This is a genomic window from Pseudomonas sp. UBA3149 (assembly GCF_002364655.1).
Classification (GTDB): domain Bacteria; phylum Pseudomonadota; class Gammaproteobacteria; order Pseudomonadales; family Pseudomonadaceae; genus Chryseomonas; species Chryseomonas luteola.
Genome location: NZ_DEYV01000027.1, coordinates 57,672 through 114,366, shown reverse-complemented (window position 1 = coordinate 114,366; position 56,695 = coordinate 57,672). Strand labels below are relative to the sequence as shown.

General features: G+C 55.4%; 54 protein-coding genes and 4 pseudogenes (1 of these 58 running past the window's edge). 36 read left to right on the top strand and 22 right to left on the bottom strand.

The genetic code is table 11. The annotated features are described in order from the left end of the window. Window positions 1-379: 379 nt before the first annotated feature. The 3 genes from B3729_RS17160 to B3729_RS17150 all read left to right on the top strand — a co-directional run bounded on the left by B3729_RS17160 (window position 380) and on the right by B3729_RS17150 (window position 3,846). Window positions 380-655, top strand: coding sequence for a hypothetical protein (locus tag B3729_RS17160; RefSeq protein ID WP_019367104.1), 276 nt, complete (start codon window positions 380-382; stop codon window positions 653-655). A gap of 171 nt (window positions 656-826) precedes the next feature. Beyond that, entirely contained in the window at window positions 827-1,906 is a 1,080-nt protein-coding gene (locus B3729_RS17155) for a metallophosphoesterase (RefSeq protein ID WP_286788510.1), read from the top strand. Further along, window positions 1,903-3,846: an AAA family ATPase gene (locus tag B3729_RS17150; protein WP_074825739.1), complete on the top strand. Its 1,944-nt coding sequence runs from the start codon at window positions 1,903-1,905 to the stop codon at window positions 3,844-3,846. Before B3729_RS17155 ends, B3729_RS17150 begins: the two co-directional genes overlap by 4 nt. A 117-nt stretch (window positions 3,847-3,963) precedes the next feature. Here B3729_RS17150 and B3729_RS17145 read toward each other — a convergent pair whose 3' ends face one another. Both B3729_RS17145 and B3729_RS17140 read right to left on the bottom strand, forming a co-directional pair. After that, complete coding sequence (locus tag B3729_RS17145; RefSeq protein WP_010798482.1) at window positions 3,964-4,572, bottom strand: ERF family protein; 609 nt, start codon at window positions 4,570-4,572, stop codon at window positions 3,964-3,966. Between the two features lie 263 nt (window positions 4,573-4,835). Further along, a complete protein-coding gene (locus B3729_RS17140) occupies window positions 4,836-5,261 on the bottom strand; it encodes a hypothetical protein (RefSeq protein ID WP_010798481.1) in 426 nt (141 codons plus the stop codon). A gap of 202 nt (window positions 5,262-5,463) precedes the next feature. Between B3729_RS17140 and B3729_RS17135 the strand changes: the two genes are divergently transcribed. Next, window positions 5,464-6,297: a DNA-binding protein gene (locus B3729_RS17135; protein ID WP_286788509.1), complete on the top strand. Its 834-nt coding sequence runs from the start codon at window positions 5,464-5,466 to the stop codon at window positions 6,295-6,297. Here B3729_RS17135 and B3729_RS17130 read toward each other — a convergent pair. Continuing rightward, window positions 6,288-8,873 (bottom strand): bifunctional diguanylate cyclase/phosphodiesterase, encoded by a 2,586-nt coding sequence (locus tag B3729_RS17130; RefSeq protein WP_286788508.1) that lies wholly within the window; start codon window positions 8,871-8,873, stop codon window positions 6,288-6,290. The two genes, B3729_RS17135 and B3729_RS17130, sit on opposite strands and share 10 nt — an antisense overlap. A gap of 217 nt (window positions 8,874-9,090) precedes the next feature. Between B3729_RS17130 and B3729_RS17125 the strand changes: the two genes are divergently transcribed. Further along, window positions 9,091-10,716 (top strand): methyl-accepting chemotaxis protein, encoded by a 1,626-nt coding sequence (locus B3729_RS17125; RefSeq protein WP_286788507.1) that lies wholly within the window; start codon window positions 9,091-9,093, stop codon window positions 10,714-10,716. A gap of 142 nt (window positions 10,717-10,858) precedes the next feature. Next, window positions 10,859-12,400 carry a sensor domain-containing diguanylate cyclase gene (locus B3729_RS17120; RefSeq protein ID WP_286788506.1) on the top strand — a complete coding sequence of 514 codons (1,542 nt, stop codon included), beginning with the start codon at window positions 10,859-10,861 and terminating at the stop codon, window positions 12,398-12,400. A 264-nt stretch (window positions 12,401-12,664) separates the two neighbouring features. Here B3729_RS17120 and B3729_RS17115 read toward each other — a convergent pair whose 3' ends face one another. The 3 genes from B3729_RS17115 to B3729_RS17105 form a co-directional block, all read right to left on the bottom strand. After that, a complete protein-coding gene (locus B3729_RS17115; RefSeq protein WP_286788505.1) occupies window positions 12,665-12,865 on the bottom strand; it encodes a hypothetical protein in 201 nt (66 codons plus the stop codon). 183 nt (window positions 12,866-13,048) lie between these two features. Further along, window positions 13,049-14,368 carry a nucleotide disphospho-sugar-binding domain-containing protein gene (locus B3729_RS17110; protein WP_286788504.1) on the bottom strand — a complete coding sequence of 440 codons (1,320 nt, stop codon included), beginning with the start codon at window positions 14,366-14,368 and terminating at the stop codon, window positions 13,049-13,051. Window positions 14,369-16,046: 1,678 nt separating this feature from the next. Beyond that, a complete protein-coding gene (locus B3729_RS17105) occupies window positions 16,047-16,451 on the bottom strand; it encodes a RidA family protein (RefSeq protein ID WP_286788503.1) in 405 nt (134 codons plus the stop codon). 131 nt (window positions 16,452-16,582) lie between these two features. Here B3729_RS17105 and B3729_RS17100 point away from each other — a divergent pair, with 131 nt between their 5' ends. Both B3729_RS17100 and B3729_RS17095 read left to right on the top strand, forming a co-directional pair. Further along, a complete protein-coding gene (locus B3729_RS17100) occupies window positions 16,583-17,515 on the top strand; it encodes a LysR family transcriptional regulator (RefSeq protein ID WP_286788502.1) in 933 nt (310 codons plus the stop codon). 587 nt (window positions 17,516-18,102) lie between these two features. Continuing rightward, the gene (locus B3729_RS17095; RefSeq protein WP_073450512.1) at window positions 18,103-18,459 is read left to right on the top strand and encodes a DUF1090 domain-containing protein; all 357 of its coding nucleotides are present in this window, start codon (window positions 18,103-18,105) and stop codon (window positions 18,457-18,459) included. A gap of 640 nt (window positions 18,460-19,099) precedes the next feature. Here the strand turns inward: B3729_RS17095 and B3729_RS17085 are convergent. Further along, entirely contained in the window at window positions 19,100-20,104 is a 1,005-nt protein-coding gene (locus tag B3729_RS17085) for an NAD(P)-dependent oxidoreductase (protein WP_286788501.1), read from the bottom strand. A 110-nt stretch (window positions 20,105-20,214) separates the two neighbouring features. Between B3729_RS17085 and B3729_RS17080 the strand changes: the two genes are divergently transcribed. Further along, a complete protein-coding gene (locus B3729_RS17080) occupies window positions 20,215-20,829 on the top strand; it encodes a TetR/AcrR family transcriptional regulator (protein WP_286788500.1) in 615 nt (204 codons plus the stop codon). Window positions 20,830-20,930: 101 nt separating this feature from the next. Here the strand turns inward: B3729_RS17080 and B3729_RS17070 are convergent. The 4 genes and pseudogenes from B3729_RS17070 to B3729_RS17055 all read right to left on the bottom strand — a co-directional run bounded on the left by B3729_RS17070 (window position 20,931) and on the right by B3729_RS17055 (window position 25,672). Beyond that, a pseudogene (locus B3729_RS17070) lies at window positions 20,931-22,506 on the bottom strand (3-hydroxybutyrate oligomer hydrolase family protein). Window positions 22,507-22,608: 102 nt separating this feature from the next. Next, window positions 22,609-23,916 carry a CitMHS family transporter gene (locus B3729_RS17065; protein WP_286788497.1) on the bottom strand — a complete coding sequence of 436 codons (1,308 nt, stop codon included), beginning with the start codon at window positions 23,914-23,916 and terminating at the stop codon, window positions 22,609-22,611. An 83-nt stretch (window positions 23,917-23,999) separates the two neighbouring features. Next, entirely contained in the window at window positions 24,000-24,323 is a 324-nt protein-coding gene (locus B3729_RS17060) for an AtuA-related protein (protein WP_286788496.1), read from the bottom strand. After that, window positions 24,323-25,672, bottom strand: a complete 1,350-nt coding sequence (locus B3729_RS17055) for an acyclic terpene utilization AtuA family protein (RefSeq protein ID WP_286788495.1) — start codon at window positions 25,670-25,672, stop codon at window positions 24,323-24,325. Before B3729_RS17055 ends, B3729_RS17060 begins: the two co-directional genes overlap by 1 nt. A 100-nt stretch (window positions 25,673-25,772) precedes the next feature. Between B3729_RS17055 and B3729_RS17050 the strand changes: the two genes are divergently transcribed. Together B3729_RS17050 and B3729_RS17045 are read left to right on the top strand one after the other, a co-directional pair. Beyond that, on the top strand, window positions 25,773-26,666 hold the full coding sequence (locus B3729_RS17050; RefSeq protein ID WP_286788494.1) for a LysR family transcriptional regulator: 894 nt from the start codon (window positions 25,773-25,775) through the stop codon (window positions 26,664-26,666). Between the two features lie 275 nt (window positions 26,667-26,941). Next, entirely contained in the window at window positions 26,942-27,124 is a 183-nt protein-coding gene (locus B3729_RS17045) for a hypothetical protein (RefSeq protein WP_286788493.1), read from the top strand. A gap of 122 nt (window positions 27,125-27,246) precedes the next feature. On the opposite strand, the gene B3729_RS17040 is transcribed toward B3729_RS17045, so the two are convergent. After that, window positions 27,247-27,999: an SDR family oxidoreductase gene (locus tag B3729_RS17040; RefSeq protein ID WP_286788492.1), complete on the bottom strand. Its 753-nt coding sequence runs from the start codon at window positions 27,997-27,999 to the stop codon at window positions 27,247-27,249. Window positions 28,000-28,098: 99 nt separating this feature from the next. On the opposite strand from B3729_RS17040, the gene B3729_RS17035 reads away from it, so the two are divergent. Beyond that, window positions 28,099-29,004, top strand: coding sequence for an AraC family transcriptional regulator (locus B3729_RS17035; protein ID WP_073450503.1), 906 nt, complete (start codon window positions 28,099-28,101; stop codon window positions 29,002-29,004). A 109-nt stretch (window positions 29,005-29,113) separates the two neighbouring features. Here B3729_RS17035 and B3729_RS24645 read toward each other — a convergent pair whose 3' ends face one another. Together B3729_RS24645 and B3729_RS17030 are read right to left on the bottom strand one after the other, a co-directional pair. After that, a complete protein-coding gene (locus tag B3729_RS24645) occupies window positions 29,114-29,365 on the bottom strand; it encodes a hypothetical protein (RefSeq protein ID WP_312124810.1) in 252 nt (83 codons plus the stop codon). 26 nt (window positions 29,366-29,391) lie between these two features. Beyond that, a complete protein-coding gene (locus tag B3729_RS17030; RefSeq protein WP_312124808.1) occupies window positions 29,392-29,982 on the bottom strand; it encodes an SDR family oxidoreductase in 591 nt (196 codons plus the stop codon). 175 nt (window positions 29,983-30,157) lie between these two features. On the opposite strand from B3729_RS17030, the pseudogene B3729_RS17025 reads away from it, so the two are divergent. Both B3729_RS17025 and B3729_RS17020 read left to right on the top strand, forming a co-directional pair. Next, a pseudogene (locus tag B3729_RS17025) lies at window positions 30,158-31,051 on the top strand (LysR family transcriptional regulator). A gap of 42 nt (window positions 31,052-31,093) precedes the next feature. Then, complete coding sequence (locus B3729_RS17020; protein ID WP_286788491.1) at window positions 31,094-31,246, top strand: DUF4113 domain-containing protein; 153 nt, start codon at window positions 31,094-31,096, stop codon at window positions 31,244-31,246. Window positions 31,247-31,283: 37 nt separating this feature from the next. Here the strand turns inward: B3729_RS17020 and B3729_RS17015 are convergent, their stop codons facing one another. From B3729_RS17015 to B3729_RS17005, 3 genes are all read right to left on the bottom strand, one after another. Then, window positions 31,284-31,532, bottom strand: a complete 249-nt coding sequence (locus B3729_RS17015) for a DUF1654 domain-containing protein (protein WP_286788490.1) — start codon at window positions 31,530-31,532, stop codon at window positions 31,284-31,286. 51 nt (window positions 31,533-31,583) lie between these two features. After that, window positions 31,584-31,910, bottom strand: coding sequence for a hypothetical protein (locus B3729_RS17010; protein WP_286788489.1), 327 nt, complete (start codon window positions 31,908-31,910; stop codon window positions 31,584-31,586). Window positions 31,911-32,037: 127 nt separating this feature from the next. Further along, complete coding sequence (locus tag B3729_RS17005; protein WP_409438630.1) at window positions 32,038-32,190, bottom strand: UvrD-helicase domain-containing protein; 153 nt, start codon at window positions 32,188-32,190, stop codon at window positions 32,038-32,040. Window positions 32,191-32,327: 137 nt separating this feature from the next. Between B3729_RS17005 and B3729_RS17000 the strand changes: the two are divergent. From B3729_RS17000 to xdhC, 12 genes and pseudogenes are all read left to right on the top strand, one after another. Next, window positions 32,328-32,512 (top strand): annotated as a pseudogene (locus tag B3729_RS17000) (FKBP-type peptidyl-prolyl cis-trans isomerase); the annotation flags it as partial. 247 nt (window positions 32,513-32,759) lie between these two features. Beyond that, on the top strand, window positions 32,760-33,440 hold the full coding sequence (locus B3729_RS16995; RefSeq protein WP_286788488.1) for a TetR/AcrR family transcriptional regulator: 681 nt from the start codon (window positions 32,760-32,762) through the stop codon (window positions 33,438-33,440). 420 nt (window positions 33,441-33,860) lie between these two features. Then, complete coding sequence (locus tag B3729_RS16990) at window positions 33,861-35,408, top strand: ABC transporter ATP-binding protein (RefSeq protein ID WP_286788487.1); 1,548 nt, start codon at window positions 33,861-33,863, stop codon at window positions 35,406-35,408. Window positions 35,409-35,421: 13 nt separating this feature from the next. Continuing rightward, a complete protein-coding gene (locus B3729_RS16985) occupies window positions 35,422-36,522 on the top strand; it encodes an ABC transporter permease (protein ID WP_150345963.1) in 1,101 nt (366 codons plus the stop codon). 14 nt (window positions 36,523-36,536) lie between these two features. Further along, window positions 36,537-37,463, top strand: a complete 927-nt coding sequence (locus B3729_RS16980) for an ABC transporter permease (protein WP_286788486.1) — start codon at window positions 36,537-36,539, stop codon at window positions 37,461-37,463. 258 nt (window positions 37,464-37,721) lie between these two features. Continuing rightward, a complete protein-coding gene (locus B3729_RS16975; protein ID WP_286788485.1) occupies window positions 37,722-39,074 on the top strand; it encodes an 8-oxoguanine deaminase in 1,353 nt (450 codons plus the stop codon). 214 nt (window positions 39,075-39,288) lie between these two features. Further along, on the top strand, window positions 39,289-40,371 hold the full coding sequence (locus B3729_RS16970; RefSeq protein WP_286788484.1) for a BMP family ABC transporter substrate-binding protein: 1,083 nt from the start codon (window positions 39,289-39,291) through the stop codon (window positions 40,369-40,371). Between the two features lie 132 nt (window positions 40,372-40,503). Further along, on the top strand, window positions 40,504-41,478 hold the full coding sequence (locus B3729_RS16965) for a 2-oxoglutarate and iron-dependent oxygenase domain-containing protein (RefSeq protein WP_286788563.1): 975 nt from the start codon (window positions 40,504-40,506) through the stop codon (window positions 41,476-41,478). Window positions 41,479-41,642: 164 nt separating this feature from the next. Further along, window positions 41,643-43,094 (top strand): xanthine dehydrogenase small subunit, encoded by a 1,452-nt coding sequence (gene xdhA / locus B3729_RS16960; RefSeq protein WP_286788483.1) that lies wholly within the window; start codon window positions 41,643-41,645, stop codon window positions 43,092-43,094. Continuing rightward, window positions 43,087-45,483, top strand: a complete 2,397-nt coding sequence (gene xdhB / locus B3729_RS16955) for a xanthine dehydrogenase molybdopterin binding subunit (RefSeq protein ID WP_286788482.1) — start codon at window positions 43,087-43,089, stop codon at window positions 45,481-45,483. The genes xdhA and xdhB overlap by 8 nt, the downstream gene beginning before the upstream one ends. A gap of 12 nt (window positions 45,484-45,495) precedes the next feature. Further along, a complete protein-coding gene (locus B3729_RS16950) occupies window positions 45,496-45,672 on the top strand; it encodes a hypothetical protein (protein ID WP_167670414.1) in 177 nt (58 codons plus the stop codon). Further along, window positions 45,665-46,495, top strand: coding sequence for a xanthine dehydrogenase accessory protein XdhC (gene xdhC / locus B3729_RS16945; RefSeq protein ID WP_286788481.1), 831 nt, complete (start codon window positions 45,665-45,667; stop codon window positions 46,493-46,495). The genes B3729_RS16950 and xdhC overlap by 8 nt, the downstream gene beginning before the upstream one ends. Before the next feature lie 459 nt (window positions 46,496-46,954). On the opposite strand, the gene hpxO is transcribed toward xdhC, so the two are convergent. From hpxO to uraH, 3 genes are all read right to left on the bottom strand, one after another. Beyond that, window positions 46,955-48,115, bottom strand: a complete 1,161-nt coding sequence (gene hpxO / locus B3729_RS16940) for an FAD-dependent urate hydroxylase HpxO (protein WP_286788480.1) — start codon at window positions 48,113-48,115, stop codon at window positions 46,955-46,957. A 68-nt stretch (window positions 48,116-48,183) separates the two neighbouring features. Next, on the bottom strand, window positions 48,184-48,318 hold the full coding sequence (locus tag B3729_RS16935) for a hypothetical protein (RefSeq protein ID WP_286788479.1): 135 nt from the start codon (window positions 48,316-48,318) through the stop codon (window positions 48,184-48,186). A gap of 22 nt (window positions 48,319-48,340) precedes the next feature. Next, window positions 48,341-48,694, bottom strand: a complete 354-nt coding sequence (gene uraH / locus B3729_RS16930; RefSeq protein WP_073450490.1) for a hydroxyisourate hydrolase — start codon at window positions 48,692-48,694, stop codon at window positions 48,341-48,343. Between the two features lie 288 nt (window positions 48,695-48,982). On the opposite strand from uraH, the gene puuE reads away from it, so the two are divergent. The 4 genes from puuE to B3729_RS16910 are packed head-to-tail and all read left to right on the top strand — an operon-like array spanning window position 48,983 to window position 51,933. Then, window positions 48,983-49,903 (top strand): allantoinase PuuE, encoded by a 921-nt coding sequence (gene puuE / locus B3729_RS16925; protein WP_286788478.1) that lies wholly within the window; start codon window positions 48,983-48,985, stop codon window positions 49,901-49,903. Beyond that, window positions 49,900-50,415 carry a 2-oxo-4-hydroxy-4-carboxy-5-ureidoimidazoline decarboxylase gene (uraD, locus tag B3729_RS16920; RefSeq protein WP_286788477.1) on the top strand — a complete coding sequence of 172 codons (516 nt, stop codon included), beginning with the start codon at window positions 49,900-49,902 and terminating at the stop codon, window positions 50,413-50,415. The genes puuE and uraD overlap by 4 nt, the downstream gene beginning before the upstream one ends. 7 nt (window positions 50,416-50,422) lie before the next feature. Continuing rightward, the gene (gene alc, locus B3729_RS16915; RefSeq protein ID WP_286788476.1) at window positions 50,423-51,424 is read left to right on the top strand and encodes an allantoicase; all 1,002 of its coding nucleotides are present in this window, start codon (window positions 50,423-50,425) and stop codon (window positions 51,422-51,424) included. A gap of 2 nt (window positions 51,425-51,426) precedes the next feature. After that, the gene (locus B3729_RS16910; protein WP_286788475.1) at window positions 51,427-51,933 is read left to right on the top strand and encodes an ureidoglycolate lyase; all 507 of its coding nucleotides are present in this window, start codon (window positions 51,427-51,429) and stop codon (window positions 51,931-51,933) included. A 490-nt stretch (window positions 51,934-52,423) separates the two neighbouring features. Here the strand turns inward: B3729_RS16910 and B3729_RS16905 are convergent, their stop codons facing one another. Further along, window positions 52,424-52,729 (bottom strand): hypothetical protein, encoded by a 306-nt coding sequence (locus tag B3729_RS16905; protein WP_286788474.1) that lies wholly within the window; start codon window positions 52,727-52,729, stop codon window positions 52,424-52,426. After that, on the bottom strand, window positions 52,704-52,931 hold the full coding sequence (locus B3729_RS16900) for a hypothetical protein (protein ID WP_286788473.1): 228 nt from the start codon (window positions 52,929-52,931) through the stop codon (window positions 52,704-52,706). Before B3729_RS16900 ends, B3729_RS16905 begins: the two co-directional genes overlap by 26 nt. Window positions 52,932-53,305: 374 nt before the next feature. On the opposite strand from B3729_RS16900, the gene B3729_RS16895 reads away from it, so the two are divergent. The 6 genes and pseudogenes from B3729_RS16895 to B3729_RS16870 form a co-directional block, all read left to right on the top strand. Further along, complete coding sequence (locus B3729_RS16895) at window positions 53,306-53,548, top strand: type II toxin-antitoxin system Phd/YefM family antitoxin (protein WP_073450484.1); 243 nt, start codon at window positions 53,306-53,308, stop codon at window positions 53,546-53,548. Continuing rightward, complete coding sequence (locus tag B3729_RS16890; RefSeq protein WP_286788472.1) at window positions 53,545-53,931, top strand: type II toxin-antitoxin system VapC family toxin; 387 nt, start codon at window positions 53,545-53,547, stop codon at window positions 53,929-53,931. The genes B3729_RS16895 and B3729_RS16890 overlap by 4 nt, the downstream gene beginning before the upstream one ends. Before the next feature lie 265 nt (window positions 53,932-54,196). After that, window positions 54,197-54,883 carry a dihydrofolate reductase family protein gene (locus B3729_RS16885; RefSeq protein WP_286788471.1) on the top strand — a complete coding sequence of 229 codons (687 nt, stop codon included), beginning with the start codon at window positions 54,197-54,199 and terminating at the stop codon, window positions 54,881-54,883. A gap of 66 nt (window positions 54,884-54,949) precedes the next feature. After that, window positions 54,950-55,477 (top strand): annotated as a pseudogene (locus B3729_RS16880) (transposase); the annotation flags it as partial. A gap of 238 nt (window positions 55,478-55,715) precedes the next feature. Next, the gene (locus tag B3729_RS16875; protein ID WP_286788470.1) at window positions 55,716-56,489 is read left to right on the top strand and encodes a FadR/GntR family transcriptional regulator; all 774 of its coding nucleotides are present in this window, start codon (window positions 55,716-55,718) and stop codon (window positions 56,487-56,489) included. Between the two features lie 76 nt (window positions 56,490-56,565). After that, a protein-coding gene (locus B3729_RS16870; protein ID WP_286788469.1) for a Zn-dependent hydrolase crosses the window boundary here: on the top strand, window positions 56,566-56,695 show its beginning. Its footprint extends 1,169 nt past the window's final position; only the first 130 of its 1,299 coding nucleotides appear in the window; the start codon lies at window positions 56,566-56,568; its stop codon lies off the right edge, out of view.

The window sequence follows — 56,695 nt, the reverse complement described above, 5'->3', positions numbered from 1 at the left end:
CGGGCGATTCCGGCTTGTGGCAAGTGTAGCCAAGATCATTGCGTTAGCTTGGTAGACTTTCCGAAAAGGCAGTATCGACTGCAACGGCAGCGATAGCACCACGATGACATTGAACATCGAAACCCGAAGATGTTCATGGGAATGAAGGGACTGGGCGGGAAGAAAGGGCCCCGTCCCTGGGGCAGCATGCTCAGCTAGGCAGGGTATCCTGTCTGCCTGCCTATTTCATCGGCTGCCAAATCAATAACTTGAGCAACTTTTAAAAAAGATGATTTTTTTGCTAACCGTTTATCCCTTTAGACAGACGGCACGCTGTAGTGGCGAATAAATAGCAAAACGCTGCCTCTAACAAACACTACTGCCTGGTTCTGCTTGCATCATGAAGTGTCTGTCTCGCCTTACCTACATTTTTGCTGACTCATTTGCTCTTAAAGGCATCATCGACCAAGAGGGTAGCCTGACGATTACCGCAGAGCCTCTTGATGGAGGCGAGCCTTATACTTGGCGTTTTTCCGCCCGGTATTTGAAAAATGGTGCGCTGTTCCAGACGCTGCTGGACGATATAGAGCATGAGCTGCTCAAACACAACAAGCAGAAGGCGCAGTTGCAAATAGACGACCTGGTAGGAACGCCCGTAGGGCAGGTGTCTCGCTAAAGGCTCATCAAATCACCTGCTACCGTTTATTTTTTTGCCGTTGCCCCCATCTTGATTCCATTACCGCTGCGTGCCGTTGCACCGTTGGCGCTGTAATACAGTAGAGGTGTTCAACCTCTGTCTCTTCTCGACGTCAAACGTATTATCGCCTACAGCAGGATCTGACAGCCTATGAGCCTCGTCTATGGCATCTGCTCGGATGCACATTTGCATAATTGGTCAGCGTTTTCCCGTGTCGACAAGAATGGGCTCAATAGCCGTCTCGGTCATATTCTGGATCAGATTCAGATGGCGGCGCATGACCTTCGTGCGGCAGGAGGACATACGCTCTACATTACAGGTGATCTTTTTCATGTACGTGGCTCCGTTTCGCCCACGGTTCTTAATCCAACTATCGACCTGTTCACACGGCTTACGAAAGACCTGGATCTGAACATTCGTGTGTTACCAGGTAATCATGACCTTGAGTCCCGTGACAGTAGCGCGCTGGGCAATGCTTGCGAGAGCTTGCGTACCATTCCTGGTATTGAAGTGATTTCAACGCCAACGTTGTTCGAGGATGACCATGTTGTCATGGTGCCTTGGTATGACCGACTCGATGATGTCCGCCGGCATATCGACGCTTGCCTGACAGATTTGAATGCAAAAGGGGAAGCCCCCAACGCATGGACCCTGATGATTCATGCGCCAGTCAATGGTGTTCTAACCGGCTTGCCAGACCATGGCTTTAACGCAGCAGAGTTGGCCCGATACGGGTTCAAGCGCGTTTTTAGTGGGCACTACCATAACCATAAGCGCTTCAAGGGTGAGGTCTATAGCGTAGGCGCCACCACCCATCAGACTTGGAACGATATAGGGACCCGGGCAGGCTATCTCTTGGTCAGCGATACCGACGTGGTATTTCGTACCTCTTCTGCGCCCCGCTTCATGGATCTGGATATTCGCTGGGATGAGCACGAAGCCAGGGAGCAGTGCAAAGGTAATTATGTGCGGGCACGGCTGGGCGAGGCGACCGAGGAGGAGATTTCCCACCTTCGTGATCAGCTCAAGACATGGGGTGCGCTGGGAAGCCTGGTACAGGCCATCCCCTTGCCACGCTCTGCTGTTATGCAGCGTCGCTCGCCGGTCTCCAGCGCACCGACACTACGCGAATCGATCCGCGGGTGGGTGGAGGAAAACAGCACGCATGGTGACGCGCTGGTAGCACTATGCAACGACATACTCAGCGAAGCCGAGGCGATCGATCCATGAGGATACAGAGCCTTTCGATTACTCACTTCATGGCGATTGGACATGTCGAGTCGCTTCCCCTGAACGACAAAGGTCTGGTACTGATCCAGGGCGAGAACCTGGATGATACGAGCCAAAAGAGTAACGGCGCTGGCAAGTCGTCAATTGCCGACGCACTGTGCTGGGCCCTGTATGGCGAAACCGCTCGTCAGGAGTCTGGTGATGCGGTGATCAACCGTACCGCAGGAAAGGGTACAGAGGTCAGACTTGAGCTGCTTGACGAGACGGGCGCACGCTATCGCATCAGTCGTCATCGCAAGCATCGCCAATACAAGAATCAATTGCGCCTTGAGCATTTCATGGAGGGCGAATGGCAGGACCTGACCAAAGGCTCGGATAAGCTGACCCAGGTGCTGGTCGATAAGGTCATGGGCTGTTCGCGCGAAGTGTTCGTTAACGCGATCTATCTGGGTCAGGAGGCTATGCCCGACCTACCTGGGATGACAGACCGAAACCTCAAGCTCCTGGTAGAGGAGGCCGCAGGTATCCATCAGTTGCAACAGGCTTATGAGATCGCTCGGGCCCGACTTAATCAATGCAAGGTCGAGGTAGGAGAGCTCACCACTCAGGCCAAGGCCTTGGAAACAGCCATCACTACCTTTACCGCCAATGTCGAGGCGGCTGAGCAGGATCGCGAGGCGTGGATACGTCAGCAGAGCGCCGCCGTCCAGACCGCTACCCAGCACTACCATGCCGTTCGGGATGCGTTTGATACAAGCCTGGGAGAGTATCTTCAGGCACGCTTGAAAAGCCTGGACGAGCAGGCCGCGGCCGTTCGTAGCAGGATCACCGCGTCCGATGAGGAACGCCGGCAGGAGCGTATCCATGCCAAGGCGCTTCGGGAGGCGGAGCTTGCTTATGCCGCAATCCAACAGACCCTAGAGCGTGAACAAGCCAAGACCCAGCGGCTCGCTCACACGTTGGAGCACATTGACGATCAAGTAGGTACTACGTGTTCTCAATGCGGTCATGTCATCGAACCACAGGATCTTGATGCCTCACGAGACATGACCCGGCAATCCGTGAAAACGCAGCAGGAAAAGGTACTTGCGCTACAGGATCAAGCGAAGACAGCGAAAGAGGCGCTTGACCAGTTGGAAAACAGCCTACGGAATTATCGCCAGCAAATGACTGATGTTTCCGAGCAGAGTGCAACCCTGGAAGCGCTTGAGCAGCAAAGACGAAAAACCCAGGCTGAACAGCACGCCTGGCAGGAACAGGCCAGGCAGCTACAGGTGCTGAAGGAGCGCATCGCGCAGCTCGAATCAGCAAAGAATCCGCACGATTCAGCCATACAGCGTGCACGTGAGCAGTTGGTACAGGCAAGGGTGAGACAAGAAGCCTTGACGGCTACATTGAGCGCAGCGCAGCAACGGCTTGCACTGGCGGAAGAAGCCGCCCGGGTATTCAGCCCGTCAGGCGTTCGTGCGCATATTCTGGATAACGTAACCCCCTACCTGAATGCTCGGACGGCTCACTATTTGTCTACATTGACGGACGGAAACGTGACCGCAGTGTGGTCTACCATTGCATTGACGGCCAAGGGAGAGTTACGCGAGAAGTTCTCTATCGATGTGGTCAGCGCAACCGGGGGTGAAACCTTTAAAAGTCTCTCAGGAGGAGAAAAGCGTAAAGTCAGGTTAGCAACCGCCATGGCACTGCAAGATCTGGTCGCATCGCGAGCCAGTAAACCCATCAGGTTGTTTATGGCAGACGAGATTGATCAGGCCCTTGATGAGGCCGGTCTTGAGCGATTAATGTTTTTGCTGGAGGAAAAGTCCCATGACAAGGGAACGGTCCTGGTTATCAGCCATACGGATCTACGCGATTGGATTCGTAACAGCATCACTATAACCAAGGAAAACGGACAGGCTACCGTAGAAGCTGCATATACCGTCTAAGCGGTGCTGGCTCATTGGATAGCCAAAAGGGCATTTGATGCGGGCTAGTAAAAATCAGTCTGCTATTTTTGAGTGTTAGAGCTAAGCCAAGCGTCCCTGCAGGCTTGCCAATGGAAATCATGCCGCGTTGTCCTGACTCTTGCGTTCCTGGTACTTCTTGGCGGCTGACTCGAGACTGCTGACAATGCTGTCATAGACGTCAACGGTCATCTTGCTGGCGTCCGGGTAATCCGTTTCAAACTTCTTCTGAACGGCCGGGCTGCACTCGCTTACCGCATTTTCGATACGCTTGAGCTGACTCTTGTTAATGTAAACAGCAGGCTGGCGGTTGGCATTGGTCTGAGAAGCATCATTGGCATCGTCATCCTCTTGGGCAATACCTGCAAAGGCTGCCAGGGAATAACGGCGATAGTACGTAATCGCGCTACCAACCCCTTGAGGGTCCATTTTCATGCAGGGGCCCAGCAGGGTATTGCTGATCCACTGACCCGACTCGTGCATCAGTACCGTTTCGACACTGACCTTGCCATCTTCAAAGCCCGGCATTTGGACGATCGAAAGGCCGAACTTGCTCAGAATCGGTCGGGTTGTATTCAATACTTCGGCTAGATCCGCATACTTGCTTCTGAAGTGCGGATTGATGCTTCCCTTCGTGGCGTTTTCAATCTCAGCCTGTGCGGCGGCCAGGGCCTTGGCAAGGGCGTCGATGTTTTCTGACATTTTCATACAGATATCTCCAAGGCAACATACCCCTTACCGACGGGACAGGGGTGAACGTCGAGAACTGATGAGAAGGGTTTAAAGAGGCTTTCCAGGCAGTCCATCCTATATGGGGGCAAGCGGGCTAAAACCAAGCTGAAAGCCCCGAGCTGCCTGACCTTTCGTCGGATGAACACTGCCTTTAAAAGGCTTCTCAGTTATCAAACGCGCTACTACTTGGACCACAGCGAAAGCGGTTTATCTGCAAGCGTGCAAAGGTTTGTAATGGCTCAGAATTTATGAAGCGCGAGGGATATCCCATAGCTCAAGGCCTGCCCGGTCAGTTGGCGAAGCTCCTCGTCAGCGTCGTGTTTCGCTGCCTGAACAAGGCGATCACCCAGAGCACCTTCAAGGCATGCAGGCGTTGCCTTCAAAATCTCGAGCCCCTTGGCAGTGAGGACACAATCATGAGCGGTTCCAGCCACTACATCGCCATGTTCGATCAAGCCTGCATTGCCAAGCCATCTGACCGAGGCGGTAAAGAATCGAGCCTCATCCGCACAGGGATTAAAGTCATCTATTTCATTCAGGCCCGCCGCCTCGATGTGCTTTTGCATATCGGTACAAAAGAGATTACGCGGAATAGGGAAGGCCTCGTACAACTCACCAAAAAGCCGACCGACCAGATTATCGAACCGTTCAATGTTGGTAGCCATGGGCGCTCCTGAGTTGATTTCACTCCATCATAGCTGACATCGTAATGCGCAGGAGAGCACCGTCTGGCGAAAAGCGCTGTAAATCAAAGTGTTAAATATAGTCCTGCCTTTTTCTGGCTACGCCATCCCCTACTTGGGATGAGCACAGAGTTGCGCTACGATTAATCTTACGATTTTTATTCTTTACGTAAAGCGAGTAGCCATGAGCCGTAACGGTATAGACAAGGAGAAGGTGGCCACTGCCATCCGGCAGCTAAAGGAAGAGGGCCGGTCTGCCTCTGTACCTGAAATCCGGGCGCTGACAGGAGGCTCGTTTACAACTATTCAACGTTATAAAAAAGAAATCGAAGCTGACGAGCAAAGCCTTTCAGGACCGAGCGGGCGGATCAGGGCGGACATGCTGGCACTGATCGAACAACTCGAACGCAAGTTGCTGGAGAGGGCCCAGCAGGAAATAGACGAGGCCGAGCAGACGCTCGCGGTTCAGGCGAAGTCGATAAATGAAAAGCTCCAACTTGCCGATGAGCGTGCGAACGCCCAGCAAGAGCGTATCAGGGACCTGGAAGCCAGACTAGCGAAAGCCGAAGCACTCGCAGGAGATTACGCAAACCGATACAACGCAGCCAATAACGAGCTGGCCAGGCAGGCGGTAGACCTGACTCATAGCCAGCGTGAGTCGGCTGCCCGTGCCCAGCGTATCGAAACGCTAAGCGCTGAACTCAAGACGGCACGGGATGCGTTGGAAGGTTATCAGGAGGTGATGCAGCGCCAGCGGCTACAGGATCAGGTGCAGTCGGATTCCGCCGTCAGTGACTTGCGCAACCAGCATCAAGCGGTTCTGGCCGAGAATGCCTCTTTGCGGGAGCAGAACATTCAACTGATTCGGGATAATGAGCGACTCCAGGCCTTGCATACCACACAGGCCCGGCATCTGGATGACCTGGCCCGTCAACTCGATCTGGAGCGCGCCACCGGCAAGGACCTGATCAGGCAGATCGCCCGTCTGGAGGCGCGATTGGAATCGCATCAGCTTTGAGATTTGCCCTCCGGGGTAAGCTGCTCATTCAACTGCTCAACCAGGCGTTCCACCGGAACCGGTCTGCCCAACAGAAACCCCTGCGCCTGATCACAGCTCAGGATACCTAGTGCATTAAGCTGCTCGGCTGTTTCGACACCTTCTGCGGTCACAGACATCGAGAGCGCCTTGCCCAGTGCAACAATGGCCTTGATGATGGCCTGATTGCTATGGCCACCCTCGCTCAAGCTCATGATGAAGCTGCGGTCAATCTTGATGCCGTCGAATGGATACTGGCTCAAGTAGCTGAGCGAGGAATAGCCTGTTCCAAAGTCATCCATGGAAAGCTTCACACCCAGCGCCTTGAGTTCATGCATCAGGGCCAAAGCGCTCTCAGCATTATCCAACATCACGCTTTCGGTAATTTCCAGCTCAAGCCGTGCGGGCTCAAGTTGCGTTTCTTCGAGTACCTGGCGGATACGCTCTACCAGATCATTGCGTTGGAACTCGATACAGGACAGATTAACCGACACGAAAATGGGGCCTTTCCATTCGAGCGCCTCGCGACATGCCTTGCGCAGAACCCAGTCGCTCAGCGGAACTACAAGCCCGCTCTGCTCCGCAACCGGTATGAATACAGCAGGACTCAGCAAACCGCGGGTAGGGTGGCTCCAGCGTACCAGTGCCTCTGCGCCAATGATTTTTCCGTTCTGGATACTAAAGCGCGGCTGGAAGACAAGTTGTAACTCATCGCGCTGCAGTGCGGCCCGCAGGTCTTCCTCGATCTGCTGGCGTTGAAGCAGCCGCTCGTTCATCGCGCTGTCGTACAACCGCCACGTATTACGGCCTGCCCCCTTGGCTTCGTAAAGTGCAATGTCGGCAAACCGAAGCAGCTCGTTCTTGATAACCCCATGGGCAGGCGCCTGCACGATACCAATGCTGGCGCTGACATGAACCTCAAGTCCGTCAATCGTGATCGGAGTAGAAAGACAGGCCAGCAGACACTCTGCCAATACAGAAGTGTTTGGCTGCATTTGCCCAGTAAGAACAAGAACGAACTCATCGCCGCCCTGCCGGGCAATGAATACGCTGCTGTCCATACATCGCTTGAATCGGTTGGCCACTTCGATAAGGACTTTGTCACCAAACTCATGCCCCTGAGTATCGTTGACGTGCTTGAAGTCATCCAGGTCCAGATAAAAAACGGTTAAAGGACTCTCTGGTGTCGGTCCGTTTCCCAAGTGCTCCTTGAGATACCGATACATGTATGTCCGGTTGGGGAGCTGCGTCAGCGGATCATACTTGGACAGATGCTCGTAATGGGCCTGAGCTTCCATTTCGTCTGTAATGTCGCTAAGGGTCCCGCGATATCCGGATAAGACGCCCTCCGTCCAAACAGACCGAAGATAAAGATGCCCCACACGTTTATGTCCTTCGCGGTCCATGTAAAAGCATTCCAGGGCTTTTGGGGTACCTGCTGATTCCTGATCTTGTTGGGCGCTTTCCTGGAAGTCCGTTTCGCTGAAATCAATAAGCTCCTGTAGCGGCTTCCCCAGCCACTCGTGAACACTAAAGCCGGTGCTGACTGCGAACCGGTCAGAAAGATAGGTCAGCTCACGTCGGGCATTCGTCTCCCAGATCCAGTTTGAAGAAGCCTCGGCAACATCCCGAAAACGAGCCTCGCTATGCTCCAGGGCTTCATGGCTGCTGTCGATCAATGCAGCCGCGCGCAGTGATCGGCGCTTGAGTTTGATTAAAACCAGATACAGGGCAAATGCTGTAAGTACCAGCAGAGGCAGCATTACGCTTAGCAGTACACCGCCAGGACGCTCTGCCTGCCAGCTGAGCAGAAAAGGAACGCCATAGTCCTCACTTATGATAAGGCTGGCGCTATCCTTTTCTGCCGGCCCGGCTTTTAAATTGACAATGCCAGAGGCCGTACCCATCGACGCCAGCTTCTGCTGATCCAGCCGTTCAACAAAGAGCATGATAGGGAGCTGGTCTCGCCTGGGTAGATACGCCACCTGAATGGGTTGAACCAAAGCTGCCGAAACAATCGCCGGTACGCCATCAACCTGATAAAACCCCTGAACATACGTAAGCGGAGGCTCGCTCCGGAGTCGGTCCAGCATTGCCGGCAAGTCGCCTTCGATCCACTGGAGTGCATCCTTGGGGTCGACCGTATCCTTTAAAAAGGCATAACGGGTATTTTGCGAGCCGTCGACAACCAGGACGGCGTCCAGCCCATACTGCGACAGCAGCGAGCCGGCCAGCTTATCTTCTTCACGCGCCCATTTCGTATCGACCGCAGGATAGAGGTGCATGAAATTCTCCTCCCAGCGGGCATAGTCCATGAGTGTCGCCACTGTGGACTTCTTACGGGTATCGATAGCATTGCGCAAGGCCTGCTCACCACTGGTAATGGCCTTATTATCTAACGACCAGGCGATATAGCTCGTGACGGCGCCTGCCAGGGCGAACAGGCTCAACATCAGGACGGTAAACATCAACACAGAGCGACGGGTCAGCTCAGTGTGGCTTTGTGAACGAAACGGCTCGTCCTTTTTCATGGCTGGCGGGGGCGGAGAAATAGGCATGGTCAGGGAGGCGATTCGATAATCTGCTATCAGGTTGTTTTATATCGGCTTCCGTTCTCGCCGCTGTAGCAAATAATCCGGTTCAGGCGATGTGAGGCACAACCGGGCGGATCAACAGACCATCCGGCAACTTTTGACTCAAGAATTCCGCACTGATGCCGCTTCAATACGTATCACTTTGCATGTCCTCTCTGGCCCCCTTATCAAGGTTATGTCTATGAGCCTTCGCTCCCTTAAAATTGCATACCGGAGCCTGTTTTGCTTTGGCGTTATCGCGGTCATCCTGACCGGGCTGGGGGTGTTCAGCCTGGCACAGATGTCTCATATCCAGGATCAGTCTCGGAAAGTGGAACTGAACTCATTGCCCAGTATTGTTGAAAGTGACAATCTGGCCCTGCAAATGGCACGCATTCGTATAGAGGCGTTGCGCCTAATCGCGTTGCCAGATGCTGAAACACTTCGGAAGACTCAGCAAAAAATTAAGGATCTAGGGCAGTTGGTTGACGCTGGCTTTAAGCGCTATGAGCCTCTGGTCAGCACGCCGGAAGAGGACGCGGCGCTACAGCAATTGCAGCCTATCTACCGTGACTACATGGCCAATACGGATCAGCTTGTAGCATTAATGGTCAGCGGCCGGATCGATGATGCCCGTAAGCAGGTCACGGGTGGCATGGCCAGCCTTGGCTTGAGCATGAACGAGCAGACCGAGAAATTGCGTACCCTGAACCAGCAGGCAGCCAAAGCCTTTGGCGAAGATGCACAAGCGGTGTACAGCAGCTCCGTATCCATTACCCTGACGGTTATCGGCTGCGCCTTAGGCCTTACGATTCTGCTGGCCTGGCGTCTGACCTTGAGTCTGTCCAAGCCTATTCGCGAAGCTGTGCAGGCCGCGGAGGCCATCGCGTCGGGTGACCTGACCCACCGGCTGGAAACAACCGGTACAGATGAGGCCGCTCAGCTGCTCAAGGCCATGGGGAAAATGCAGGGCAATCTGCGCGATACGCTTGAGCAGATCAACCGGTCGGCTGAACAACTGGCTGCTGCGACTGAAGAAATGAACGCAGTCATGAGCGAAAGTACGCAGGGACTGCAACAGCAGAACAGTGAAATTGAGATGGCAGCCACTGCAGTCACCGAAATGAGCCAGGCCGTTGAAGAAGTAGCGGGTAACGCGACGTCGACGTCAGTCGCCTCCAAGGCAGCAGCCGAAACCGCGCGCCAAGGGCAGCGTCAGCTTAACGATACCCTCAGTGCCATTGGTGTCCTAACGGATAACGTTCTGAGCGCTTCTGAGCAGGCACGTCAGCTGGCCGAACAGACACGCAACATTAGCCAGGTGCTGGATGTCATCCGATCAGTAGCGGAGCAGACCAACCTACTGGCGCTGAACGCTGCAATCGAGGCGGCCAGGGCAGGGGACGCCGGTCGCGGGTTTGCTGTTGTAGCAGACGAGGTGCGCTCACTGGCTCACCGGACCAGCGATTCTACCCGAGAAATCGAGGCCATGATTGGCAGCATTCAGCAGGGGACTACTCATACCGTAGACGCCTTGCTGACCAGTGCAGATCAGGCCAGGCAAACCCAGGAGCAGGCTGAGGCGGCAAGCCATGCACTAGGCACAATCAACGATGCGGTCAACGGTATCGATGAGCGTAACCTGGTCATTGCCAGCGCTGCTGAAGAGCAGGCACAGGTAGCCCGAGAAGTGGATCGTAATTTGGTTCGTATTCGTGATCTGTCTATCCAGACGTCTGCAGGTGCAGAACAGACCCATACAGCCAGCCAGGAGCTTTCTCGCCTCGCTGGAGACCTAAGCGGCATGGTTCGCCGGTTCAGAGTGTGACCGACTGGCAGGATGATGCTGATTAACAGACATCGTTCTGCCCTACGTTTCGGCTAGGTAACGCAACGGAATGTGATAAATGCGTCCTTTATGGAAGGGCGTTTGTAAGCCCTCGTTGCAGTCCATGCCCTAAGGTAGGTTTATGTCTCATCCCGATTCAATGGTTTCGAAGAAACTCAAACGCCTACCTCTGGAAACGTTAACGATGGCCTTTCTGGGCTTGGTGTTTGTGTCCTTGGTAGGGTTTGATTTCTGGCAAAGCTGGCATGCGCGAGACGTTCAACTGCAGCAGTCCGAGAGCACAACGCTCAACCTGACTCGCGCGTTGGCCCAACATGCTGAGGACTCGTTCCAAGAAGTGGATGTAGCGCTCATGAGCCTTCAGCACTTGCTGGAGCAGGGTGATGAGATATCGTTTAAACCAGAAGCGCTGCATACGCTGCTTGAAAAATATGCGGGCTCCCTAGAGCAGGTCGAGGGCCTTTTTGTTTTTGACGAGCAGGGCAATTGGAGGGCAACCTCTTTAGGTGAAACGCCATGGAAAGGCCAGAACTCAGACCGAGGCTACTTTAGATTTCACAATCAGAACACAACTGAAGACCCCTTCATTAGCCGTGCCATTCATTCCCGTTCTACAGGCAATTGGATTATCCCGATATCCCGGCGTGTTACCGACAAACAAGGGCGTTTTGCAGGCGTAGTGCTGGCTACGGTCAGGATGGAGTATTTTCTCGACTTCTACAGGCACATCGAATTGGGGCCTTCAGGTGCCATTGTGCTGGCGATGCCGGACGGCACGATTCTAAGTCGACGCCCTTTCAAAGACGAGTATCTGGTAGGTAAACACCTCGCCCAGAGCTACGTTATCACCACAGCATTGACTCAGGCGCCTTCCGGCATCGTGACTATCAAAGCGGTAATTGATGGGGTGGAGCGCCTGTATGGCTATCAGCTGATAGATAAATATTCCTTGTTGGTAATGGTGGCAATGAGCAAGAAAGAGCTCTTGTCGGACTGGACCGGTGATACGCAACGCTCAGCCATCATTGTCGCCAGCCTCATTATCGTAATGTCGCTGTTCGGCTTGGTGTTAATGCGTCAGATCGGGCACGCCAATACGGTAAAGGCTGAACTGATCGAGGCGCATCGTGCACTGGAGCGGCAGGCCTTGTCTGATGGGCTGACCGGATTGGCCAATCGTCGCTATTTCGATATGGCGTTGCAGCAGGAGCTCAAGCGGGCAGAACGTTCAGGGCAACCGCTAAGCCTGATCATGCTGGATATCGACTTTTTCAAGGGCTACAACGACCATTACGGACATCCTGCAGGCGACTATTGCCTGAAACAGGTCGCACAGGCGCTAAAGCACAGTCTCCCTCGATCGGGTGATTTTGCGGCAAGGTATGGTGGTGAGGAAATGGCGGCCATCTTGCCAGCCTGCGACAGCCAAGGCGCCCGGATAGTCGCTAAGCGTATTCAAGACCAGCTACGTAAGCTAAGGCTTGAGCATCACAACAGTCCATTCGGCGTAGTCACTGTCAGCGGTGGCATTCATACATATATGCCCGGCGAGGACGGCGCCTTGACTGGACAAGCGCTGATTGAGTGTGCAGACAGTGCTTTATATGAAGCCAAACGTAATGGGCGAAACCGGATGGTGGTGACTGAGAGTAGTCATACGTGATTAGCAGAGGAGACGTGAGAGGGGTTCCCGGACATGGGCTCTATACGCAGGTCCGGGACTAATAGTAATTCTAATACTATATTTAACATAAGATATATTATGCGAACCTAAGGATAAGTCTCATAGGAGCATAATCGACACATTTCCCCAGTGTTACATTTCCGATTAGTGCTTTAATCGGAAATTCATTACCTGCAGTACAAACTATTCAGGTCTTACTCCTGCGATCAATTTCTGCTTCATAAAGATGAATGACTGACGTTTTTAGGATGAGCCTGATGGTGCCTCGCTAATAACTCGGCAGCCTTTACGCAGGCGAATCTCTTCGTCAGAGGGTCTAATCGAGACAAATCTGAATTCAAGATTGTCATAGATTTCAAGATATCCCCACTCAAGACTCAATTCATCTTGTTCTTGCTCAGGTGGTTTTGCCCACCAAGGTTCACGACTGATCAACTTCGCCATGGTCTCTACCTGATATCTCTGTACAGTAAACATCAGCGAAATGGTTTTTTGATAATGCCTGCTTTACAGATTAGCTGGTTGAGCCTCGTACAACTGCAGACATAAGGTTGGTAACGTTCCCTGTTAGTGCTCTGACCACCTTATCTCTTTCGATAAGCTTTTAGGTTTAAAGATCTCGATCAGTCATGGGCTTGAAAGTGATAACTTAGACTGGAAAAAAGAATCAACCGCCTGTTTAAGTGCTAAGGCAGGATCGAGTTCCCTATACTGTTGACTCAATGTCATCGCGGCCCTTTTGAATCGCGCCTCCCTCAAAACCGTTGCGACGGCCTCTGATAAATCCTGCGTGGCGGGACGATCTGTTTTGAGGTTGATACCTGCACCTGCCCACGCTACCCGCGCTGCAACTTCTGCTTTGTCTTCCGAAGTGCCTGCAATCACAAGCGGAACGCCATGTCGCAATGCCTGTTGTACGCCACCGTACCCGCCGTTGGTAACCATGACATCGACGTACGGAAGCATCTGCTCATAAGGCAAATAGTCAGCCATGTAGGCATTTTGGGTAACAAATGGTTTGGTGTGCTCCCCTGGTTTACCGGCTGTAGCAATTACCAACGCGTTACTAGCTGCAAGAGCATCAAGCGTTGGATATACCAGGTCCTCCAGGTTACGAGCTACGGTGCCTTGAGTGACAAAAATAACAGGCCGACCCTTTGCTTTCGCTGCATCGACTTCACCCCACCAAGCTGGCAAAGAATAGGCTTGTACTTGGCTTGGCGCAGTACCTATCAATTTTACAGAGGGAGGAAGACAGGCTCCGGCATATTCCAATCCTGGTACAGTCATCTGCAGAAACACGTCTGGAAGTAGCGTGGTGGCATCCATAAAGGAATAAGGCATAGGCCTTGTACCGAATGTGCCCAGGGCGGCATCAAGGGCTGCTTTTGAGCCCCCCATCTCCCTGCCAAAATCACGACTTAACTGTATATACCGTTGTCTTTCGTGTTCCGTAGTAGCAGGAGGAAGTCCTTTACCAAAGGGTGCCAGATGGTCTGCACTGAGCATTAGGGGCGTTATCCCGAGTGAGATCAAGCCGGCAGGTCGTGTGCCAGAGAATCGCAGCTGGAATGGCCATCCTCCTGCAAACATATGATTGGTTATGAGCACAGCGGGCTCATCGCTTTCGCCTAGTACAGCTTGAACTGTCTTGGTCTGGTCGACCAATGGCTGGATAAATAGGACGCGGAAATCGAAGTCAAGCAGCTGAGGACCAGGCCGCAGCTTTTTACGGTCAGGAAAGGTTTGGTTGACATCCCGCGCATCATAATCCGCTGTACCTTGTAATGTAACATGCCGGATACCTTCCTGCTCAACACGTTCTTTTGACGCAGATCCCGTGATGAAAGTGATGTCATAACCCTGCTCTTTCAGGCGCGGCAACAATGACAAAACGGGAAGTACATGACCTACCTGGGGCGTGGTTGCAACGATAATGCGAGGCATCAAATAACCTTAATCAACGGTGTATGAGTCAAGGTTTACCGATCATCCATGACATTCTTACTAAGAATAAGTAAAGATATTCTGTATCTGAAAAGGATAGGTATGACGGAATACTCACCAACACGTGGCGCCACGGAAATTTATGTTATGGGCTACGGTTAAATCTGCATTCAACGCTATCATTGAATTCCTTGGTAGTGATGCTCAAAAAACGCAACGCGTACAGTGATTACTCGATAAGACCACCCTCTTCTTCACCCAGCCGTTGAGTCACAGAGCCGACTAGATGGCCGCGCTGCCTGACATCAGTTAATCTAAATAGCTGGCCTTGTTGCCATTACCTGTATGACTTAGCACGACGATGCTACTGCGTTCGTAACTTTTCGATTGTCGAACAACAGCCTCATTCCCAATTCCCGTCTGAGTCGACGTTGCGCTGTGCGAATATTCATAGGGGAGACTTTTTCGATCCGAGCGATAGTCAGGTCTCCGCACTGATCAATGTCAATCGAGCCGCCACCACCCTAGCTGATATCTACGATATTGTTATTTCCAAAAGTAGTGCTTTCTGCCGAGCTATATATACCGGGCTGGTTTACCCGAGGTGTATTCGCATCTGTAGCTTTCACCATATTGAGTTATCTCAGTCTGGTTATTATTACCTTGTGTATTGCCACCCCACCACCCTACTGCGCCACTCTGATTAGCCGACAACAATTTTTTGTCGCCATTTTGTGTTACATCAACGCGACCACTCAGCCAACTGCCTTGCCGAATAGCAAGCTGAATCCCGTGATCCTGTTGAAAGTATTTAAGACTCACTTGATACTCGCCACGCTGGTCGATCCTGACCACATTACCGTTACCAGCGGTAGTACCTATCAACTCCCCCGCCGCTATAGGCTATTTGCGATATAAATAGCTCATTGGTTGAGCCTTCCTGTTTTGAGGTCTAAATGAGGCGTAGTTGTAATTACCCGTTTGGTCAACGCTTGCCGTGCCTGACAAGCTGAGCAGGACATACTTCTATCGCCCTTTTGGTTGATCGCTCCATATGCTTCGTTACCTCCCTGTACCTCAATGGAGTTATGGTTTCTTGCTGCCTACCCAAAAATTATTTGAATAACGCGATTTTCCAAAGGCAATTTTGGTCTGGTAGCCGCTTGACTAATAACGCGTTGCTTCAAGCTGTCTATCAGCGCAGTGTTACCGTCCTGTATTAAATCAGCCGTGTTGCTGTCTGCAAGGCAAGAGATGCTGAATGAGAGCAGAGCAACCATGAAACAAGGTTTGATAGTAGACATAAAGAGCCCCTGACTTTGCTATAACGCAGTAGATAGCGTGTGAGCAAACAGGTCAGGGCCAAAAGACATCAGGCGGGGCACTCTCTGCATAACAGGGTGTGAGCCTGTAACGACAAAATAGTAAAGCGTGTTTTGCTTACAATAACCATAAAGCGAGCCTTATGGTTGGTCGATTCTCAAGCAACGTAAATCAGGGCTATCACTCAACTGATCTTAAATTAAGCCTAACGCTATGTTGCAGGCCGTTAAAGCACAGCCTTCCCCATTTGTTTAATGATAAAACAGCTTTTTGACAAGCTCGGCAATATGTAGGCTGAGCTGCAGTAGAAAGTCAGCTAAATTGCCGAGCTTGCAGTAATTTTTCGCTACACAGTTCAGCTAGCAATAGCCTCTGGAAGTTTGGCGATGACCTTTATCTCAAATTGAAAGCCGTAGAGCCATGTAACGCCAATGCCGGTTAACGTCGGATAGGGTGCTTCTCCCCAGTATTCGGGCAGTACTTTCCAGATCGTATCGAAGTGTGTTTCGGGATCAACGATGAAAACCGTTACGTCAATGACATCTTTGAACGAGCAGCCTGCTGCAGCCAGAATCGCGTTCAGATTTTCAAAAGCAAGCCGCACCTGGGCGTCTAGGTCCGGCTCGGGTGAGCCATCCTCACGACTACCAACCTGTCCTGAAACAAACAAAAAACCGTTGGAGCGAATCGCGGGTGAATATCGATTACGCTCATATAATGCCTGGCGGCCAGTTGGAAAAACGACGTTGCGTGTGCTCATGGTTGCTCTCCTGATGGGTCAATGCCCGGTGTAGAGAGACTTTAAGGAACGCTGGCCTGCTGAATAAACTAGCAGGCGCAGTCATCACTATTTGTAAAATCCAAATAATCTACAAGACAGTAGGAACAACGATGGATCGTTTTGATGCAATGCAGGCGTTTGCTCGTGTTGTGGAGGCAGGGAGCTTTACCAAGGCAGCCGAAACACTTCATATGAGCAAGACCAGCGTTACCCAACTAGTGCAGCAACTGGAAGCCCGGTTACGCGTTAAGCTGCTCAACCGGACCACACGCCGTGTCAATGTGACGGCCGATGGGGCCGCTTATTATGAGCGCGTGGTCAGACTGCTTGCGGCCGAAACGAGCTTATCCAGCGCCTCCTTGGCTCCCAGGGGCAGGCTACGGGTGGATGTTCCCAGCCCTTTTGCACGTCTGGTTTTGATTCCTTCACTTCCAGCGTTTTACGAAAAGTACCCCGATATCCAACTTGATATGGGTGTCAGCGATCGTATGGTTGACCTTATTAGCGACAATGTGGATTGCGTTGTGCGTGGTGGCGAGATTACTGATCAGTCGTTGGTCGCTCGTCATATAGGCGATTTACGACTTAGGGTATACGCAGCGCCGAGCTATCTGAGACGCGCAGGGATGCCGCTACACCTTAGGGAATTGGAGGGCATTGACCATCGTATCGTAGGCTTTCACTGGGCACGCACCGGCAAGGTCTTTCCCTATGCCATGCATTCCGGTAACGAGAGCGTCAATGTCATGGGTCGTTATGCGCTTGCCGTTGATGATGGTAACGCCTACCTGGCCGCTGGGCTGGCAGGGCTAGGCCTTCTCTGGCTACCCGATTATATGGCTAGAGACTATCTGACTCGAGGCGAGCTGGTTCCGGTGTTTGAGAACTGGCGCCTCGATCCGATGCCAATGTACGTGGCGTTCCCCCCAAATCGGCATGTTAGCGCCAAGCTACGTGTGTTTATCGAATGGATCGTCGAACTGATGACACCCAACGAAGCAGCATCAGACAAGGGAACAGGCGCTACGAACCCTGCCAGTTGACATAGGATCCACCCACCTGAACCGTGTTTACCAGCAGTACCTTCTCTTTTCCCTCAAGGTCCAGCGGTTTCCCTACTCACGGCTCTGCTGCCGACCGGCATACACCTACATGACACAAAGCCCCGCACGGAAAACTGATCCAGGCCGGGTAATTTAGCATCTTGATTAGCTGCGTGTTGAGTCGCTCGCTTAAGGTTCTCACACTAGCCTGCTTGATGTCGGCGAGGCACCGCCTAGCCATGGGCTATCATCAGGGCATGAGGAAAACGGACAGGCTATGCGCACTTGCGGATACTGCCATAGAAACGATCACCTCTGACTGACTAGGCTGCACCTCTCATCCGCTAGTAGCAGACTGCAAAGGCATCGACCGCCTATACGGTCATACCGAGTCTTCTATCATCAAAAACGATACTCCATCCTTTGCTGGCAAGTTCAAAAGCCATTTAGCTGTACCGCTACGGCACGCTTTTACCCAACTCTTTGGATGCCATGATGACCATAAACTATGTAAAACAGTAATGTGCCCGTGATGCCATTTTCCTTTGCTAACCTTACTGCGAAGATTCACCGGAAGGAGGACACGGATGAGATATGCAATGGTTCTTTTATCTTTACTACTGACTTCTGGTCTGGCGCAGGCACAAGACTGCTCTCAAAAAGAAGTTGAGATCCAACGTCAACTTGAGAATGCCAGAGAACACCGTAACTCCGGTCGTATTCGTGGATTGGAAGCCGCACTCAAATCAGTACAGGAGAACTGTACCAACTCAGATCTGCGCGCCAAGCGGCAGCATGCCATCAATGATGCTCGTAACGAGGTTGCCGAGCGTAAAGCGGACCTTCAAGAAGCGATAGATAGCGGTTCGGCCGAAAAAATCAAGATACGCCAACATAAACTGGCGGAGGCCCAAAAAGAACTACGTGATGCATTAAGAGAGTGATGCTTTAAATGCTAAATGGCGGCGGATGCCAACACTATAAAATGAACATCAGGGCTAATGTGCACAGCGATCATGTCTTGCGCTACGGCCTCGTCTAACCTGACACCAGGGTCAAATCGATCCGCGGCAATATCAACGAACCCATTATCGGAACCTTGATGATGGGATACTGGGGCAAAAGACTGGCAGCCCGTTGAAACATGTTTTCAAAGCTTCAGCATCTCAAACCTGTTCCGTTGAGTCTAAAAGTTTGCCGCAGCAGGGCTAAAGTTCAAAGCTGAAAGCGGCCTATTAGCCTATTGCTGTTAATCACGTTAAGCGAGAGCTTCCAGCAAGCCTCGGCAAGTCTACTGATGCAGTAATGGTGCATGGGCAATCACCGAGCTGACACGAATGAGCTTTTTCTATCGAGGGTACCTCCAAGTTAAAATTGCCAGTGTATGGCCGAGTTAAATGCCTAAACAGAAAATGGCGACTCGGCCATAAACGATGAAATCATCTGCTTGCCCCGACGCGAGTGCTCATGAAGCCACTCTTTATAAAACATCACGAATCGTTTCACTCAAGGCATCTACGTATTAGAAACAAGCCCGTATCGAAGCCGTCGGGACAACCTTTGGGCGTTGACTTGGTAGCCTCATTACACCTGAAGTTTACGTAGCTCACCCCCCTCCTGCTTTAGGCGCTTCAAATACGTGGCGGAGTTCAGTAACTGGTAGGGGAAGTAAAGGCCCGGTGAGGTGGGCGGTTGACCGTCCAGCCCGAGCAGCCTTTCAAGGACCATTGCTACGCTAAGGCCTGTTAGCGGTGCCGCGCCTTTTGGATAGATGACGGCATGACGTGTGCGCAGCGGTTCGCCATTTAGGTCCTCGCCTTCAAGCTCAATGATGATCTCGGTCGACATAGGTTTACCCTGACGTCGGGTTGAGCTAACCCCGATGCCCATATTGAACTGGATATTGGCTGCGCCTGTTGCGGCCCCTAGGCCAACGACGTCAATGGATGAAAACCCGGACGCTTCGATTTCAATACCATCAACTGCACGAAAGCTGACCTTGGCATCCTCTCCTTCCCGCCAAACATATACACCGTCACGCCGGGTCAGCGCGGCTGGCAGCATCCTGTTCAGGCGCTCAAAGTCGCTTGCAACAGTCGGGCCTCCGGTATCCTGTTCATCGACCAGCGCATTGATGCGTATGTCGTGCACCCGGCTAAACGCCCTGGCAATGCTCAGTGTGGATACTGTTGTAGCGCCCACCATCCATTCGTAACCGAGGACAATGGGTGCAGCATTAGGCATGTGCATGTAGGTTGCGATTTCCGGTGCGATCTCGAAAATGCCAGATGAAATACTGAGATGAGGCACACCGTGCTTTTGGGCGTAGCGTAGCCCGGCAATAGCATGGTCCATGTAGAAGACTACGACGCCGCTGACGGTGCGATCCCCAAGGCCCAGATCGTCGGCGCCAGCGTCAATGACCACGCCTTGCGCTCCGCCAATCTGTTCTGCGGCCTGTTGGGCCTTGGCAGCATCGCGGCCGCCAATCAGCAGTGGTACATCAGGATAGGCTGCGCGCAGCGCCCGGGCAGTTTGATGACCAATTGCACCAGAACCGCCCATTAACAGGATAGGATTAAGTGACATTACATGATCTCCTAATTCCAGGCTTCAACCTACTACTGGTAGGTAAACTATCACGACTATCACTTATATGAACCTACCACTGGTAGGTTTTTTAATTCGGGAATGATCAAGTGCAAAAAGAAACCGTGCCCTCCGCTATACGTTCCTCTACACGCCGGCTTCCAAAAGCCGAGCGGCGTAGACAACTGCTGGATACCGCATTGCTGATCGTGCGGGAGGAAGGAGCAGACCGGTTGACCTTGGGGTATCTCTCCGTCCGCGCAGGCGTCTCCAAACCGGTGGTTTATGATCATTTCGATACCCGCTCGAGCCTGTTGATCGAGCTCTACAGATGCATTGATATCGAGCGGGTTAACGCTTTCCGTGACGCAATGTCCTTAACCCCGCGGAGCCTCGAAGATACTGCCCAACTCCTGGCAAACGCCTACATTCAGTGCGCAGGAGACACAACCGACGAATTCTATGCAATAGGCGCAGCTCTGGCAGGCAGCGAAGAGAAAGCAGCAGTCTTTCAGGAGCTGTTGGATAACTGCGTGCAAATGTTCATAGCCGTGCTCAAACCTCACGCAGCTTTTTCGTCTGGCGAATTGGAGCGATGCTGTACGGGCCTTGTTGGCGCGGGAGAAGCACTCTCAGGCGCATTAGTACGAGGGCGCTATAGCAAGGATGAGGTGATTGACGCGTTCGCCTCCTTGATCCGGAACGCTTTGCCGGGCACTAATTGAGGCTGAACATGAATGCGGCAGAACCGTGTTCTTATGCTTTCACAAAATATAGGCCAGCCGGTTGGATTTTCCAGCCAACTCCTTAACTCCTGCTCCAACATTTATGGATAGTAATGTCCAGCAGCGATTCTACGCAGGCAGCGCGCACCATCCAGGTTATAGTCCTTGCGCCCGCTCCGGGCTGAAACAGACTCCGTGTCCCAATGTGGCCCTCTTGGATCTGCATCGTTGATCAGATCGATACTTCCAACCGGCGGGCCGCCTCCTGCATCAACAAACAAAGTCGCCAGTTCCTTATCCGTGGTGGCTCTTGGCCGAAAGCTTGAAGCATCGTGTGCGGCTATACTGTAGTTGCATAGATGGTCCTCTACGCCGAAGCGTCCCAGTGCCGTTATATATTTGAGTAACGTAGCGGTCGGGGCCACTCGAAAGCTAAAGGCCTGTTGATCATCTGCTTCAGGCTCCCAGCCTAGTGCATGTAGTTTGGCAAGCGCTTCCCTCGCCTGCTCTACTGGCTTATTGGCCTTGTTCAGAAAGAGACTGGCAGCGTTGAGCTGCATAGGCTATCTCGGTAGCGAAAGGAGCATTAGGAGTAGCAAGTACTGCACATGGCTGATAGAGGATGGCCTGAGAAAAATAATCAATTAGCGACCGCCCACCGCCCCGCCACTCACGGCCTGCCCGCTCGATACTGACCAAACCCGATGCCCTGGGCTGGACTTGTGGCTGGGCCGCAACAATACCGTCAATAATGCCGGCATGGTCGGCCTCACCTGCTAAAAGTGCTGCCCCGCCTCCATTGGAATTACCTGTCACTATAACCAGCGTATTAACGGACGAGAGTTTTTTAGCGCGCTCTGGTCGGGACCGGTTGATCCACCAAAAGGCAAACTCAATGGAGCGAAGTACGTCTCTTCCCCAGGTCGCGTCTGGATTCAATCTGGAATGGGCATGCTTGAACGCCAGTCGATCAGGATAATGCGAGAGATATTTCGCCCGTTCAGCCGTATGTAGCGGAGCTCTGAAATGAGCCTCTTGGCCAGCCATGAAGGAAGAAACCACACGACCATCGATCAGTTGAACCCGATTAGTAGCAAGATCATGCCAGCCATTTCCCTGGCCTTTATCGGTATACACCACTGCGCATCCACGATGCAGTCCCCATCCGCCTACACGGGGGACATCCTGATACAGTCGAGACGAGCCTGAAGCAGGTACCGTAAGAATACAGGGACTCTGCCAACTGAAATTCTTGGGGATATGCAGCAACATGGCCGCTGTTGCAAAGCCCTGCTGATCATCGGAATAAGCCAGCACTTCATCCCCTGCTACTCGCTCAGCATCTGCAACCACGCGCCCATCAATAAGTGTAGGACCGTAGAGTCGTCCCCATCCCTGACGTGGATCCTGTTTTGAATATAAGGCGTTACGGCGGAGTTCGTTTACAGTGGGGTGTGCCGCGTCCCGATAGCCAGGCACCTCACCTAACCAGATGGCCTTTCCAAGGCCCGCTGTGAGCAGATCATCACTGATGCCATCGGTATGGCGAACCGAGTAGATCTTTAGCCATTGGGGACGATGGTCATGACGGGACGTTGCGTCTATCTGGGCAGCGTTTGCATACCAGACAAACGATACGCCCAGACCTATTGCAAGAATACCCAGACGTTTTTGCATGAGATGCCTCTTCTTGGAGTTATCGGTCAACAGATGCAGGTATTGAGGGCTTGGTTGTGGCTCAAAGGCTTCTGAAGCGTTCGGGCCTGGCTGTATCAGTAGTCAGTAATGGACCGCGCCGCTGAGCACAGCAAATACCAACATGACCAGACTCACGCCCCAGGCCCAGAAAAAGGTAAAGGCAATGTGTTTGCGCAGCTCGACCTCGGCCAGGGCCAGGGCGAGATAAACGCTGGGTACTACGGGGCTAATGGCGAAACCAGTGTTTTCGCCAATGAGCATGGCACGCGCTACTGCCTCAAGCGGGACTCCAGCTGCCACCGCCACATCGCGTATCACGGGCAATAGGGCGAAATAGTACGCGTCGGGTGAGAAGATCATTCCCAGCGGTACACCAAATGCGCCAATAATCAGATGCAGGTACTGCGCCGCCCCCGCTGGTAGGGTGTCGATCAGCGCCATGGCCATGCCGTCAGACATCTTTGCTCCCGCCAGAACGCCGAGCAGTACCCCGGCAGCCATCATGACCAATACCATCTGCAGGGCGTCAGCGGCATGCGCCTTGATACGCTCGGTTTGGCTTTCCAGGGAGGTGAAGTTGAGCGGCAACGCCAGGCCTAGCCCCACCATGAAGCAGGCATACAGCGGGAAGATGCCTGTAAACAGGCAAGCCAGGATTGCGGCGGTCAGACTTACGTTTAGCCAGTAGCGTATCCCGCGTGGCGACAGGGCGTGCTCGCGCGCTTCCGGCTGAGCTAGGGTCAGGTCAAAGCTTGATGCCGCCCCCAGGGATACTGGCAGTTGACGTTGCGCTCGCAGACCGAGCCAGGCAGCGATAAGCATTAAGCAGGCAAACCCAACCAGTTGCACAGGTATCAGCCCCAGCCACAATTGGGTGGCATCGAGCCCAGTAGTAGCGGCTGCGCGGGCGGTGGTTCCCCCCCAGGGCACCATATTGCCTACCCCAGCAGTGGTGCCAACCAGCATTAAAAGCATAGTGGGACTCATGTTCATGCGTTTATACAGGGGCAACAGCGCCGGGATGGTCAGCAGGAAGGTTGCCGCACCAACACCATCAAGGTGAACCACTGCGGTAACCACCACGGTTACCAGGGCAACCAGCAGTGGTTTGCCACCTGTACAGCGGATCAGCAAATTGACTAGAGGATCAAACAGGCCGCGATCTCGCATGATGCCGAAATAGAGAATGGCAAACAAAAACAGCGCAGCAGTTGGCGCAACCGTGAGCAGACCATTTTTGATAAACGCGCCGATTTCAACGGGGGAAAAGCCAGCCAGAAGGCAGATGGCGACAGGAATTGTAGTAAAGGCCACGACCGGGCTGATTCGGCGCAACAGTATCAGCACTATGATGCTGAGCATCATGGTGAAACCTAGTGCGGTGATCATGTTTTGAACCTCGGTATTTGTTTTTATTGTGGGGTCCGACCCGACGGTCCTGGCCGGCAGGTCGAAGAACAGGCGCAGGCAGATCAGTCAGGAGGTGGTAGACGCATCGACAACAAAAGATAACTCAGGCTCTTGCCGTGCCGGTCAAGGCCAGGGCTGCGATTGACTCCTCCCTCCAGAGCGTCCTCCAGGACAAAGTTAAGCGCTTGTAGCGAATCGACTGCATAGCGCTTGACCTGTGCTGGCCGGCGGCTGGCAAACTGCGTAGCGACGCGCTCGGCCGTCAGTTCCTGCTTGAGCCATTCGTAGTGGGCCGCGTCCAGTGGAAACACCGCAATGCTAAGGATATTGCCCTTGTCGCCTGCGCGAGCATGAGCAACGTCGGCAAGAGTGACAGTTGCATTCATCAGTACCACTCCAGACGTGTGTCAATTTCAGCGCGTGGAATCAGAAAGCTGCGCGTAGTAAGGGATTCACCAAGGTGTCGGCGTACGCCACCTCCTCCAGCCGGACCGTTTGTATAAAGCGCCTCCACTTCAGCGAGCAACCTCTCAAGCAGCACCCGATCATGGTGGACCAGACCGACCCGGGTTCGCACGTCCTCGACATGAGGCACCTGCGCAAGACATTTGCCCAGGTAGTCGCCACGGGTATCATTAAAGAGACTGGCAACACCAGCAAGATCAATCCATGGCTCCACCCCGGGGGCAAGTCGGTCAAACCGTTGCAGGAGGATCTCACGGGCCAGATTGGCTCGGGCCACAGCGCCAGGCCCGGCGTAGGATATCTCCGCCTCGCCAAACCACAGCCCGCGCACCCCGGCCAGGCCTTTAAGCTGCTCCGGGCGTGGGTGCCCCTGAATACCACTAACGGCCACGCGATCGGCTGCCAGCGTGCTCACCCTGACCTCGCTTAGATCCAGGATGACGTCAGGTGTAAGGTAGCGACTTGGATCATGCACTTCGTAGAGCAATTGCTCCTTGACCGTGCGCTCGTTCACGAAACCGCCGGAGCCAGCCGACTTGGTAATCACAAGGCTGCCATCGGCACGGACCTCGGCAATGGGACACCCCAGCTCGGCCAGATCGGGTACGTCCTTTAGGCCAGGATGAGCAAAGTAGCCGCCGGTAATCTGGGTGCAACACTCCAGTAGATGCCCGGCTACGGTAGCGATTGCTATCTTCTGCCAGTCATCGGCAGCCCAGCCGAGTCCATGCCGGATCGGGCCAACCGCCAACGAGGGATCGGCGACTCGACCACAGAGCACAATAGCTGCCCCTTCAGTCAAGGCCTGGGTAATTCCGTCGGCACCGGTATAGACATTGACCGAGACAAGGTCGTCTTGCACGCCGTCCAGTTTCAACCACTGACCAAGACGCTGACGATCCATACCAAGCAGATCATCACCAAGGACACAGGCTATTTTCAGCCCGGGATAGTTTCCGCCAAGTCTGGCACGCAGGCGCTCGGCCGCTGCCCGCGGATTGGCCGCGCCACCATTGGTAATAATCGGTATCCTTGCTTCTATGCAGATATCAAGCACAGGCTCAAGAAAGTCGAACAGCCGTGCGGCATAGCCAGTGGCAGGATCGGCCTGCTTGCGCAGCTGTGCCTCCGCTAATGTGCGCTCGGCCAGCAATTCAAACATCAGGTAGCGTTGCCCTGAACGGCGAGCCAGGTCCTCCGCAAGCTGTCGCCCCGTGTCAGGGCGGTCATTGGCGAAGCCCGCCCCACAGCCGATATGTATTGTTGTCATTGCTTCGGACTCAACATGGGTTCCAGGTCATAGTGCAAGCAAATATACTTTTCTGTGAATTTTAAATATTCTAATAATTAATCCACTTATTTTATTAATTATGGATATCAACTTCCGGCAACTACGCGCTTTTGTTCTGATTGCAGAGACCTCCAGCTTTACTCGTACCTCAGAGCAGTTACACCTGTCTCAGCCAGCACTGAGCTACAGTATCCGCAAGCTGGAAGAAGCGGTTGGCTTGCAATTACTGGCACGTAATACTCGGAGTGTAGAATTGACCCCGGGCGGAGAACATTTCCTGTCGCAGGCCAGGCGGATGCTGAGCGATATAGATAATGCTGTACGTGACGCTCGTGAAACGCTATGCCTGAGTCGAGGAACGATCCGCCTGGCCGCACTTCCCACAGCGGCGGCCTCGTTTCTTCCAGAAGCCATTGCTGCGTTTATGGGCGATCATCCAGGAGTGCTGGTATCGCTGCGTGATGGTCGAGCAGGAGAAGTCCGGGCCTGGGTTCAGAGCGGTGAAGTGGATGCAGGCATCACCTCAATGCCCGAGGATATTTCCGGCCTCAGCTTTGAAGCGCTGGTAAATGATAATCTGGTGTTGCTGGCTCCGCGGGGCAGGATCTCAGATGGGAAAAAAAGGCCGCAGGTGTGGCAGGAGCTGCCCTATATCGCACTGACCCCAGATACCAGCATCCGTCCATTGGCTGACGCTGCTTTGCATTTACTAAAGGTGCCTGCCGAGCCCGCCTGGGAAGTAGCACACATGAGTACTGCCGCTGCGCTAGTGCGTGCTGGCCTTGGTTTTTCTTTGCTGCCGGCAAGCTGCACAGCGTTTCTTCGGGTCGACAACGAACTATTAGTGGTTCCCTTGAAGCAGACTGGACAACGCTCCCTGGGTTTCCTGCAGAAGAAGCCTATTAGACATACGCCATCAATGCGGGCTTTTATGGTTTACCTGACCCGCCAATTGGCAGCGAACGCAACCTGAGCGTTCATGTATCACGTTTCCTCTTACCTTCTGGTCCAGTCAAGAAGCCTGTCGCTGGCCTTCTTATCCTCACTATTGGCATCACTGCACCGGCTGTACTCTGGTTTGGGCTATGGGATTTGAACAAGCGCGAGTAGAATAAGATGTATAGGATATACGTCTTAATTTCTCGAAAATAGCCGCTTTTTCGTAGCCATATTTCTTGGCCTGAGTGGACTTGCATCAGCGGATTTGTAGGGCAAGATGGAGTTATCGGACACGGCCAGGAGCCCGCGATGACCGCCTTCCAACCTACACAAGTCACCTTTGCCTTCCCTCAAAGTGAGGTTGCAGTCCAGCTGCCCGAGCGCTCACTGGAGCAGAAGATCGAGGGGGACTGTGCAGGCCGTCACCGCGATGATCGAGCAAGGTTGGCATCCGGTCGTGGCCTGGAACGGTGGCATCACATGAGCAGGTAGAGCGCGAGGCGTTGTGCTTGAAAGAGGTGCTCCTGACTTCGGAGGAGTCTACCTGTAGCCATGACCTGAACTGACACATCAGCGCAGGCTATGGTGCATACCAGCCTGAAAAAGCAGGTTGATCATGAGCACACCTGCTCGCTCATCAGGGCAACGGCATCCTCACCTGCCATAATGCGCATGGGTGAAGCCGGATCGTTTGCCGCACACCATACCGCCTCGGCAACGTCTTGGGCTTTAGTTACCAAGCTCGATTGTGACCATTCGGCAAAGACCTGCTGCGCCAGGTCGGCATAGGCAGCAGGAATACTGTCTTGCATTCGGGGCTGGGCGTTCTTGCCAAAATCAGTCTCAGGTGCGCGGCCTGGAAGCACAAGACGCACCCGCACGTTGAACGGTTCAAGCTCGAGTGCTAGAGACTCGGTGAATGCATTCACTGCTGCCTTGCTTGCCGTATACACGCTTAGCAGCGGTAATGACATGGTCGTTACGCAGGAGGTGACGTTGATGATAACGCCTTCTCGACGCTGTCGGAATTGCGGTAGCACGGCTTGAGTCATCGCTATGGTGCCAAGGGTATTGGTTTCGAAGATACTGCGGATGACGTCCATTGAGCTTCCTTCAAGGGCGCCCAGTAAGCCAACCCCCGCATTATTGACCAACACATCTATCGGCCCTGCGGCCTCAATCGCCTGTTGAATACTGACCGGGTCCGTTACATCCAAGGCAAGTACACGAATGTTTTTTGACGCTGAAAAAGGGCTTTTTTCCGGAGTGCGCATAGTTGCGATGACCTTCCAGTTCCGCTCAAGAAAATAATGAGCAGTGGCCAGGCCAAAACCGGAAGAGCAACCAGTAATCAGTACAGTTTTCATGTGTAGCTTCCATCAGGTGATTGACAGTAGTGGAACAATAAGCTGTTCTGCCCGGACCTTAAATCCCTATAAATCCGGAAATCTTTTGCAGGAGTCCGAATGTCTGATCCACTCACCGAGGTGGTAACCCTGCTGCAACCCCGCGCCGCTTTATCCAAGGTTATCAGCGGTGCTGGAGCATGGCGCGTTTGCCGAACGGACAATGGCCAACCGTTCTACTGTGCAGTATTTGAAGGAGAATGCAGGTTGTCAGTGACAGGGCATCCAACGATTACCCTGAAAGCCAGTGACTTTGTCCTTATTCCCGCGGCGTATGATTTCACGATGGCCAGCCTTGAACCGATGAGCGACGAGGACGCCTATACCGTACCTGTGGAACTACGATCACAGAACTTCCGGGTTGGCACGTCTGGCGTTCCAGCCGATGTTCAATTACTGGTCGGCCATTGCACATTTGATTCTCCGGATGCAGCTGTGCTGGCATCACTGCTGCCGCAATGGGTGCATGTTCACGGTGAGCGCCGGCTGGCGACGTTGGTGGAGCTGGTAGCCGAAGAAGCACATGGGAAGCGGCCAGCGCGGGATGTTGTCCTGGCGCACCTGGTAGAGGTACTTTTCATCGAAGCCTTGCGCTCCGCCACGAATATAGCCGCTTCGCCTGGGCTCCTGCGAGGGCTCGCTGACGAACGATTGGCTGTAGCAATCCGGCGAATGCATCAACATCCACACAGACCCTGGACCGTTATGCAACTGGCTAAGGAAGCTGCACTCTCCCGCTCGACGTTTTTCGAGCGATTTACCCAGACGCTTGGCACAGCGCCTATGGCGTACCTGCTCACGTGGCGTATGGCGTTGGCCAAACGGCTGCTACAGCGTCAGGACAGTAGTATCACTGAGATTGCTCAACAGGTGGGGTACAGTTCAGCGAGCGCTTTCAGTGTTGCGTTTAGCCGATATACAGGGCTTTCCCCCGCGAGGTATTCACGAGGGGAGCTGAGTAAATAAGGCTAAACAGGGCAAGCTGCTTCTAGCCTAGGTGCGTTTGCTCAACCTACGTGATCCCTTAAGGTTGATAAATGAAGGACTTTCCAGGCTTATAACTTGCCGCGTCCCGTCAGGCCGAGCGTGCCAGTTGGGTAGCAAAGTCTCGATAGGAGTAGAGTTCTCGCCCCAGGATCCTACGTAAACGCTCTACATCGCCGCTTTCTGGAATCAGTCCGTCAGTAACATAGCGCTCGGCCATAAGGCGCATTTCATAGGCCATCCACTTTGGCATGACATTGGCCATATTCTGTTCAAAACCAGAGGGGTCATCGCCGCCATAGATAATCGGGCGATGCAGTACATCTGTCCAGATAGCAGCCACATCCTGTCCCGTCAGCGTATCGGGTCCTACCAGATTAATCGTTTCGATCGGCAGCTCAGCCGGCAATCGGTCTCGACGGAGCAGTTCAAGGGCAGCAACTTCAGCGATGTCACGGACGTCGACCATGGCGATGCCTTTGCTGCCGATGGGCATTGATATACACCATGGCTTAGGATCGCCTCCTGAACCATTACCTCATTGTCAATAAAGTAAGAAGGACGAAGGATGGTAGCGCTAAAGCCCATGGCCTTGATCATACGCTCGGCACCTAACTTGACCGCGAAGTGAGGTACGTTTACGAAGCGATCAGCATGTATAACCGACAGATAGACCACCCGCTTAACGCCCGATTCCCGCGCAATATTGAGCGCGACAAGCGCCTGAGTGAATTCGTCTGGTGCCACTGCATTGAGTAGAAAGAACGTAGAGATGCCAGCGAAGGCCTGGCGAAGCGAGCCGATATTAAGCATTTCACCTTGCACAACTTCAACCTGCGCAGGGAAATCTGCGCTTGAAGAATTGCGCATGAGCACGCGGACGTCTGCATTGAGTTCGAGCAACTGTTTAACGACTTGGCGACCAACTCTGCCGGTGGCGCCGGTAACAAGGATAGTCATGATAGTTCTCCGTGGTTGATTTGACTGACGGTTACACTATCAATGGTTTTATTTTGATCCGAAAGACTATAAAAGTAGACTCCGTGTTCCATACATGGGACAGTCAATTCAGATGTGTTAATGAATCTGCACTGAGGTACTTAAACGCTGTAGCACAGTTTTATAGGTGAACCAGATGGATCTTCTTGCTCTTACAGATTTCAATCTTGTGGCTCGACACGGTGGATTTGGTCGCGCTGCCCGCGCCTCTGGCCGGCCAAAGGCAACGTTGTCCCGGCGAGTAGCAGACTTGGAACGCAGTCTTGGTCTACGACTATTCGAACGTGGAGCCAGAGCGTTAAAGCTTACCGAAGAAGGAAAAGCGCTTTTTGAGCGTACAAGTGCGCTGCTGATCGAGCTTGACGAAACTACGGCGGCGATCGCGTCGGGTGGAGAACAGCCGAGGGGAACACTGCGAATCAGCGCGCCTCTTTTGTTTGCCCAAACTGCAATGGGCAAGCTTGCAGCTGGCTTTATACTCAAGTTTCCGGAGGTTCGGCTTGAGGTCACCACGGAAGACAGGGCCGTCGACATGATCGAGGAAGGATATGACCTGGTGATTCGGGTTAATCCAGATAGAGACGAAAGCCTTGTAGGAAGAATATTTCTGCGTGACCGGCTTGTGGTTGTCGCAAGTCCACAGCTTGCTCTTCCGGTATAAAATCTTGCTGTCCCGGCGGTAGTACGAGGATTTTCAAACCAGAGTCCCGGGTGGGCAGTCAACTTATCAGCTGGCAAATCATGTATAGCGGTAAAACCAGTCCTCAGTCTGTCTTCGCTTGTCATGATCCACGATGCAGTCAGAGCGGGTGTTGGGGCTGGATGCCTACCTCTGTCGCTGATAAGCAATGATTTACGCGACGGGACGCTGGTGCACTGGGGGGATCTCGACGGACCAGAAATCACGCTGTGGGTACTCTACCCATCGAGGCGTTTGTTGAGCGCCCGCGTCTCTGCGTTTCTCAACTATCTTAAAGAAGTATTCCCCACAGGCAGGCCAGACGAGCTGACAGCATTTATTGCGACGTAACGATCTTGATTTAAGTTGACTCTAGCCAATACCGATCGGCTCATGAGCATCATGAACACCACCAACCGCAGGCTTGGAAACGGTATGTCCTGGTCTGCGCGTATTACGGCTGAACCCGGCTGGGCCATGCGACGCGAGCTGATGAGCCAGAGCTACACCACCCGGCTGGATCAGCTTTGGACGGTGCGTAGTTGAGAGAGTCGCTTCGACCGGAGAGTAAGAGAAGGTACGGTCAACCTTCCTGCGGAACCGTCCAGAAGATCTGGATATTGCCATCATCGCGAAAGGCCAGGGTCACGTTATCGGTTTCCTCAAGCTCGGCCATGGCCTGCTCCCAAGCGTCATCCGGATCACTTTCAAGCCGCTCAAGCAGCACTGTCTCTGCACGCTGGGCAGCTGGACCGTTAATCACGCGCTGAAGACGCATTATCCGTACTTCATAGGGTTTGGATGGCGCAAGAGACGCTATTTTCTTTGCCATGCGCTATTTCACAGGGCTGCTCCTGAACGCCAGGAGCCAATCGACCAATGTTCACTCTATACGTGGCTTTCCGCTCACCAGCCGGCTCAACTCTGTACGAACCATGTTGTGATATTGCTGAGGCTCAAGCGCCTCGATCTGAACGTCTGCCCAGGCCCGAAAGCCTGCCTTGCGCTTTTCCTTTTCGCTGAAAATTCTGCCTGCTTCGGCATAGCTGCGCTCGCGATTCTGCTGCCAGAAGGCAAACATCTTGGCCTTTTGGGCTTCAAGCGCGGCTCGATACTTGGCAGGGTGATTAGCAAGGTTCAAGGATAGTGTGGGGCTGGCACTGGACGCGATTTCCAGGGGTACAAGAGACTCCTGATACAAGCGGCTCAATCATACCTGCCTCTGCGACAAGGGTATGTCGGGCCAAGGCAGCCGTGGCCGAGAGGAAGGTAGGTACCTATTGGCGCGCCTGTGCCTCGCCGAAGAGGTACTGCCAGAATACCAAGACCCATTGTGATTAATCGCACAGGTGGGCGCAGGAGGCATTGGTGAACGAGATGAGAGTCAGCCGTGCCGGATCGATTCGCATGTGGCACAGCATGAGTACTATCCGCGGGACCAGGGTGTTGGACTTGCCCGAACCGGTGTCGGCAAATATCCGAGTTGTCACCTGCCGCCCCAGGATCATCGCCCGGATGCGCAGACCGCGCCGGCCGCCACGACCGCAGCGACCATGCGCTGCTGCGACGTAATTGGCCGAAGGCAAAAACACGCAATGAATGATGAACTGAGGATTCTGACATCGAGCTGGGCCCCGGCAAGGAAGTCGTCAAGGGTTGGGCCTGAGTCTGATGGGGAGACGCGTCGGCGGCAAGCGCCATCTGTTCGTGCCGGCGCGTCTGGCTTGTGGCGAGCAGCATATCGGCACCCGTATTAAACCTAATTCCAATCTGCGGGTCGGGATCGAGCTGCTCGAAGTCATTACGCGGGACGGTTGCCTTCACGTATCGTGCCTAGACGCGACGGTCGTGCTCCGAACTGTAATGCCTTACTTTGGGTCAGTGCCTCTATCTTCAATAGGCAACGCGCTCCGTGAAGCCGTGCTCCCATTAGCTCATTAGCTGCCCCGAAGAGGCGATTGGCCAAACCGGACTTTCGCGGTTCCTTATTGGCTCGCTATGATGCGCTGCCAGGGCACCGGACATAGTTCGACCCCCTCGTATGTTCAGGTAAGTGATCATGAAGATAAACGAAGCCACCCCTTCACTTTATACCTCGACCAGCAAGCCGGCCGGGCGGATCCGTCAGAAGAACGAGGAGCTCATTTTGGCCGCGGCTGCCGAAGAGTTCGCCCGCTACGGCTTCAGGGGCACCAGCATGAAAGCCATCGCCCTGCGAGCCGAACTACCCAAGGCCAACCTGCACTATTACTTCAGTAGCAAGCTGAGCCTGTATGTCGAGGTGATGCGCGACATCCTAGAGCTCTGGGACAGTGCCTTCGATCAACTCACCGTGGAAGACGACCCTGCCACTGCCTTAGCGGACTACATTCGTACCAAAATGGAGTTCTCGCGCAAGCAGCCCCAGGCCTCGAAGATTTTCGCGATGGAAGTTATCAGCGGCTGTGAATGTCTGTCGGAGCATTTCAACCAGGACTATCGCAACTGGTTCCGCAACCGCGCGGCCGTCTTCGAGGCCTGGATCGCTGCTGGCAAGATGGACCGGGTTGATCCGATGCACCTGATCTTTCTTATCTGGAGCAGTACCCAGCACTACGCGGACTTCTCCGACCAGATCAAGCGCCTCACTGATAGCAAGCACATTACCAAAGCCGACTTCGAACTCGGCACGAAGACGCTTATCCAAGTTATTCTCAAGGGCTGCGGGCTGATGCCTCTGAATGCTGTACAAGTGGGTTGAGGCCAAACAGTTCCAATCGCGGCCAACGCGGAGCGCCGCCCGGTTTCCCTACGAGGCGTCATGTGATTGTTGGAGGAGCTTTAGCCGCGATCCTGCTTGAAAACTATAGCTCCGCTGGAACATAGAAATTGTGGCTCAAGCCGCTCCGATGCGGGAAATGCAAAATCTATGGGAGATGCTTTAGCTACGATTCTTTAACGCAATGCTCCCAAGTAATCTCCATACTTTCATTCCGCCCCATTCTGAGGCGTTCATTAGCCTTCACATTCAATCAATAGCACCAAACCGGAGCAGCTCATTCGACTGGTCTCTCCCGACAAAAGGCCGCAAGCCATGGCACAACAGCTCCAGGTCATTTCCTGACCATCTGGCCAGCTTTTTGCTTAAGCTGACGTCACTAATATCGACTGGATAATCACCATGCTCGAGTCCTCCGGCTGGTTGCGCCTTGAACTGCACGGCATCACCAAACACTATCCAGGTTGCTTGGCCAATGATCGCATCGCGCTTCAGATCAAGCCTGGCGAAATCCATGCGCTGCTCGGGGAGAATGGAGCGGGCAAGAGCACGCTGATGAGGATCATCTATGGCTTGACGCAGCCCGACGGCGGCGAAATTCGCTGGGAAGGGGAGCCTGTTATCATGCGGGACCCAGCCCAGGCGCGGCAACGCGGGGTCGGCATGGTGTTCCAGCACTTCTCTCTTTTTGAAACCCTGACTGTAGCGGAAAACATCGCCCTGGCCCTAGGTCGGTCTGCTGGAACACCGGGGCAGCTCGAACCAAAGATTCGTGAGGTTTCCCAGCGCTACGGCATGCCGCTAGAGCCACAACGGCTCGTGCACAGCCTGTCCATTGGCGAACGCCAACGAGTCGAGATCATTCGTTGCCTAATGCAGGACATCAAATTGCTAATTCTCGATGAGCCCACTTCTGTCCTCACACCGCAAGAGGCCGATGATCTGTTCGTCACGCTGCACCGCCTGGCCAGCGATGGCTGTAGCATCCTTTTTATCAGCCACAAGCTTGGCGAAGTCCGGGCTCTGTGCCAGCGTGCCACGGTGCTGCGGGGTGGTCGGGTTTCCGGTCATTGCGTGCCGACCGAGTGCTCTGATCTAGAGCTTGCTCGGCTCATGGTTGGCGAGGCCGAGGGGCTGGAAGCGGAGTATCCCAAAGTCGAGGGCAAGACGCCGTTTCTGCAGGTGAGTGCCTTATCGTGGCACAACGCCGATCCGTTCGGCATGTCGCTGAAAGACGTGAGCTTTCAGGTGCGTTCTGGCGAGATCATGGGCATCGCCGGAGTCGCTGGCAACGGGCAGGACGAGCTGCTGGCGCTGTTATCCGGTGAGCAACGTCTCTCAGCCAAGGACAGCCATTGCGTCTGCTTCGGCGAAAGTCCGATCGCGCACCTGCGGCCTGATGCCCGGCGACGGCTGGGCATGGCTTTCGTGCCGGCCGAGCGCCTCGGTCATGGCGCCGTGCCAGACATGAGCCTGACGGATAATGGCCTACTCACCGCTTTCCAGCAGGAGGGCCTGATCGGCAAGGGCCTGATTCGCCATGGCAAGGTCCAGGCGTTTGCGCAACGCGTCATTGAGCGCTTCGCCGTGAAGACACCAAACACCGAAACGGCCGCTCGCAGCCTGTCTGGCGGCAACCTGCAGAAATTCATTCTCGGCCGCGAGATCCTGCAGCAGCCCAGGCTGCTGATCGCCGCGCACCCGACCTGGGGCGTGGACGTCGGCGCGGCGGCGGCGATTCATCGGGCGCTGATCGAACTGCGAGATGCCGGTGCGGCGATCCTGGTAATCTCCGAGGATCTCGAAGAGCTGTTCCAGATCAGCGACCGTATCGCGGCCCTGAGCCATGGCCGTCTTTCGCCGCCTGTGGCGACCGTACGTTGCACGCCCGGCGATGTCGGTCGCTGGATGGCTGGTCAATTCGACGCCCCTACTTCCGCCGCTGCCTGACGAGAACACCGCCATGCTGTTATCCCTCGAACCTCGTGGCCAGCGGTCCCGCGCCATGCTGTGGTACTCCCCGGTACTGGCCGGCCTGCTGACGTTGATCAGCGGCGCCCTGCTCTTTGCCATACTCGACCATCCGCCTCTGGAAACCCTGCGCATCCTACTCATCGACCCGATCAGCGATCTTTACGGCGTCTCCGAACTGCTGGTCAAGGCATTGCCGATCCTGCTCTGTGCGCTGGGCCTGGCGGTGGTCTACCAGGCGCGTATCTGGAACATCGGCGCCGAGGGCCAACTGCTCATTGGCGCGCTGGCCGGCAGCACCGTGGCGGTCAATGTCATCGACTGGGCCTCGTCATGGGCACTGGTACTAGCTCTGCTCGCTGGCATCCTGGGCGGTGCGGCCTGGGCAGGGTTGTGCGCCTGGTTGCGCACGCAGTTCAACGCCAACGAGATCCTGACCAGCATCATGCTCAACTACATCGCGTTGAACCTCCTGCTCTACTGCGTGCATGGTCCGCTGAAGGATCCTCAGGGCTTCAATTTTCCCGAGTCGGCGATGTTTGGCGATGCCACACGCCTGCCGGTCATCATCGACGATCTGCGCGTACATGCCGGACTGTGCTTTGCCCTGCTCGCGCTGGTCGTGGTGTGGGTGCTGCTGCAGAAAAGTTTTCTCGGCTTCCAGATCAAGGTCCTTGGCCTGGACAAGCGCGCCGCCGGTTTCGTCGGCTTTCGCGAGAAACGGCTGATCTGGATTGCGCTGTTGTTCAGCGGGGCACTGGCGGGACTGGCCGGCGTCTGCGAGGTAACCGGCCCGATCGGCCAGCTGGTCCCGCAGGTCTCGCCGGGCTATGGCTACGCCGCGATCACCGTGGCCTTTCTGGGGCGGCTCAACCCGCTCGGCATCGTCTTCGCCAGCTTACTCATGGCCCTGCTCTATCTGGGCGGCGAGAACGCTCAGATGGCGGCCAATCTGCCAACCTCGATCAGCCAGCTATTCCAAGGCATGGTGCTGTTCTACCTGCTGGCGTGCGATGTGCTGATCGTCTATCGACTGCGCCTGAAGGGTTGGCCCCGACGCGCGCCACGACTCGAACACCAACCGGCCGGCTGACAGGGAGATATGTGATGGATATAGATCTGCTGACGAACCTGTTCTACGCCATGGTGCGCACCGGTACGCCACTGCTGCTGGTGGCACTGGGCGAGCTGGTCTGTGAAAAGAGCGGCGTGCTGAACCTCGGCCAAGAGGGCATGATGCTGTTCGGCGCCGTGGCCGGCTTCATCGCGGCCTTTGCCACCGGCAGCCTCTGGCTCGGCGTGCTGGTGGCCTGCCTGGCAGGCATGCTGCTGTCGCAACTCTTCGCCGTCGTGGCCCTGGGCTTCAATGCCAACCAAGTCGCGACCGGTCTGGCTCTGACCATCTTCGGGGTCGGGCTGTCGTCGTTCGTCGGCGCCGGCTGGGTCGGTAAACCCCTGGCTGGCTTCGAACCCATCAACCTTCCGCTGCTCAGCGAGATACCCCTGATCGGCCGCATGCTGTTTGGCCAGGATGTGCTGGTGTACCTGTCTTTTGCACTGTTCGTCCTGGTGACTTGGGCGCTGCTCAAGAGCCGCGTCGGTTTAATCATCCAGGCCGTGGGCGAAAACCCTAACGCCGCCAGCGCCATGGGTTTGCCGGTCCTGCGAGTGCGCGTGTTGGCCTTGCTGTTTGGCGGCGCCATGGCCGGGCTGGCGGGCGGGTATCTGTCGCTGGCCTACACGCCGATGTGGGCCGAAAACATGACCGCCGGCCGCGGCTGGATCGCTCTGGCACTGGTGGTCTTCGCCAGCTGGCGCGTGGGTCGCGTCCTGCTCGGCGCCTACCTGTTTGGCCTTGCCAGTATCCTACATCTGGTCGCCCAGGGCATCGGCCTGTCGATCCCTGGCAACCTGCTGGCAATGCTGCCCTACGTGGCGACCATTATCGTGCTGGTCCTGCTGTCGCGCGACGCCGTAAGGACGCGGTTGTATGCGCCGGTGTCGCTGGGGCAGTCATGGAAGGCGGGTGGTTAAGCCCGATTGCGGCTGAAGCCAAGATGAGTAATCAAAGGCAGGCAACTTTCTTGATGCCTACGTGCGTAACAGCCATCGCAGGATATAAACAAGCCGACGCCAAAATTGCTGAAACGCAGTGCTGCCTACTGTTTTCACCGTGATCCCTAAACTCGACGTTTGCTACCCTTACCCTTGCCCCACGCCCCCTGGATCAGCAGACAGGGCATAACTGAGCTGGCTCACGTATCTGAACCCACACTTTCAGGAGGAGCCGGCATGTCCGCTACCCGCCTCTGGATCAAGCATCCCCTCGCCACTTTTACTGCCAACAACCAGGACGCCTCGGGCGGCCTGGTCATCCATGACGGTGTCATCACCGAGTTGCTCGCTGTCGGGCAGTCACCTGCCGCGCCGGTGGACGAGGTGTTTAACGCCCGGGACCATGTCGTACTGCCTGGCCTGGTCAATACCCATCATCACTTCTACCAGACACTCACGCGCGCCTGGGCACCAATGGTCAATCAGCCGCTGTTTCCCTGGCTCAAGACGCTCTACCCCGTCTGGGCCCGGCTCACGCCGGATGCGCTGGCACTGGCCAGCCGCGTGGCGTTGGCTGAGTTGCTGCTGTCGGGCTGCACCACGGCCGCCGACCATCACTACCTGTTTCCAGATGGGCTGGAAGATGCCATCGACATCCAGGTCGAGGCGGTGCGGGCGCTGGGTATGCGCGCGCTGCTCACTCGCGGTTCGATGAGTCTGGGCGAGGCGGACGGCGGTCTGCCGCCACAGCACACGGTGCAGCAGGCCGAGGCGATCCTGCTGGACAGCGAACGCCTGATCGGCCTCTACCATGAGCGGGGCGATGGGGCGCAGATCCAGATCGGTCTGGCACCTTGCTCGCCCTTCTCGGTGACGCCTGACATCATGCGCGCCAGCGCGGCACTGGCCGAACGGCATGACGTCCGCCTGCACACGCATCTGGCCGAAACGCTGGATGAGGAAGAATTCTGCCAGCAGCGCTTCGGCATGCGTACGGTGGACTACCTGGAAAGCGTCGGCTGGCTCGGCCCACGTACCTGGCTGGCCCATGGCATCCATTTTGACGATTGCGAAGTCGCTAGACTCGGCGCAGCGGGTGTCGGCATCTGCCATTGCCCCTGTTCGAACATGCGGCTCGCCTCGGGTATCTGCCGCACCCTGGAGTTGGAAGAGGCCGGCGCCGTGATCGGTCTGGGCGTCGACGGCTCGGCCTCTAACGATGGCTCCAACATGATCCTCGAGGCTCGCCAGGCCCTGCTGCTGCAACGATTACGCTACGGGGCAGAGCAGATCACGCCCGAGCGGGTGCTGAGCTGGGCGACCCGGGGATCGGCACACGTCTTGGGGCGTAAGGACATCGGCGAGCTCGCTGTCGGCAAGCAGGCGGACCTGGCCCTTTTCAAGCAGGACGAGCTGCAGTTTTCTGGCAGCCACGACCCGGTCGCTGCCCTGCTGCTGTGCGGTGCGCACCGGGCAGACCGCGTCATGGTCGGTGGCCAGTGGCGGGTCGTGGATGGGCAGATCGAAGGGCTGGATGTGGCCGGGCTGATCGCCGATCACCGTCAGGCTGCTAAACGATTGGTCCAGTGAAGGTACGGCGGCGTCTTCCTGTCCAGGAGGACGCCCTTCCCGCACCGTTTTGCAGCGACGACATCCTTTGTTGCACCAACCGGAGTCCATTTCGCGCCGACCACAACGGCCGAGCCCCTGTATCGACGTAACCTGTCCACTTGGTCAACTTTTTGCAGTGGACGAGCGTGCCGTGGAGCATCCGGCCTTCCCACTATAGGAGCGTCATCTCGTCATGCAAAGAAGCATTCGCTCGAAATTGCTGCGCACGCTAGTCGCAGCCATGGGTTTCACCGCCGCGCTGAGCGCCTCGGCTGCCGATCCGCTGAAGGTCGGCTTCGTCTATGTTGGCCCGGTCGGCGACCACGGCTGGACCTACCAGCATGAACAGGGTCGGCAGCAGGTTGCCGAGCATTTCGGCGACAAGGTGCAGACAACCTTCGTCGAGAACGTGGCGGAAGGCGCCGATGCCGAGCGGGTGATCCGCAACATGGCCAAAAGCGGCTATGACCTCATCTTCACCACCTCCTTCGGCTACATGAACGCCACAACCAAGGTTGCCAAGCAGTTCCCCAAGGTGAAGTTCGAGCACGCCACGGGCTATAAACAGGACAAGAACCTCGGCACCTATCTGGCACGTTCCTATGAAGGCCGTTACGTAGGCGGTTTTCTCGCGGCCAAGATGACCAGGAGCAAGATCGTCGGCTACGTGGCCTCCTTCCCCATTCCCGAGGTAATCCGCGACATCAACTCGATCCAGCTGGCTCTGAATAAGTACAACCCAGGCACTGAGCTCAAGGTGGTCTGGGTAAATACCTGGTTCGACCCGGGTAAGGAAGCCGATGCCGCCAATGCCCTGATCGATCAGGGCGCAGACGTCATTTTCCAGCACACCGACAGTCCGGCCCCGATCCAGGCCGCTGAGCGTCGGGGTGTCTACTCCATCGGTTACGCCTCGGACATGGCCCACTTTGGCCCGAAGGCTGTGCTGACCTCCATTGTCAACAACTGGGGCCCTTATTACATCCAGACCACCCAGGCGGTTATGGATGGCACTTGGAAGCCACAGGATTTCTGGGGCGGCCTGCATGACGACACCATCGAGCTGCCGATCAGCGATCTGGTACCCGCCGACGTGAAAGGCGAAGCCGAACAGATCATCGTCAGCATCAAAAGCGGTGACTTCCATCCCTTCACCGGCCCGATCAAGGACCAGAGCGGCAAGGTTCGGATCGCCAAAGGCGCGACGGCTACCACGGCGGACCTCGCCGGCATGAATTACTACGTGGAAGGCGTAAAAGCCGAGTTGCCGCAGTGAAACGATGGGACGCCTTTGCAGCGCCCGTTTCTCGCGAGCGAGAGCCAAACGGTGGCGAAGCGAAGACGTTTCAATACCGTTGGACCCATTGCCGCACATCGTGAACAACCGTTTAGCGAGCAAGCCATCACCATGACCCAGTCACTGCCCATCATTGATATCGCGCCGCTCTATTCTGCCGAGGACACCGGCTGGCAGACCGTTGCCCGTGACATTGACCAAGCCTGTCGCACCTGGGGCTTTTTCTATATCAAGGGGCACCCGATTCCTGCCACGCGGCTTGCACAACTGCTGGACTATGCCCAGCGCTTCTTCGCACTGCCTGCCGAGGAAAAGCTGAAGATCGACATTACGCAGAGCCAGCACCATCGTGGCTATGGCGCCGTGGCGACCGAACAACTAGACCCAAACCTGCCGAGCGACCTGAAGGAAACCTTCGACATGGGTTTTCATGTGCCGGCCAATCACCCGGACGTACTGGCCGGCAAGCCGCTGCGCGGGCCTAACCGGCATCCGGATCTGGAGGGCTGGGAGGCACTGCTGGAAACCCACTACCAGGACATGCAAGCCCTGGCCTGTACCGTCCTACGCGCCATTACCCTCGCCCTGGGCATCGACCGAGACTTTTTCGACCAGCGCTTCGTAGCGCCCATGAGTGCGTTTCGCATGATCCACTATCCACCGCGCCAGAGCGCTGGCGATACTAAGCAGCAAGGTGCCGGAGCACATACGGATTACGGCTGCGTCACGCTGCTTCATCAGGATCAGGTCGGCGGCCTGCAGGTCCGGAGCGTTCAGGGCGACTGGATCGATGCGCCACCCATCGAAGGTACCTACGTGGTCAACATCGGCGACATGATGGCGCGCTGGAGCAATGATCGTTACAAGTCGACACCCCATAGGGTAATCAGTCCCAGCGGAGTGGACCGCTACTCCATGCCATTCTTCGCCGAGCCCGATCCGGACACCTTGATCAGCTGCCTGCCTGGCTGCCACGGGCCGGACATTCCACCCAAGTACCCGGACACCACGGCCGCTGCATGGCTGCTGTCGCGCTTTGCCGACACCTACGCTTATCGCCGCGAATCCCAAACGTCCGCCGTCTGATTTAATCTGCTGGAGATCGCTTTGATGAACGCACGCTCGACTATGTGGCGCGGTTTGCCGCTCACCCGTCAATTCATGGCCGATCGATCAGCTTTTAATCGGCTACAAAGCCATCTATCGTGCAGCAAACGCTTGAAGCGCTCCGCATCCTGTAGAGGTGCCGCATGATCCAGTTCTTGCTCAATCAGGCATTGCGTACCGAAACCGCACTCGACCCGAACACGACCGTGCTCGAGTTCCTGCGCGAACAGGCTGGCAAGAGAGGCACCAAGGAAGGCTGCGCCTCGGGCGACTGCGGTGCCTGTACCGTGGTGGTGGCCGAACGGGAAGGCGCGCCGGGCCAGGAGCGCCTGCGCTACCGCACGCTCAATTCGTGTCTAACCTTCGTATCGGCCTTGCATGGCAAGCAACTGATCACGGTGGAAGATCTCAAGCACCAGGGGCAGCTGCACAGCGTGCAGCAGGCCATGGTGGATTGCCATGGCTCGCAGTGCGGCTTCTGCACGCCCGGCTTTGTCATGTCCCTGTTCGCCTTGCAGAAAAACAGCCAGACGGCAGACAGAGCGCAAGCTCATGAAGCGCTGGCCGGCAACCTGTGCCGCTGCACCGGCTACCGACCGATCCTCGCCGCCGCTAAACAGAGCTGCAGCCAGCATGTGCCCGATCAGTTCGATGCCGCCGAAGCGCAGACACTGGCGCGCCTGCAAGCCATCGCCTCGCAGACGACCGCTGAGCTCAATGACGGCCATAAGCGCTGCCTGGTGCCCTTGACCGTCGAGGCACTGGCTTCGCTCTACGAGGCGATTCCCGACGCACGGCTCCTGGCCGGTGGCACTGACTTGGCCCTAGAGGTCACCCAGTTGCATCGCGAGCTGCCATTGATGATCGCCGTCGGGCATGTAGCCGAGATGAAGCAGGTCGAGCGACGGGACGATGGCCTCGAACTGGGCGCCGCCGCACCTTTGTTCGACTGCTACGCATTGCTGGCCGAGGAATACCCAGACTTCGGCGCGCTGCTGCACCGCTTCGCCTCCCTGCAAATCCGTAACCAAGGCACGCTGGGCGGCAATATCGGCAACGCTTCGCCGATCGGTGACTCGCCGCCGCTTTTGATCGCCCTGGGCGCCGAGCTTGTGCTACGCCAGGGCATACGCCGCCGTACGCTGGCGCTGGAAGACTACTTCATCGACTACAAGATCACCGCTCGCGAGCAAGGTGAGTTCATCGAGCGCATTCGCGTACCGCTGGCCAGTGCCGATCAGCAATTTCGCGCCTATAAGGTGTCCAAACGTCTGGACGATGACATCTCCGCCGTCTGCGCCGCCTTCAACCTGACGATCATTGATGGCATGGTTCGCCAGGCACGTATTGCCTATGGTGGCATGGCGGCGATCCCCAAACGCGCGCAGCGCTGCGAAGCAGCGTTGACCGATGCCGAGTGGTCAGCGGAGGCCATCGAACTTGCCTGCACCGCGCTGACGGAGGATTTCACGCCCCTGACCGACTTCCGCGCCAGCCGCGAATATCGTCTACTCGTGGCGCAAAACCTATTGCGCAAATGCTTTTACGAGCTCACCACACCAGGCCTCGACACACGGGTGACCGCCTATGTCTGATCTGCTGCACAAGAAGTCTCAGGACGAACTCGCCGCCCTGTTCCAGAAGGGCATAGTCACTGGCGTTGGCCGCAGCGTCAAGCACGACAGTGCCGCCCGACACGTCACCGGTGAAGCCCAATACATCGACGACCGCCTGGAGTTTCCCAACCAGCTGCACGTCTATGCGCGCGTCTCCGACCGCGCCCACGCACGCATTCTGCGCATCGATACGACGCCTTGCTATAGCGTGCCGGGCGTCGTGCGGGTCATCACCGCCGACGACGTACCTGGTCAGTTGGACATCGGCCCGGCCTTCAAGGGCGACCCGCTGTTGGCCAAGGACAAGGTCGAGTTTATCGGCCAGCCCGTGGTGGCCGTGGCCGCGACCACTCTGGACGTGGCGCGACAGGCCGCTCGGCTTGCCGTGATCGAATACGAGGATCTGGAGCCGGTGCTGGATGTAGTCGAAGCGCTGCGCAAGCGGCATTTCGTGCTCGACAGCCATACCCACCAGCGCGGCAATGCGGTCAACGCATTGAACCATGCACCGCATCGCCTGCAGGGCACGCTGTACATCGGTGGTCAGGAACATTTCTATCTCGAAACCCAGATCGCCTCGGTCATGCCCACCGAGGATGGCGGTATGATCGTCTACAGTTCGACCCAGAACCCCACCGAGATCCAAAAGCTCGTCGCCGAAGTGCTGGGCGTGCCGATGAACAAGGTTGTGATCGACATGCGTCGCATGGGAGGCGGCTTCGGCGGCAAGGAAACCCAGGCCGCAAGCCCCGCGTGCCTGTGCGCGGTGATCGCGCACCTGACCGGCCAACCGACCAAGATGCGTCTGCCCCGTGTCGAAGACATGCAGATGACCGGCAAGCGTCATCCGTTCTATGTCGAATACGACGTTGGCTTCGACGATGACGGACGGCTGCACGGCATCCAGATCGACCTGGCCGGCAATTGCGGTTATTCGCCAGACCTTTCCGGCGCCATCGTCGACCGGGCCATGTTCCATGCCGACAACGCCTATTACCTGGGCGATGCCATCATCCATGGCCATCGCTGCAAGACTCACACGGCGTCCAATACCGCCTACCGGGGATTCGGCGGCCCGCAGGGCATACTGGCCATCGAAGAGATCATGGACCGTATCGCCCGTACTCTGGGCAAGGACCCGCTCGAAATACGCAAGCTCAACTACTACGGCCAGGACGCGCGTAACGAGACCCACTATTTCCAGACCGTCGAGCACAACCTGCTTGCAGAAATGACCAGCGAGCTGGAGACGAGCGCCGACTACGCGCAGCGGCGCGCCGAGATTCGCACGTTCAATGCCGGCAGCCCGGTGCTGAAAAAGGGGCTGGCCCTGACGCCGGTCAAGTTCGGCATCAGCTTCACGTCGAGCTTTCTCAACCAGGCCGGCGCGCTGATCCACATCTATACGGATGGCAGCATCCACCTGAATCATGGCGGTACCGAGATGGGTCAGGGTCTGAACACCAAGGTCGCGCAGATAGTGGCCGAAGTATTCCAGGTCGATATCGAGCGCATCCAGATCACCGCCACCAACACGGGCAAGGTGCCAAATACATCTCCTACAGCAGCCTCTAGTGGGGCTGACCTCAACGGCAAGGCCGCGCAGAACGCGGCCCTGACTCTCCGCCAGCGGCTAGTCGACTTCGCGGCGCGGCATTTCGAGGTGGACACGGCGGCCATCGAACTCCGTAACGGGCAGGTGCGGATAGAGGATCGCTATATCAGTTTCGAGGAGCTGATTACCCTTGCCTATATCGGACAGGTATCGCTGTCGAGCACGGGCTTCTACAGCACGCCAAAGATCCATTACGACCGCAGCCAGGCCCGGGGCCGGCCGTTTTATTACTTCGCATTCGGAGCTGCCTGTTCCGAGGTGATCGTTGACACCCTGACGGGTGAATACAAGATGCTGCGCAGCGACATCCTCCATGATGTTGGTGCCTCGCTGAACCCGGCCATCGACATCGGTCAGGTGGAAGGTGGCTTCATCCAGGGCATGGGCTGGCTGACCATGGAAGAACTCGTCTGGAGCGACCAGGGCAAACTGCTGACCTCCGGCCCCGCCAGCTACAAGATCCCTACCGTGGCGGACATGCCGCTGGATTTGCGGGTCACGCTGGTGGAAAACCGCAAGAATCCGGAAGACACTGTGTTTCATTCCAAGGCCGTAGGCGAACCGCCGTTTATGCTGGGTATTTCCGTCTGGTGCGCGATCAAGGACGCCGTGGCAAGCCTGGCGGACTATCGGGTTCAGCCCGACATCGACGCGCCGGCCACTCCGGAACGGGTGCTCTGGGGCGTGCAGCAGATGAGGCAGGCCGTCGCGAAGAAAGCCGCCACGGTCGAAACCGCGTCCACCCCGGCCTGAACAGGAGCGATCATGAGGCTGCGATTGATGGTTTCTGTAGGATGGGTTGAGCCTGTGATACCCATCGCCTTTTGGCCACTGATGGGTATCGCTCCGCTCAACCCATCCTACGAAAAGACCGTGCCCTGCCGAACCAAGACAACCTGTTTCGCATCACCCTTCCCCATCACCGAGGCGCACCATGAATAACACGGGCTGGATCGAAGCCCTGGCCGATCTGCAGCGCCGCGGCGAGCCGTGCGTGCTGGTGACGCTGGTAGAGGAAAAAGGCTCCACGCCGCGCAACGCCGGCTCAAAGATGGTCATTACGCTGAAGAAATGCTTCGACACCCTTGGCGGTGGTCATCTGGAATACAAGGCCATGCACATCGCCCGCGACTTGCTGGAGCGTGGCGAGCTGGCCACTCGGCTGGAGCGCTTCGTCCTCGGCGCCAGCCTCGGCCAATGCTGTGGCGGCTCGGCCACGCTGCTGTTCGAGCCGCTTGGCCAGCCGCAGGCGCAGATCGCCGTGTTCGGGGCCGGTCATGTTGGCCGGGCGCTGGTGCCACTGCTGGCCAGCCTGCCCTGCCGGGTGCGCTGGATCGACAGTCGCGATGAGGAATTCCCATCTGCCATTCCAGAGGGCGTGAAAAAGATCGTGACCGACGATCCGGTTGCCGAGGTGAATGATATGCCGCCCGGCAGCTATTTCATCGTCATGACCCACAATCATCCTCTGGACCTGGAGTTGACGACCGCCATCCTGCAGCGCAACGATTTTGCCTATTACGGTCTGATCGGCTCGAAAACCAAGCGGGCTCGCTTCGAGCATCGCCTGCGTGAACGCGACTTCGCCCCGGACGTGGTTCAGCGCATGCGTTGCCCGCTGGGGATTGCCGAGGTCAAAGGCAAACTGCCGATGGAAATTGCCATTTCGGTCGCGGGCGAGGTCATCGCAGTCTATAACCGGGATTTCGGTAAAAAGACGAACGCTGAACGGGCTATAGATAGCGCCCTCCCGGCCGTGACCTAAGCGGAGGGATGATGCAATGGTGCTCCAAAAATCGTGGCTGGAGCCGCTCCCACCGGTCATCTGTGGTTAGGCTGAGCTCCACAAAGCCCAACAACCGAATAACCAGATACCCTGGAAGCGACCAGATGGCGCTCTGCTTCAGCCGCGATGTCGATATCGCGGCTGAAGCAGGATACCGCCCAGCTGCACCCACGGATAACTTTTTCTACCACAATCCGAGCACCTAGTCGTCAAGTTGGACGATTACGTCGTCGGAGGCGCTTTAGCGAGGATTCTATGGTCGCGGCTGAAGCCCTTCCTACAAGAGCGCAGACATCATCAGCTTGCATGATTTCAAAGCCAAGTAGATAGCCTGAGCTTCGCAAAGCCCGGCAGCCATAGTGTTGGACTTCGTCGTAAGTTCCTTAGCGACAATCGCCTCGACCCACACTTACAAGCCAGTTGACCGCTGATAGGTATTTACAGCGGACCGCCAGCTATCGTCTTGCCCAGGCCGGCAAGGATGCCTTCGCCAGTTTCCTGAACAAGCTCGGCGTACCAGTTGCGGGTGAGCGCCGGGTCATGGCCATGGGTGGTCTCGGCGCGCTTGCGGGCGCGGCTGACGATGCTGCCGACCCGCTCGACTCGTGCGGCATCGTAGGCCGGCAGAGCCTGATGAAGGTCGTTGCCGTGTTCAGTCAGGCAGCAGGCCAACACCCAGGCGTCCTCCATAGCCTGGCAGCCACCCTGCCCCAGATCGGGCGCCATGGCATGGGCGGCATCGCCCAACAGAACGACGCGTTTATTAATCAAGGTTTCCAGCGGCTCGGTGTCATGAATCTCGACCCGAGCGATACCAGCCGGGTCCAACCGCTCGATCAGACGCTGAACGGGGGCCGCCCAGCTGGCGAAATGCTCGGTTAGTTCGTTGCGATAACGGCTGCGATCGTTAGGCGTACCGGCCGGCAAAGGCACGTCGAAAAAGAAATAGAACTCATCGCCGCCCATGGGCATCAGCGAAACCCGTTGGTGATCGCCCACGTATTGTGCCCATTCATGTGGCTCGCCCAGGTCCGGGCTGATCGCCACCCGACCATTCCAGTTCACGTAACCACAGTAGTTCCGCGAGACAGCTCGGTTCACGACAAGATTCCGCAACTTCGAATGAGTGCCGTCAGCAGCGATCAAGAGATCGGCACGTTCGCGGCGGCCATCGGACAACAAGACTTCGACACCGTCGGCATGCTGCTCGACGGCCTCGCAACTCACGCCTAGCGAAACCCGCTCAGGGCCTGCCGCGTCCAACAGGATGCGTTGCAATGCTGCCCGGGCGATGGGCCGCGCCGGCTGCCCTACGTCTCGATACAAGGGTTCGAGACTGAAATGAGTCAGCAGGTTTCCTTCGCGATTGCGGTAGCTCATGCTACGCATATCACCGCTGACCGCCGCGATATCCGGCCCCAACCCCAGCGCCTCCAAGACCTTCACCCCGTTAGGCCAGACGGAAATAGCTGCCCCGACGGGCGCCAGCTCCGCTGCACGCTCATACAGGCGAACCCGATGCCCGGCTCGTTGCAGGGCAATTGCGGCGGTCAGCCCACCCATGCCGGCGCCAATGATAATGATGTCGAGCGTTTGCATAGGAAATCCTTGGATGAAGGCTAAAGGAAGAAACAGGCTTAGGCTCAAGCAAAAACCTGACCACTCAGTCAGCATTCGTCTACTGGCGCAACGCTACATTGATCCCGATCACGAAGGCCGCGCTGGATATCGCAGACCACGAAGCAAACGCCTGCCACGCACATGTGAACCACGCACTCGATCAGCGCATCCAGCGCACGCATTGCCCTCTTCAAGGGCAGCGGATCAGCTTCCCCGGTACATCGAATAACTATAGGGCGAAACCAGCAAGGGGACGTGATAGTGCTCGTCCGGCGAGGCGACCCCAAAGCGCAGGACGACCTGATCAAGGAAGGCTGGCTCGGCAAGCGGCGCACCCTGCGAACGAAAATAGTCACCCACGTGGAAGGTGAACTCATACACGCCAGCCTCCAGCGCATCGCCTTCCAGCAGCGGTGCATCACAGCGGCCGTTCGCATTGGTGCGTACGTCGCTCACGGGAACACGTTGCGTGCCAGCGAGGCGAACCAGTTCAATACGGATATTGCTGCCGGGGCGGCCATTAGCGGCATCCAGCACATGTGTGGTCAAACGTCCCATCGCATCATCGGCATCAGTGGATGCCGCTCCTCTGGTAGCTGAATCTCGGCTCATGAGCAGGCCTATTGCGTAGGGCGGGATGAATCCCGCCCTACATCAATTTCGGATCGTGAGCAGGCTCTAAGATAAGTAGTACATTACTTTTGCCTTGTACACGATAGGTGCCTGGGAATATTTCCTGACCACTTAGGCAGGTTTCTTGCTACAGGAGCCTTAGCCGTACCGCACGGTAACACGTTCGACGACCCAGCTCCTCTCGCTGGGGCAGCTCTGCTAAGGAACCTGTTTGTGAATAGCGTCTACCCGCGTAACCTTATTGGCTATGGCCAGACCCCACCCCATGCTCATTGGCCGGACAACTCCCGCATCGCCCTGTCCTTTGTACTCAATTATGAAGAAGGTGGAGAACGATGCATTCTTCACGGGGACAGGGAATCAGAGGCGTTTCTATCCGAGATGGTTTCGGCGCAGCCCCTTGCAGGAGTGCGCAACATGAGCATGGAGTCGCTCTATGAATACGGTAGCCGCGCGGGGGTATGGCGCATCCTAGAACTGTTCAAGCGCCACAATGTTCCACTTACCATTTTTGCCGTAGCCATGGCCGCTCAACGTCACCCTGAGGTCATCCGCACGATGGTTGAAGCTGGACACGAAATCTGCAGTCACGGCTATCGCTGGATAGACTACCAATACGTAGACGAAGCGGATGAACGTGAGCAGATGCAGAAAGCCATCAGCCTGTTGACTGAGCTTACAGGCCAGCGTCCGTTAGGCTGGTATACCGGGCGCACCAGCCCCAATACCCGTCGGCTGGTCATGGAGGAAGGCGGATTCCTTTATGATTCGGACACCTACGACGATGACCTACCCTATTGGGAACGCTCTCCGGCAGGCAAGCCGCATCTGGTCATACCCTACACGCTCGACACCAACGACATGCGTTTTACCCAGGCGCAGGGTTTTCATACGTCGGAACAGTTTTTTCAATACCTTAAAGATGCCTTCGATGTACTTTATGAAGAAGGCGCCACCTCGCCCAAAATGCTATCCGTCGGCCTACATTGCCGCGTCATAGGACGTCCAGCACGCCTGGCCGGCCTCAAGCGCTTTTTAGAATATGCGCAAGGTCATTCGGGCGTCTGGTTTGCACGCCGTGTCGACATTGCACGACACTGGCATGAACACCATCCGATGGATCCTGCTGCATGAGTCATTTCAAAACCCTGACGCCAAGTACCCTAGATCGCGCTAAATTTATGTCGGTGTTTGGCAACATCTATGAGCACTCACCCTGGGTAGCGGAGCGGGTATACGATCAAGGCATCGACAACCACCTCGACCAGATCGAAAACCTTCATGCGCAGATGAGCGCTGCCCTTCTGGAGGCCAATCGTGAAGAGCAACAGGCATTGATCAATGGTCATCCTGATCTCGCCGGCAAGGCGGCGTTAAGGGGTGAATTAACCCGTGCCAGCAGCGCCGAACAAGCTGGCGCAGGTCTGGACCAATGCACACCAGAAGAGCTGGTCCGGTTTACGGTACTCAACGAAACCTACAAAGCCAAATTTGGCTTTCCATTCATCATGGCCGTCAAGGGCAGCAATCGTCATCTGATTCTTCAGGCATTCGAGGAACGTATACATCATACGCCTGAACAGGAATTTGCCTGCGCGCTCTCCGAGATAAACAAGATCGCTCTCTTCCGACTCCAGCAACTATGAGCCACTTATGAAAAGAACGTATAACGCCTCGTTCGAAAAGTACTTGAATCTGGCCGATGCGCGCCTGGGAACCCGCGTCATCCACGTCACGGATGACTGGTTCGCTGAGGCCAATCGCATGCTGCAGCCCCATGAGCCCGAGTGGAAAGAAGGCGTTTATGACGACAATGGCAAATGGATGGATGGCTGGGAATCACGGCGTAAGCGCTTCGAAGGATACGATCATGCGGTCATCCGCCTGGGTGTGCCCGGCTTCATTAAAGGTATCGATATCGATACCCGTTATTTCACTGGCAATTACCCGCCCTCTGCTTCTGTAGAGGCCTGCTTTTCGCCCCATGGCGATCCAGACACGGACACTCAATGGATCGAAGTGCTGCCTGCCATAGAGCTGCAAGGCAACAGTCACCACTACCATGCCTTCGATGATGAGCGCCCCTGGACGCACCTGCGCCTGAATATCTACCCAGACGGTGGTGTGGCTCGCCTGCGCGTTTATGGCATTCCTTATCGTGAATGGTCCAGGCAGGACACCACAGAAGTGCTCGATCTTGCTGCAGCGCTGAACGGAGGTCGCGCCCTAGCCTGCAATGACGAGCACTACGGCCGCATAAGTAATATACTCAACCCAGGTCGGGCAGAAAATATGTCGGATGGCTGGGAAACCGCTCGCCGCCGCACGCCAGGCAATGACTGGGTTATCGTCGCACTAGGCCATCCTGGAGAAGTCGAGCGCATCGTGGTCGATACGCTGCATTTCAAAGGCAACTACCCAGACAGCTGCTCTATCCAGGCCGCCTATGTTCAAGGCGGCACCGACAGCCAGATCGAAACGCAAAGCCTTTATTGGCGCGAGCTGTTGCCCTCACAAAAGCTGCACATGCATCAGGAGCATGAGTTTGTTGAAGAGATTAAACCACTGGGGGCCATCACCCATGTACGCCTGAATATCTTTCCGGACGGCGGCGTCAGCCGTCTACGTCTGTTTGGCCGTATAACCAGGAAATGACCATGCGTCAGACACTCAGGCCTTATCCTCTTACCCAAGAAGCGTTTGCTCCGTTCGGCGATGTCATCGAGACCGCCGGGCGTGACCACTACCTTATCAATAATGGCTCGACCCAACGCTTCCACCGTCTGGCCGATGTTGATACAGGCCCGTATGACGGAAAGGCCATTATCAGCATCTTTCGCGCCCAGGCAACGGAGCTCCCGCTACGCATTCGCATGCTGGAGCGCCATCCCTTGGGAAGCCAGGCGTTTGTCCCGCTCAAAGGCAAGCCTTTTCTGGTCGTGGTCGCGCCCGCCGGTGATACGCCTAGTCCCCACGCCATCAGAGCCTTCATTGCCAACGGAGAACAAGGCATTAATTATCACCGAGGCGTCTGGCATCACCCTGTCTTGGCACTCTCGGATATCGACGACTTTCTGATCGTTGACCGAAGCGGCATAGCCAATAACTGTGATGAATACTATTTTGCCGATACGGTAGAACTCTGGTTAGAGGCAAGCCATTAATGCATCGGCAGCCAGTCAGTCGATAGCCTTCGACTGGCCGTCACCAGGTCGACATACCGCTTGGTTATACTGATAGCCTTAGCCAGTGATCGCGACATGCAAAAACTTAGATGGATGCTGTTTGGCTCAGGGCTAACCCTAGTAGTGCTGAGCCTCTTCCTGTGGTTTGACAATGAGCAGATGTCTCCATTGATACAATCCACTCACACGCCCCCACCCGTCAAAAATCCAGGCAGCCTTTACGCCACAGTACAATCGCAACAGATGCCACTTACTGCTACAGATGATTTCGCTCAGGTAGAAGGCATTATTCACGAACGCTGTACGGTCTGTCATTCCAGTCAACCCACCAGCCGTTGTTTAGTGAGCAGCTCACCACCCTTGTCGTTGCTGTTAGTCATAAACATACCCGTTTGCCTATCCCTCATCCTAAGGGGGGAACGGTGTCCTGTCTTTCATGGGGCTCGTTCAGTAGTCGTCTTTGGTATAGCTATTTTTTTGAGATGCCCATTTCGATGGTCATGGCGCGTCGCATGACCGTCATCCCATGATTGAGCGTAATGACCTCCTGCTGGTGCAGGTAGAGCAGGACGTGCTCTACGGCTTTTCGCCGCTGCGCAGCTGACACTTCGCTTTTTAGATAGAGGTCATTTTCAATCAGTGAAACTAGCTTACCAAACGTGGTTTCTACCAGGAGATCCTTTCTTCGCTCGCCAGGTGGCAGCTTGCTGATAAAGAAATCCAGCATTAGGGTGGAGATGACTCGGCGTTTATACCCCAGTTTTTCCAGCTGCACGGGCGGCAGCACCCTCCTGGCTATCGTGCCGATGCATGAGCCATGCGGTATCCTCGGCAGACAACGAGCCAAACGGCTTGACCCTGCTGCCCTGCCTGGGTAGGAGCTTGTCCAGACGTCCGTGCCAGCGCGCCGGGTTCTCTCCTTCCCTCAACTTTCTGGCCTTGGCCGCATCGAGGGGCAGCTCAATACGGTTTCGCAAGCGACTAGTCGTACAGGAGTCGTGCTCCAGATAGGATCCAATACCTCCAACCAACTTCTGCGAAAGTCATGGGGCCGATAAGGCGTGCCTGGTAAGAGAGTGCTGCCATTGCTGGGAGTGTTTAGTCGCCTATCTTAAGCTAAGTCTTGATGCCTATTGGGGGGCCTGATATCAACTGCAATTAAGCAGTTCTGTGAATCAGCGAGTCGATTCGGTCAAAGGTTCAGCTAACCCAATCCGTTGGTGATACAGCGGTTAGGCCACCGCCCTGCCCTTTTTTTCTTCACAGTCTCAGAGCATGAATATGCTTGCGTTTACATACTTAGCTAGGTTAGCTAAGCTAGGTTAGCTAACCCTGTATATCGAGGTCTGTCATGACTCCAGAAACTGTAAACATTCACGATGCTAAAACCAACCTGTCCAAGATTATCGACGAGGTAGTTAGTACAGGTGTAGAACAGATTATTGCCAAAGCTGGTCGGCCAATGGTTAAGGTGATCCCTTACACTGAAACGCCTCAAAAGCGCATTGGAATGCTGGATGGTATGTATCCGTCTGTGCCAGCCGATATTGATGCGCAATTCAAAGACGATATTGAGGCAATGTTCAACGTATGACCCTTATCGTCGACACGCACCTTTTACTGTGGGCCTGCTTTGACAGCACTAAATTGCCAAAGCAGGCTCTACCCCTCCTGACAGGGCCTGGCATGCTGTACTTTAGTGCCGCTAGCATTTGGGAGATTGGTATCAAGCGTGCATTAAAAAAGCCAGACTTTCCTTACGATCCAGCAGTGACACGAACAGCGCTAATTGGTGCGGGTTACCGAGAGCTACCGATTAGCTCCAGTCACAGTATTACTGCTGCCGCGCTGCCATCGCACCACAACGACCCATTCGACAGATTGCTGATTGGCCAAGCTATTGAGGAAGGCATGTTTCTACTAACCTGCGACCACATATTGACTAAGTATCAGGCACCGATTCGCTACTTGGGTTAACCCTTTCAATCGAAGCCTTTTGTAAAAGATTCGCATCAGTAACCACTACAAAACGACCTCCGTAGTTTAGTAACCATTGCGTCTTGAGTACATGGACTGGATAAAAGTGCCTAACAGTTAACTACTCCCTTTACTTCTCTCTACAGTAACGAAAATTCCTTATTCCTACCGAAAAAACCATCATCCACCATCCTCATCAAGCACTGAACTCCTTCCTTTAGATCGCAGTCCACTTCAAATCTTTTCCTGACACATCGGAGTTCCCATGAAACCCTATATCGTCTGCCATATGATGTCCTCCCTAGACGGCCATGCGCTGACTGATGGTTGGGATCGTGCATTCAAGAAAGCCGCTGGAGATTTGTATGAAAAGCTTGCGCAGACGTTCGAATTTGATGCGTGGATCTGTGGACGCGTGACAATGCAGGAAATCGCTCACGATGAGGGATATCCGACAGGACTTGCAAAATCATCAATTCCACGCACACATCATATCGTCGAGCGGAGTGCAGAAACGTACGCGGTATCAATCGACCCGCAGGGTAAAGTAGGATGGAAGAGCAGTCAGGCGTTGGGTTCACACGTGGTTGAGGTGTTGACCGAGGCGGTTGCAGACGACTATCTGGCGTATCTGCAGTCGATCGGCGTGTCGTACATCTTTGCGGGCAAGACCGAGATCGACTTGCAACAGGTCATTACTATCCTGGCGGAAGAGCTGAACTGCAAGCGGCTGATCGTCGAGGGCGGCCCGCATGTCAGCGGCTCATTTATCAATGCCGGCTTGGTGGACGAGGTCAGTGTGTTGGTTTTGCCGCTGGTGGACGGCCGTGGTGAACATCCCGCGTCATTCGAGGTGGCGTCGTCGGCCTGGAAACAACCTGCACATCTGCAGCTTACTTCTGCTGAGGTGCAAGAAGGCGGAGCTGTCTGGCTGCGCTATCGGAAGGCCTGATATGTAGTGGTCTACTGATTCCGGACACCGATTTAGGCGAGTATGCTCGCCATAGAGAGGTGGCTGATGACCAAGCAACGTCGTTCTTTTCCGCCGAATTCAAACGTGAGGCCGCAGGCCTCGTGCTCAATCAAGGCTATAGCCATATCGAAGCCAGCCGCTCGCTTGGGGTGGTCGAGTCGGCGTTGCGTCGCTGGGTTAGTCGACTCCAGCAGGAGCGCAACGGCGTTACTCCACAGAGCAAGGCAATGACGCCTGAGCGGCAGAAAATCCAGGAACTGGAAGCTCGAATCGCTCGCCTTGAACGGGAGAGATCTATTTTAAAAAAACTACCGCGCTCTTCATATTGGAAGAGCACGAGCGCACGCGCTGATTGATCAGCTGAGTGCCCAAGAGCAGGTCGATTGACTTTTCACAGTCTTTGATATTACTCGCTCGTGTTACTACTCCCACCGCCTCAGGCGCCGAGCTACGGACGGTGAGCGGCTTCGGTTGCGTAGTCGGCTCAACGAACTGTTTATGCAAAGTCGAAGCGCCACCGGTAGCCGTAGCATCATGTCGATGATGCAGGAAGACGGTGAGCAAATCGGGCGAAAGGTCTGTATTCAGGGAAAAAATAGACTCAAGGCCGGCGGCACTTCATGGATATCGTAGAGACACACCAGGTTGCGTTAAGGATTGAGACCTTGGGGTGAGTGCTTGCAGGCATACAGAAGCCAAACACGTTCTGTAAACGACATTAAGGGTGTAGGTACGACACTAGCTTGCGGATGGATTGACACCTGCCAAAGCACATCCTAAGTTCTATTTATACGTATAAATGTGATAAATCATGAAGCCGCCAGTTCGGAGAAGACAAAAGTTATCTGATCTTATTGTCGAGGAAGTGAAGCGCTCTATTGTTATGGAGCAGCTCAAGCCTGGTGATCGTTTACCTCAGGAAAAAGAGTTGATGGAGCGCTTTGGATGTTCCAAGGGAACGGTCAGAGAGGCTTTAAAGGCCTTAGAAGTAGAAGGACTGGTCATCATGCGAACTGGCCCTAGCGGTGGCGCCTACCTCTGTGAAGTGGATATGGAGCCGGCCAGTCGGGCGCTTCGTAATTACCTGCACTTCAATCACGTCAATGGCGCGCAGGTTTACCAGTTACGCAGGATCATAGAAGTCGAGATTGCCGTGGCGGTTATAGGTCGGCTAAACGAAGAGGACTTCCAAGAGCTGGAGCGAAACATTGAGTTTTGTAGCCTGCCGCTTACGAGCGAGGCTCAACAGCGTGCTCAACGAATTGCAGAGATTGAGTTCCATAACCTTCTGGCTGAACGGTGTGCCAACCCCCTACTCGGCTTTATGTCACGCTTTATGAACGACATGCTTCGTGATCTGGTGGTCTTAAAAAAAGCCTATCTACCGAGTCGTGATGCATTTGGGGAATCAAACGTAAATTATCACCAGGCGCTCCTCCAGGCCTGGCGCGTCAAGGACGAAGCGGCTGTTCGCCAGTTGATGCATGAGCATATGTGCGATGCCGAGCAACATATGACAGCACTCGAAGGCGAGATGGCACGCCACGTTCTTCTGGACTTTGCAAGGGTAAGTCAGATTGTCTAAAGCGCCACAGAGCGCAACGATGTGTTGATCCTTTTTCGACTGCCGGAACATGAATACTCAACTAGAAAGGACGCTCATGTCTCTTGCATCACGTGCGCACAAACCCTTAATTCCCCAAATCGATGGCGAACGGCTGTGGCAGTCGCTCATGGAACTTGCTCAGATAGGCGCCACGCCTAAAGGTGGAGTCTGCCGATTGGCATTGA

What these genes read in the sequence shown, in the direction of transcription:
- B3729_RS17160 (WP_019367104.1), top strand. Translation starts at nt 380, where the DNA reads ATGAAGTGTCTGTCTCGCCTTACCTACATTTTTGCTGACTCATTTGCT.
- B3729_RS17155 (WP_286788510.1), top strand. Translation starts at nt 827, where the DNA reads ATGAGCCTCGTCTATGGCATCTGCTCGGATGCACATTTGCATAATTGG.
- B3729_RS17150 (WP_074825739.1), top strand. Translation starts at nt 1,903, where the DNA reads ATGAGGATACAGAGCCTTTCGATTACTCACTTCATGGCGATTGGACAT.
- B3729_RS17145 (WP_010798482.1), bottom strand. Translation starts at nt 4,572, where the DNA reads ATGAAAATGTCAGAAAACATCGACGCCCTTGCCAAGGCCCTGGCCGCC.
- B3729_RS17140 (WP_010798481.1), bottom strand. Translation starts at nt 5,261, where the DNA reads ATGGCTACCAACATTGAACGGTTCGATAATCTGGTCGGTCGGCTTTTT.
- B3729_RS17135 (WP_286788509.1), top strand. Translation starts at nt 5,464, where the DNA reads ATGAGCCGTAACGGTATAGACAAGGAGAAGGTGGCCACTGCCATCCGG.
- B3729_RS17130 (WP_286788508.1), bottom strand. Translation starts at nt 8,873, where the DNA reads ATGCCTATTTCTCCGCCCCCGCCAGCCATGAAAAAGGACGAGCCGTTT.
- B3729_RS17125 (WP_286788507.1), top strand. Translation starts at nt 9,091, where the DNA reads ATGAGCCTTCGCTCCCTTAAAATTGCATACCGGAGCCTGTTTTGCTTT.
- B3729_RS17120 (WP_286788506.1), top strand. Translation starts at nt 10,859, where the DNA reads ATGTCTCATCCCGATTCAATGGTTTCGAAGAAACTCAAACGCCTACCT.
- B3729_RS17115 (WP_286788505.1), bottom strand. Translation starts at nt 12,865, where the DNA reads ATGGCGAAGTTGATCAGTCGTGAACCTTGGTGGGCAAAACCACCTGAG.
- B3729_RS17110 (WP_286788504.1), bottom strand. Translation starts at nt 14,368, where the DNA reads ATGCCTCGCATTATCGTTGCAACCACGCCCCAGGTAGGTCATGTACTT.
- B3729_RS17105 (WP_286788503.1), bottom strand. Translation starts at nt 16,451, where the DNA reads ATGAGCACACGCAACGTCGTTTTTCCAACTGGCCGCCAGGCATTATAT.
- B3729_RS17100 (WP_286788502.1), top strand. Translation starts at nt 16,583, where the DNA reads ATGGATCGTTTTGATGCAATGCAGGCGTTTGCTCGTGTTGTGGAGGCA.
- B3729_RS17095 (WP_073450512.1), top strand. Translation starts at nt 18,103, where the DNA reads ATGAGATATGCAATGGTTCTTTTATCTTTACTACTGACTTCTGGTCTG.
- B3729_RS17085 (WP_286788501.1), bottom strand. Translation starts at nt 20,104, where the DNA reads ATGTCACTTAATCCTATCCTGTTAATGGGCGGTTCTGGTGCAATTGGT.
- B3729_RS17065 (WP_286788497.1), bottom strand. Translation starts at nt 23,916, where the DNA reads ATGATCACCGCACTAGGTTTCACCATGATGCTCAGCATCATAGTGCTG.
- B3729_RS17060 (WP_286788496.1), bottom strand. Translation starts at nt 24,323, where the DNA reads ATGAATGCAACTGTCACTCTTGCCGACGTTGCTCATGCTCGCGCAGGC.
- B3729_RS17055 (WP_286788495.1), bottom strand. Translation starts at nt 25,672, where the DNA reads ATGACAACAATACATATCGGCTGTGGGGCGGGCTTCGCCAATGACCGC.
- B3729_RS17050 (WP_286788494.1), top strand. Translation starts at nt 25,773, where the DNA reads ATGGATATCAACTTCCGGCAACTACGCGCTTTTGTTCTGATTGCAGAG.
- B3729_RS17045 (WP_286788493.1), top strand. Translation starts at nt 26,942, where the DNA reads ATGACCGCCTTCCAACCTACACAAGTCACCTTTGCCTTCCCTCAAAGT.
- B3729_RS17040 (WP_286788492.1), bottom strand. Translation starts at nt 27,999, where the DNA reads ATGAAAACTGTACTGATTACTGGTTGCTCTTCCGGTTTTGGCCTGGCC.
- B3729_RS17035 (WP_073450503.1), top strand. Translation starts at nt 28,099, where the DNA reads ATGTCTGATCCACTCACCGAGGTGGTAACCCTGCTGCAACCCCGCGCC.
- B3729_RS17030 (WP_312124808.1), bottom strand. Translation starts at nt 29,982, where the DNA reads ATGACTATCCTTGTTACCGGCGCCACCGGCAGAGTTGGTCGCCAAGTC.
- B3729_RS17020 (WP_286788491.1), top strand. Translation starts at nt 31,094, where the DNA reads ATGAGCATCATGAACACCACCAACCGCAGGCTTGGAAACGGTATGTCC.
- B3729_RS17015 (WP_286788490.1), bottom strand. Translation starts at nt 31,532, where the DNA reads ATGGCAAAGAAAATAGCGTCTCTTGCGCCATCCAAACCCTATGAAGTA.
- B3729_RS16995 (WP_286788488.1), top strand. Translation starts at nt 32,760, where the DNA reads ATGAAGATAAACGAAGCCACCCCTTCACTTTATACCTCGACCAGCAAG.
- B3729_RS16990 (WP_286788487.1), top strand. Translation starts at nt 33,861, where the DNA reads ATGCTCGAGTCCTCCGGCTGGTTGCGCCTTGAACTGCACGGCATCACC.
- B3729_RS16985 (WP_150345963.1), top strand. Translation starts at nt 35,422, where the DNA reads ATGCTGTTATCCCTCGAACCTCGTGGCCAGCGGTCCCGCGCCATGCTG.
- B3729_RS16980 (WP_286788486.1), top strand. Translation starts at nt 36,537, where the DNA reads ATGGATATAGATCTGCTGACGAACCTGTTCTACGCCATGGTGCGCACC.
- B3729_RS16975 (WP_286788485.1), top strand. Translation starts at nt 37,722, where the DNA reads ATGTCCGCTACCCGCCTCTGGATCAAGCATCCCCTCGCCACTTTTACT.
- B3729_RS16970 (WP_286788484.1), top strand. Translation starts at nt 39,289, where the DNA reads ATGCAAAGAAGCATTCGCTCGAAATTGCTGCGCACGCTAGTCGCAGCC.
- B3729_RS16965 (WP_286788563.1), top strand. Translation starts at nt 40,504, where the DNA reads ATGACCCAGTCACTGCCCATCATTGATATCGCGCCGCTCTATTCTGCC.
- xdhA (WP_286788483.1), top strand. Translation starts at nt 41,643, where the DNA reads ATGATCCAGTTCTTGCTCAATCAGGCATTGCGTACCGAAACCGCACTC.
- xdhB (WP_286788482.1), top strand. Translation starts at nt 43,087, where the DNA reads ATGTCTGATCTGCTGCACAAGAAGTCTCAGGACGAACTCGCCGCCCTG.
- B3729_RS16950 (WP_167670414.1), top strand. Translation starts at nt 45,496, where the DNA reads ATGAGGCTGCGATTGATGGTTTCTGTAGGATGGGTTGAGCCTGTGATA.
- xdhC (WP_286788481.1), top strand. Translation starts at nt 45,665, where the DNA reads ATGAATAACACGGGCTGGATCGAAGCCCTGGCCGATCTGCAGCGCCGC.
- hpxO (WP_286788480.1), bottom strand. Translation starts at nt 48,115, where the DNA reads ATGCAAACGCTCGACATCATTATCATTGGCGCCGGCATGGGTGGGCTG.
- B3729_RS16935 (WP_286788479.1), bottom strand. Translation starts at nt 48,318, where the DNA reads ATGCGTGCGCTGGATGCGCTGATCGAGTGCGTGGTTCACATGTGCGTG.
- uraH (WP_073450490.1), bottom strand. Translation starts at nt 48,694, where the DNA reads ATGGGACGTTTGACCACACATGTGCTGGATGCCGCTAATGGCCGCCCC.
- uraD (WP_286788477.1), top strand. Translation starts at nt 49,900, where the DNA reads ATGAGTCATTTCAAAACCCTGACGCCAAGTACCCTAGATCGCGCTAAA.
- alc (WP_286788476.1), top strand. Translation starts at nt 50,423, where the DNA reads ATGAAAAGAACGTATAACGCCTCGTTCGAAAAGTACTTGAATCTGGCC.
- B3729_RS16910 (WP_286788475.1), top strand. Translation starts at nt 51,427, where the DNA reads ATGCGTCAGACACTCAGGCCTTATCCTCTTACCCAAGAAGCGTTTGCT.
- B3729_RS16895 (WP_073450484.1), top strand. Translation starts at nt 53,306, where the DNA reads ATGACTCCAGAAACTGTAAACATTCACGATGCTAAAACCAACCTGTCC.
- B3729_RS16890 (WP_286788472.1), top strand. Translation starts at nt 53,545, where the DNA reads ATGACCCTTATCGTCGACACGCACCTTTTACTGTGGGCCTGCTTTGAC.
- B3729_RS16885 (WP_286788471.1), top strand. Translation starts at nt 54,197, where the DNA reads ATGAAACCCTATATCGTCTGCCATATGATGTCCTCCCTAGACGGCCAT.
- B3729_RS16875 (WP_286788470.1), top strand. Translation starts at nt 55,716, where the DNA reads ATGAAGCCGCCAGTTCGGAGAAGACAAAAGTTATCTGATCTTATTGTC.